Below are 56912 nucleotides of genomic sequence, written 5' to 3' on the forward strand. Positions count from 1 at the left end.
GCGCCGGTCACGCCGCTCGCGATCCCGCTGCCGACGGCGAGGATGCCGCCGCCGAGCGAGAGCAGGTTGTTCGGGTTGCCGATGAAGCTCTGCACGTTGCCGATGAGCGAGTCGACGTCGACGACGCCGCTGAGCTGCCGCTCCAGGTCGAGCACCCACGGCTGCGAGGCGATATCGGAGACGATCCGGGGAGCGCTCGTCACGAAGATGGTGAGCTGCTCGATCAGGATCGGGATGATGTAGAGGAGCAGCCCGGCGAAGATCAGCAGCACCGAGGCCAGCACGATCGTGATCGCCAGTGCGCGCGGGATCCTCTTGCTCTCCAGCCAGGAGACGAGCGGGTCGAGGCCGAGGGCGAAGAACAGGGCGACGAAGACGTAGGTCAGCACCGTGCTCAGCGAGACGACCAGTCCGCCGACCACGAGGGCGACGAGCACGCCGAGACCGCCGAAGAGGCCGATCCGGAACGAGCGGATGGTGAACTGCGGTCGCTCCGGATCGCTCGACACCACGATGTCGGGTTCGGCAGCGGGCTGGGCCGGCGCGGCGGCACGCCGGCGGGAGCGGGCGAAGGCGCGCGGGGTGATCATGCGTCGAGCGTAGCGGGGCCCGGACGGCCGCCCGCGCCGCGGGAGAAGGCTTGACGGACGGGCGCCGGAGAGGCTGCCGGCGGCCCGCTCAGTGCTCGGGATCGTGCTCGTCGACGGCGGCGTCGTCGCGGTGCAGCTCGGCGTGCCGGTCCCACTCGGCGAGCAGCTGCTCGATGGCCGCGTGGAAGCGGGCGGTCGCGGCTCCGGGGCTCGTGTCGCCGAAGTAGTGGGCGACCCAGCGCTCGAGGCGCTCGACCGCCGCCTCGTCGTGCGCGACGCTCTCGAGCCGGGGGACGATCGCGGCCGCGTCCTCGGCGCGCAGCCACTCCGCATCGCCCAGGTAGCCGGACTCGTCGACCTCGGCCAGCGGGCTGGTCGGCCGGGTGACCAGCAGCGGGCGGCCGGTCGCGAGCCGGTCGTAGACCATGGCCGAGACGTCCAGCACCGCGATGTCGGCGGTGAGCTGCCAGCCGAGCTCGGCGGAGGTGTCGTGCACATGCCGGGCCGCCGGATCCGCCGCGTTCGCCGCCGCGATCAGCGCGACGATCTCACGGTCGGCCGCCCCGTAGGCCGGGTCCACGGCGCCGCTGCGCGGGTGCGGCCGGTAGACCAGGCGGTAGCGGGGGTCGGCCAGCAGGGCGCGGGTGAGCGCGACGCCGTGGGTGCGGATCGAGCCGTAGCCGGCGGCGGGGCGGTCGCCCTCCCAGGTGGGGGCGTAGAGCACGGCGCGGCGCTCGTCCGCGGGGTACGGGGTGCGGCCGGAGACGTGGTCGGCCTGCGGGCGGCCGATGGCGAGGGCGCGCTTGTCGAAGTCGAAGTCCCAGAGCACGCGGCGCAGGCGCGCGAGCGCGGCGTCGCCGGCGATGAAGCTGTAGTCGTAGGCCTTGAACTGGTTGGTCGTCATGTACATCTTGTCGCTCTCGCCGTGATTGACGAAGACGTGCCAGCGGCGCCCGTAGCGCATCATCTGGAAGTTGCGCGCGTTCTGGTTGACGTACAGGACGATCCGCAGCGGCTGCTCGTCGATGGCGGTCTCGAGGTCGGCGACGGAGCGCACGTGCGCGACCGGGAGGGGGCTCTCGCGCAGCAGCGCCCGAGTGGCGGTGGCGTTCCGGGAGAGGAGGACGACCGGATGGGTCTTCGCTAGCTCCTGCAGCGGCGCGTACCACTGGCGCAGCTGGTAGAGGTTGATGTCGCCGTCGGCGAAGTAGACGCCGATCTCGAAGACGCCGGGTGTCAGCGGCGCGCGGTCCGCGAGCTCGCGGGCGACGTCGCGGCGGGCCCGCCGCGCGGTCAGCAGGTCGCCGGCCACTCCGCGCGCCAGCGTCGCGTCCCGGAGCAGGCGGGAGAGGACGGCGCGGGGTGCGAGTGTCATCGCTCCAGGCTACAAGCCGGGGTTCAGCATGCCGATCGAGCAGCCGGAGCGGTGTCCAGCATGCTGATCGTGCAGCCCGCGCAGCGGCCACCATGCTGATCGAGTAGTCCGCGCAGCGGGCGTATCGAGATCCACCGTGGCCTGGAAGGTCGGCTCTGCAGACCGGAGTCCGTGCGACCGTGGGTCTCGATACGCCCCTGCGGGGCTACTCGACCAGCATGTGGTGGGCCCCTGCAGGGCTGCTCGACCAGCAGATGGCTGGGGCTCTGCGCTCTACTCGTCCGGCGAGGTGGACGCCGGCGTCACGCGCAGCCAGACGAACTGCAGGGGGGCGAGGCGGAAGCCCTCGCGGAGGTCGACGGCGATCTCGGTGACCAGGTCGACCGCCTTGGGGGCGAAGCCGCCGAAGCGCTCCGGCGCGACCTCCTGCGACTCGTCGGAGACGTTTGCCAGGACGAGCACGGCCTCGCCGTCGCCGGGGCGCTGGTAGCCGAGCACGTGGTCGTTCACCGCGTCGAAGACCGTGAGCGCGTTCCCCGCGAAGAGGTCGGTCCGCTTGCGCACCGCGATCAGGTGCAGGAGCCCGCCGAAGATCTCGGCCGCGTCGGCCCCCGGGGTCTCGCGCTCGGCGTAGCGCTCCGCGGGCCGCCGCGGGCGGTTCACCCAGCGGGAGTCGCCCGCGGTGCTCGGATCGTCCAGATAGCCGTGGTCGTTCAGCTGTCCCACCTCGTCGCCGAGGTAGAGCAGCGGCAGACCGCCGGTGCTGAGGGCGAGCGAGTGCGCGAGCAGCATCCGGTCGATCCCGTAGGGGTCGCCCGCCTCGACGCCTGCGAGCGAGGCCGTCGTCCCGGACACTCGCCGGTCGCCGGTGCGCGGGTTCTCCTGGAACGGCACGCCGCGCGCGAACGTCCCCTCGAATCGGTCGGTGTAGAAGTCGTTGAGGAAGCGCCGGTGCCCGGCCGCGTCGATGCCGAGCTCGGCGGCGTCCTCGTCGGCGAAGGTCCAGCCGATGTCGTCGTGCCCGCGGACATAGTTGACCCACGCCGTCCCGGCCGGCAGCGCGTGCCGCCGCTCGAGAGCCTGGGCGAGCAGCCGGACGTCGCGCGTCGCGAGCGCCTCCCACGTCAGCGCCATCTGCAGCGGGTTGTAGGAGAGCTGGCACTCCTCGAGGTCGATGTACTCGATCACCTCGTCGGGGTGCACGATCGCCTCGGACTTGAACAGCAGCGACGGAGCGGCGAGCCGGCAGACCTCGTTGAACGCGCGGAGCAGCACGTGCGCCTCGGGCTGGGACTCGCAGGTGGTGCCGAGCTCCTTCCAGATGAAGGCGACCGCGTCCATCCGCAGCGCGTCGACGCCCTGGTTGGCGAGGAAGAGCATCTCGCCGGCCATCGCGCGGAAGACCTCGGGGTTCGAGTAGTTGAGGTCCCACTGGTAGCGGTGGAAGGTCGCCCACACCCAGCGGCCGTCCTCGAGCTGCACGAAGGAGCCGGGGTGGTCGTCGGGGAAGATCTCGCGGGTGGTGCGCTCGAAGGCGTCCGGCTGCTCGCGGTCGGGGTAGATCCAGTAGTAGTCCTCGTAGCGCTGCTCGCCCGCGAGCGCCTTCCGCGCCCACTCGTGCTCGTTCGAGGTGTGGTTGAAGACGAAGTCGACGACGAGCGCGATGCCGTGCTCGCGCAGCTCGCCCGTGAGCAGGCGCAGGTCGTCCATGTCGCCGAGGTCCGGGCGCACGCGGCGGTAGCTGGACACCGCGTAGCCGCCGTCGGACTCCCCCTCCGGAGCGTCGAAGACCGGCATCAGGTGCAGGTAGTTCAGCCCGATCTGGCGGAAGTAGGGGATCTCGGCGCGCAGCCCCGCGAGGTCGCCGGCGAAGCGGTCGACGTAGCAGACTCCGCCGAGGGCCTTGTTGGAGAGGAACCAGTCCGGGTGCTGCCCGCGGGCACGATCGAGCGCGCGCAGATCCTCCGGGCGCTCCTGCCAGGAGGTCGCGGCGAGCTCGACCAGGGCGACGATCTGCTCGACGAGGTCGTCGCGATGCGCGTAGACCGCGGCGAGCAGGTCGACCAGCCGCGGGAGGCGGGCGTCCAGGCGCGACTGGAACTCCGGATCGGCGACTGGTCCGCCGAGGGCGTCCACGCGGGAGCGCACGTCCGCGATCAGGTCGTCGGGGGTGGGCACCGGCTCGTCCAGCACTGCACCGGGCAGAGCTGTCGAGGGGAGTTGCGTCGAATCGAACACCGTCGTCCTTCCGAGGGGCGTCCGCCCGGCGGGGGGCGGATTCCCCGATGCTAGACGATCGGGGGACGCCCGGCGACCGTCATGCGCAGCAGCGTCCGGCCTGCCAGAATGCGGCGCTCCCCGGGGTCGGCGGTCCAGCCCTCGCGCCAGCCGGCGAACCAGGACCGGAGCGCCGGACGGTCGTTCCGCCAGCGGAGGCACTGGATCGCGGTCCACGAGCCGACGTAGGCGAGCGCGAGCGGAGCCGGCAGCGAGCGGCGGGCGAGCCACACCCGGTTGCGGGCGTTCAGCCGGTAGTAGTCGGCGTGCCGGGTCGGCTGGATCACCGGGTGCTGGGCGACGAGCTCGCCCGCGTACCAGGTGCTGCGCCCGGTGTCCCAGACCCGCCAGGCCAGCTCGATGCCCTCGTGCGCGTAGAAGAAGGGAGCGGCCCAGCCGCCGGTCCGCTCGAAGACGTCGCGGCGCAGCACCACCGCGCCCTCCCAGACCGAGAAGACGGGTCCGGAGCGGCGCGGGTCGCCCTTGAGGATGCGCGGGGTCCAGCGCCGGGGCGCGGGTGCGCCGTCGACGCTGTCGACGCGCGGCTGCACCATGCCGATCCGGCGCGGCGAGGCGAGCAGCGCGATCGCGTCGCGGAGGAAGCTCGGCGACGGCACGCGCGCGTCGTCGTCGAGGAAGAACAGGTACTCCCCCGCGACGGCCGGCACGCCGGCGTTGCGGCCGGCCGGGATGCCGAGGTTCTCCGGGAGGGCGAGCGCTCGGACGCCCTCGGGCAGTCCCTCGGGCACCCATCCGTTGCCGACGCAGACGACGTCGAGCTCGACGCCCTCCTGGGCGAGGACGCTCGCGAGCCCGGCCGCGAGGTCGTCGGGGCGCGTGCCCTGGGTCAGGACGACGACGCCGACGCGCGGCAGCCCGCCCGGCTCAGGACCGGACACGCTTGGACGCCATGATCGCGACGAAGTGGCCGACGAGCGCGAGGAGCGCGAGCGGCAGCAGCGCCGAGACCAGCACGCGGTCTGCCGTGCCGGCGCCCACCACCAGCCCGACCAGGCTCGCGGCGAAGGCCAGCATGGTCAGCTCGACCGAGTGGTACAGCCGGTGGAACGGCACGAACCGCGCGGCACGGCGCAGGCGCGCGAGAGCGGAGGAGGACGGCGTCGCCTCCCCCTTCGTGTCGGCGAGCTTCGTCAGCCCGGCGTTCGCCCGGGCGACGTGCACCATGTCGTTGAGCGCCTTGTTCAGCACGATCACGAGCGCGAGCGCGAGGCCGATCGAGGTCCAGAGGAAGTCCTCGGGGGCGTCGAAGGGGATCCCGGCGGCGCGGAGTCCGAGCGCGATCGGGATCAGCGACTCGGTCGTGTAGTGGCCGACCTTGTCGAGGAAGACGCCGGCGGGCGACGAGGTGCGGCGCCAGCGCGCGACCTCGCCGTCGCAGCAGTCGACGAGCATCTGCAGCTGGCCGAGGATCAGCGCGAGGGCGGCGCCGGCGATCCCGGGGATCAGCAGCGCCGCGGCCGCGCTCCAGCCCACGAGGATCATCAGCCCGGTCACGCCGTTGGCCGAGATCGACGTGCGCAGCAGCTGCATGGTCAGGTATGGCGAGAAGCGGCGCAGGTAGAGCGACGCCGTCCAGTGCTCGGCGTTGCGCCGCCCGCGGACCTCGGGCGGCTGGGCGACCGCGCGGAGCTCGGCGATCGATCGCGGTCTGGCGGTGCTGGTCATGCGTCCCTCGCGGAGTCGGCGGCGGAGTCGGCCGCGGGGTGGTGGCGGTGCGCCGCGATGTTGCTGGTGAGGCCCGCGAAACCGAGCACGAAGCCGGTGCCCCAGGCCACGTGGATGGCGGGGATCACGACGAGGAACCACAGCATCGTGCGCGGTCCGTCGACGCGGGCGACGGCGATCGTGGCCGTCGCTACGAGGGCGAGGTAGCCGACCGGGACGACGAGCCCGAGCAGGAGCCACGGCGCGGCGCCGAGCAGCGCCTGCAGCACTCCGGCGACCCCGGCGAGCAGGCCGAGGGCGAGCAGCGCCACGAGGACGGGCGGTGCGAAGTAGCGGACGGAGCGCGAGGCCGGGAACAGCCGGGTCAGCTCGCCCCGCCACATCCCCGTGGAGAGGAACTGCCGCAGCAGCGCCCGCATCGACGGCCGGGGCCGGTAGGTGACGGTGAGCCGCGGGGTGAACCAGACCAGGCCGCCCGCCTCGCGCAGCCGGCGGTTGAGCTCCCAGTCCTGGCCGCGCTTGAAGCGCTCGTCGAAGAGACCGGCGCGCTCGAGGGCGGAGCGGCGGAAGACGCCGAGGTAGACGGTGTCGGCCGGGCCCTCCTCGCCGCCGACGTGGTGCGGGGTGCCGCCGAGGCCGATCCGCGAGCCGTACGCGCGGGCGACGGCGCGCTGGAACGGCGTCAGCCCCTCGGCCGCCATCACTCCGCCGACGTTCCCGGCTCCCGAGCGCTGCAGCGCCTCGACGGCGATCCGCGCGTACTCGGGCGGCAGGACGGAGTGCGCGTCGACGCGGACGACGACGGGGTGCCGCGAGGCGCGGATGGCGGCGTTCAGTCCGGCCGGCGTCGAGCCGACGGGATTCGCCACGACGCGGATCCGCTCGTCGGCCGCGCTGAGCTCGGCGACGAGCCGCTCGGTGCCGTCGATGCTGGGCGCGAGCGCGAGGACGACGTCGAAGGGCCCGGTGTAGTCCTGAGCCAGCAGGGAGTCGACCGCCGCCCGCACGTGGGTGACCTCGTTCAGCACGGGCATCACGTAGGAGACGCCGGGCAGATCGGGGAGGTCGTCCGTCGGGGTCTCGGGCTGCATGGGTCCAGTTCGTGAGGCGGGGCCGGGCGTCCTGGCCGGACGCGGGCGCCCCACACTACCAGCGGGCCGCGCACCGCCCCGCGGACGCGGAGCAGCCCCCGGGGACGGATCCCCGGGGGCTGCCGCTCACTGCGGAAGGAGTCAGCTGGTGGCCATGGTGCCGAGCGTGACGTCGACCTCGAAGGTCTTGCCGCTGCGCACGTAGGTCAGCTTCACGTCGGCGTTCGCGGCCTGCGCGCGCACCTGGGCGGTGAGGTCCGAGGCGCTCGTGATCGGCGTCCCGGCCACTCCGGTGACGATGTCGCCCGCGGCCAGGCCGGCGGCCTGCGCGGCACCGCCGCTGGTCACCTCCTGGATCTTCGCGCCGAGGACGTCCTGGGTGGAGTCCGAGACGCTCGCGCCGAGCAGGCCGTGGGTGGCGGAGCCGTTCGCGATGATCTCCTTCGCGACGCGCTCGGCGATGGCACTCGGGATCGCGAAGCCGACGCCGATGTTGCCGGACTGCCCGCTCGAGCTCGAGGACTGCCCCGCGCTCGCGATCGCCACGTTGACGCCGATCAGCTCGCCGTCGCTGTCGAGCAGCGCGCCGCCCGAGTTGCCGGGGTTGATCGCTGCGTCCGTCTGGATGACGGGCAGCGAGATGGTGCTGGTCGCCGGCGTCTGCTGGGTCTGGCCGGGGATGTCGAAGTTGAACGGGCTCTCGGTGCTGCCGCTCGAGCTGTCGCCCGAGTCGTCGGGGGCGGCGGAGGAGGCGACCTGGATGCTCCGGTTGAGCGCGCTCACGATGCCGTCGGTGACGGTGCCGGAGAGGCCCAGCGGCGCGCCGATCGCGACGGCGGTGTCGCCGACGTTGACCTCGGTCGAGTCGGCGAAGGTCATCGGGACCAGGTCGGTCGCGTCGGCCAGCTTGATGACGGCGAGATCGAGTGTCGGGTCGGTGCCGACGATGGTCGCGGTGAAGATGCGGCCGTCCTGCGTGGTCACGGTGACCGCGCCGTCCGAGATCTGGCCGTCGAGGGTGACGACGTGGGTGTTGGTGAGGACGTAGCCGTCCTTCGAGAGCACGATGCCCGAGCCGGTGCCGGACGAGGAGCTGCCGGCGACGGCGATCGTCACGACGCTCGGCGTGGCCTTGGCGGCGACGGCGGTCGCGGTGGTCGCGTCCTCGGCGTTGTTCACCGTGATGGTCTGCGAGCCGCTCGAGGAGACGACGCGGGTGCCGGCTCCGTTGGAGGCGGACCAGAGGCCGAAGACGCCGGCTCCGGCGACTCCGCCGACGACCGCGCCGATGGCGAGGGCCGCGACGACGCCGACACCGGCGCGGCGCTTGGTCGCGGTGGGCGGCCCGACCGGGGGCTGGCCGCCGCCGAACGAGCCCTGCTCGCCGACGGGCGGCTGCTCGGTGCTCTGCACGGTGTGCGCGGCGGGAGGGGCGAACTGGCCGTAGCGCGGGGTCGGCGGGACCGGCTGTGCCTGGTTCCCCTCCGCCGCGTTCGAAGTGTAGGACGGGAGGGGCTCGGTGGGCCCGGTGGACGACGACGGCTCTCCGGTGCCCAGCGGGGTGGTGGGCTGTCCGGGGGTGTGCTCGCCGGAGATGGGCTGGTTCGCCTCGTGGCGGCGATCCTCCGGCGTGCGGGGATCCTCCGGCTGACGAGGACCGTCGTGACTCTCGGTCATGGGTGGTGCTCCTTCCAAGCGGGGATAGCTTGACCAGAGAACCTGTGCGTTCCTTATGACGCGCCTGCGAGCGGCACGCCAATGCCCGCCGGCGCGCCCGAGGGGGCTCCAGCCGCCAGACTGGCGGGGTGAGCATCCACGGATCCTGGACCCGCGCCGCCGCCGGCGCCGGTCTTCTCGGCCCGAGCGGCGAGGTCGCCGCCACCGTCTTCAGCGAGATGAGCGCGCTCGCCGCGCGGACCGGGGCGATCAACCTCGGTCAGGGCTTCCCGGACGAGGACGGACCGCAGGAGGTGCTCGAGGCGGCGCGCGCGGCGATCTCCGCGGGCCTCAACCAGTACCCGCCGGGGCCGGGCTTCCCGGTGCTCCGTGAGGCCGTCTCCGCGCACCAGCGCCGCTTCTACGGGCTGGAGGTCGACCCGGACGGCGAGGTGCTGATCACGACCGGCGCCACGGAGGCGCTCGCGGCGACGCTGCTCGCGCTCCTCGAGCCCGGTGACGAGGTCGTCACCTTCACTCCGCACTACGACGCCTACGGCGCGCTGATCGCCCTGGCCGGCGGTGTGCACCGCACGGTCCCGCTGCGGGGAACCGACTTCCACGTCGACCACGAGGAGCTGACGGCCGCCGTCACCGACCGCACCCGCGTCATCCTCGTCAACGACCCGCACAACCCGACCGGCTCCGTGCTGCCCGCCGAGACCCGGGAGCTGATCGTGCGGCTCGCGCACCGGCACGACGCGCTGATCGTCACCGACGAGGTCTACGAGCACCTGCGCTTCGACGGCGGCCACAGGCCGATCACGACGCTGCCCGGCGCCCGGGAGCGCACGCTCACCGTCTCCTCCGCGGGCAAGACCTTCAGCACCACCGGCTGGAAGATCGGCTGGATCACCGGGCCGCGCGCGCTGATCACCGCGGTGCTCGCGGTGAAGCAGTTCCTCACCTACGTCAGCGGGTCGCCGTTCCAGGGGGCGGTCGCCGTCGGCCTCGGGCTGCCCGACTCCTTCTTCACCGGCATCGCGGCGACGCTGGAGCGCAAGCGCGACGTGCTCTCCGCCGGACTCGCGGCGGCCGGCTTCACCGTGTCGCCGTCGGCGGGGTCGTACTTCGTCGTCGCGGATGCGGCTCCGCTCGGCTGGGACGACGGGGTCGCCTTCTGCCGGGCGCTGCCCGGGCTCGCCGGAGTGGTGGCGGTGCCGGTCTCGGCGTTCTGCAGCGCCGAGGACGCGGACGCCTACCGCTCCCTGGTGCGATTCGCGTTCTGCAAGCGCTTCGAGGTGCTCGACAGCGCGGCCGAGCGGCTAGCGGGACTCGCGCGCCGCGGCTGACCGGCGGCCGGCCCGGACGGGGCGGACCTCGAAGCGCCGCAGCGCGAGCGCGGGGTTCTTCTCGCGCGCCGCGGCGATGCGCTCCTGCGAGAGCCAGGCGACCGCGACGTCCTCGACCTCGCCGAGCGTCGCGATCTCGACGCCCATCGGGTCGACGATCATGCTCGTCCCGACACCGATCGGCGGGGTCTGATCCGCGGCGACGAGGTAGATCGTGTTCTCCAGCGCACGGGCGGTGACCAGGGTGCGCCAGTGCGCCTCCTTGAGTGGGCCGCGGACCCACTCGGCGGGGGCCGCGACCACGTCGGCGCCCGCGTCGACGAGCCAGCGGGTCACCTCCGGGAAGCGCAGGTCGTAGCAGGTCTGCAGGCCGACGACGAGGCCGCCCACCTCGAAGGTCTGCGGCACGCCGATCTCGCCGGGCGCGACCCAGTCGGACTCGGTCTGGCCGAAGGCGTCGTAGAGGTGCAGCTTGCGGTAGGTGGCGACGACCGCTCCCCCGGGCTCGACCGCGACGAGGGTGTTGGCGATCCGCTCGCCGTCGTCGACGGACTCGACCATGCCCGCCACCAGGTGGACGCCGAGCTCGCGCGCGATCTCGCCGAGTCCCTGGACGAACGGGCCGTCGAGCGCCTCGCCCGCGGCGACGAGCTCGGGGCCGAGCGGGTCGACGAAGAACGAGCTGTACTCGGGCAGGACCACGACGCTCGCGCCGCGCTGAGCGGCGACGCCGGCGAGGCGGCGGATCACCGCGAGGTTCGCCGCCCGGTCGTCGGTCGGAGCGAACTGCGCGACGGCGAAGCCGACGGCCGCCGCACTCACGGGCTGGGCGGCCTTGCGCGTGGAGGCTCTGCGCTGCGCCGCCATCAGCTCGGCGGGTAGAGGAAGAGCGGGACGCTCGAGGCCGGGATCGTCCGCGCGTGGTACGCGTGGTCGTTGCCCCAGTTGTACTCCTCGAGCGAGACGGTGCCGTCGCCGTTCACGGACTGCACGTAGGCGACGTGGTTGCCGTTGAACCAGGCGACGGCGCCGGGGACGGGCGTCGTGCTGGTCTCCCAGCCGTGCGAGGCCCACTGGCCGGCCCAGGCATAGGCGCTGCCGCCGCCGGGGGTCAGGTTGCCCCAGGTCCACTTGAACGGGGCGCCGGTGGAGCCCTGGTCGCGGTTCAGGCGCCAGGCGACGAAGTCGACGCACTCGCGGTAGTAGTAGCGCAGCGGCGAGAGGCCGCCGCCCTGATCGTCGGTCAGCGCGTCGCGCCAGGGGTAGTCGTCGCCCTCCTCGCGGGGAGTGACGGAGCTGCTGGTGCCGCCCGAGCGGCTCGTCGCGGCAGCGCCCGTGGACGTGCCGGAGGCCTCCTCGGCGGCGGCCGCGGCGGCTGCCGCTGCGGCATCGGCGGCGGCCTTCTCCGCGGCGGCGGCGAGGGCACGCGCCTGCGCGGCGGCCTCGTCGAGCTGCGCCTGGGTGGGGGCGGTGAAGGAGTCGCGGATGACCTGCTCCTGCACGGCGGTCGACGCGACCGTGAGCTTCTGGTTGCCGAGCGCCTGGATGCGGGCGGCGGCCTCGATCGCGGCCTGCGAGTCGGGCGCGGGGTCGAAGGAGTAGGCGGGCAGGGCCATCACGGCGACCATGCCGGCGATCGCGGCGGCCGCGACCGTGCTGACCGTGGTGCGGAGGACTCGGCCACGGCGGCGGCGGACGGGCGCCACCGTCGCGAGGACGGGTGTGCGCACCGCGACGGGGGCGACGGGCACCGGCCGGGTGCGGGGGGTCGGACGCTGAGCCTGTGCGGCGGATTCGGCGTCCCGCCGGCTCCGACGGGTGAGGTGGATCCCCTCGCTCGGGGACCCGTCCCGGGTCGCTCCTGCGGTCTCGTCCACCTGTTCGTCGCTCACACCAGCACCCTTCGCATCCCGGACGAGGATAGCGTGCACCCCGGCCCGACACACCGAGCGACTCGGGGCACCCACCGAGCGGGCCCCTCCTGCTGATCGAGTAGCCCGCGAAGCGGGCCCTCATGCTGATCGAGTAGCCCGCGAAGCGGGCGTATCAAGATCCACCGGCGTCAGAACGATGAGTCCGCAGACCCGCCCTGCTGGGGACGGTGGGTCTCGATACGCCCCTGCGGGGCTGCTCGACCAACATGCAGGGCGCCGCCACGGCGTACCCCCGGGCAGAGCGGCCCGCGATGCGGACCCTTCATATGGAGCAGCGCGCGGAGCGGGTCCTCCACGAAGAGCAGTCCGCGAAGCGGGTCCTCCACGAAGAACAGCCCGCGGGACGGGTCCTCCGTGCAGCATCCGCGGAGCGGGCTCGTCATGCTGATCGAGTAGCCCGCGGAGCGGGCGTATCGAGATCCACCGGCGTCAGAAGGATGCGTCTGCAGGGCTGCACTGCTGGCGACGGTGGGTCTCGATACGCCCCTGCGGGGCTACTCGACCAGCGTGCTGCCGGCGGAGTAGCGTCGCGCGCAGGACGCGGCGACGGCGCTGCGCGGACGGGAGTGCGGTCATGATCCGGAGCGAACGGGCCTTCAGCGGCTTCAGCGTGCGGGACGTCGAGGCGGCGAGGGCGTTCTACGGCGACGTCCTCGGGCTGGAGGTGTCGGTCAACGCGATGGGGATCCTCGACCTCGCCCTGCCCGGCGGCGGGAGCGCCATCGCCTACCCGAAGCCGAGCCACGTGCCGGCCGAGTTCACGATCCTCAACTTCGCCGTCGAGGACGTCGACGCGGCGGTCGCCGCGCTCAACGACTCCGGCGTCGTCACCAAGATCTACTCGGACAGCGAGATGCCGACCGACGAGAACGGCGTGATGCGAGGGCGGGGACCGACGATCGCCTGGTTCCGCGACCCGTCGGGCAACGTGCTGAGCGTCATCGACGCGGCCTCGTAGCGCCGTGGGACGCCGCCGTTAACGACGAAAGCCGGCCGCTTTCGCGACCGGCTTCCGTCTTCTTGTTGCGGGGGCAGGATTTGAACCTACGACCTCTGGGTTATGAGCCCAGCGAGCTACCGAACTGCTCCACCCCGCGGCACAAGAAGAGACATTACACGGGGATCAGGACCGATGCAAATCGAGCGGGCATCCGGAGCGGGCAGTGCCGTGCTCGGCGGCTCAGACGGGCTTCGTCGCCGTCCACGCGACACCGTCGAGGGCGCTCGCGGCGACCTCGAGACCGGTCGCCCGGAGGGCCTCCGCCGCGTCCTCCGTCGAGCGCTCCCAGGTGCGCACCGCCGGATCGTCGACGCGCGGCCGCGCCTGCGCGCCGATCACCGCGGTCCCACCCGGTGCGACGAACCACTCGACGATCCGCGCCCACTCCTCGAGATCGGGGAGCCAGGCGACCGCGTCCAGGGTCGTCACGACGGCGTCGAAGGCGTCGGGCTCGGGCAGCATGTGCCGCAGCTCGTAGAGGTTGGCGCAGACGAAGCGGGTCCGCTCGGCGAGACCGCGCTCGCGCGCCGCCTCGCGGGCCAGCCGGATCGCCGGCATCGAGAAGTCGACGCCGATGACGTCCTCGCCCCGCTCGGCGAGCAGGAGCGCGTCGCCCCCGGCACCGCACTGCAGGTGCAGGACCCGCGCCCCGGCCGGCACCGCCGCCCCGAACGCCCGGAGGGGCGCGCCGTCACCGGCACGCCCCTCCCAGTACTCCCGGTTCGGATCGAGCCACTCCCCTGCGCGCAGGTGCTCGCCACGATCGACCTGGACCATCGGCCTACTGCTGCCCCTCGGCCGCCAGCGCCCGCTGGAGCGCCTCGGTGAGCTGCTCGTCCGCCGCCGCGAAGGCGGTCAGGTCACCGGCCTTCAGGGCGGTCTCGCGGGCGGCGAGAGCCGTGCTCGCGTCGCTCAGCGCGGCCTGGAGCTCGGTCTGGTCGCCGGTCGGAGCCGTCCCGCCGGTGCCCGCGTCGCCGGTCCCGGTGTCACCCGTGCCCGGATCGGCAGTGTCGGTCGGCGTCGGGGTCGGAGTGACCACTGTGCCGGTGTCACCCGCGTCCGCTCCCGAGTCGCCGCCGAAGAGGCTGTCGAGGGCGGCGTCGAGGGTGTCCTCGAAGGCGATGTCGTCACCGAAGGCGACGAGCACCTTCTGCAGGAGCGGGAAGCTCGTGTCGCCGTTCGAGCTGACGTAGATCGGCTGCACGTAGAGCAGACCGCCGCCGACGGGCAGGGTGAGCAGGTTGCCCCGGGTCACCGTCGTGTCGCCGCGCTGGAGCAGTGCCAGCTGGTTCGCGACGGTCGGGTCGGTGTTGAACGCGTTCTGCACCTGACCGGGGCCGGGCACCGTGTCGTCGCTCGGCAGCTCGAGCAGCCGGAGCGTGCCGTAGCCGTCGGCCACCGCGCCCTCCGTCGAGCCCGCATCCGAGTCGGCGACGAGGTAGCCGGTGAGCACGTTGCGGCTCGCCGCACTGCCGGGTGTGCTCGCCGGGATGTAGGTGGAGTACAGCGAGTACGACGGCGTCTCGACGTCGGGCGTCTGCAGCGTCAGGTAGTACGGCGGCTGCAGCGTGTCCCCGCCGCCGACGGCGGCCGTGCTCGCTCCACCCGAGGTCGGGTCGTTCGGCGTGGACCAGGCGGCCTCGCGGGAGTAGAACGAGCCGGCGTCGGTCACGTGGTAGGTGCCGAGCACGGCGCGCTGCACCTTGAAGAGGTCCTCCGGGTAGCGGACGTGGCTGAGCAGGCCGGCCGACATCTCGCTGATCGGCTCGACGGTGCTCGGGAAGATCTTCTGCCAGGTCTGCAGGATCGGGTCCTCGGTGTCCCAGGCGTAGAGCGTCACGCTGCCGTCGTAGGCGTCGACCGTCGCCTTGACCGAGTTGCGGATGTAGTTGACGTCGTCGGTCGGGAACTGCTGCTGCGTGTTGGTGTCGGCGATCGCCTGCGAGAGGCTCTGCACCTCCGAGTACGGATAGTCCGCGGAGGTGGTGTAGCCGTCGACCACCCAGACGACTCGGCCGTCGACGACGGTCGGGTAGGCGTCCGAGTCGAGCGTCAGGTACGGCGCGACCTTCTGGACGCGCTGGACCGGGTCGCGGTCGTAGAGGATCTGCGACTGGTCGTTGACGCCGTCCGAGAGGAAGATCTGCTCGGACTGGAACTTGATCGCGTAGACGAGCTTCTTGAAGACGTTGTCGAGCGAGGGGCCGCCGTTGCCGTCGAAGGTCGTGTAGGTCTGCTGCTCGCCCTCGGTGCCCGACGGGTAGTCGAGCTCGATGTTGCGGTCGCCGTCGCCGCCGACGATCGAGTAGCCGGGCGAGTTCTCGCCGAAGTAGATCCGCGGCTCGTAGTCGCCGAGGTCACCGGTCGTCGGTACGCCGGACTCGATGAAGACGGGCTCGCCGTCGGACGAGCGCTGGTTGCCGTACGCGGCGACCAGGCCGTAGCCGTGGGTGTAGACGAGGGTCTGGTTGTACCAGGTCTGGTTGGTGCCGAGGCCGTTGAGGTTCAGCTCGCGGACGCCGACCACGGCGTCCTGCGTCGAGCCGTCGATCGAGTAGCGGTCGACGTCGAGCGCGTTCTGCTGGTCGCCGAAGGAGTAGTACTGGCGGAACTGCTGCAGCTGCGAGAACGCGTCGGTCACGACGGCGGGGTCGAGGATGCGGATGTTCGCCGTGGTCTCCGCGTCGGAGCGGAGCGCGCCCGGCTCGGCGTCGGTGGTCGCGTCGTACGGGATGACCTGGACGTCGGAGACGCCGTAGGCCTGCCGCGTCATGTCGATGTTGTCCTGGATGTACGTCGACTCGAGCGTGCGCTCGTTCGGCTCCACCTGGAACTTCTGGACGACCCACGGGTAGAGCGAGCCGACGAGCAGGCTCGCGACGATGAGGAGCGCGGTGCCGATGACGGGCAGGCGCCAGCGGCCGACGAAGGCCGTGATGATGAAGAGGACGGCGATCAGCGCGGAGATGGCGGCGAGGATCTGCAGGCCGGGGATCGTCGCGTTCACGGAGGCGTAGGTCGCGCCGGTGATCCGGGTGCCCTGGCGGCTGAGGGTCGCGTACTGGTCGAGCCAGAGGCTGACCGCCTGCACGAGCAGGTAGAGCGCCGCGATGATCGCCAGCTGGATGCGCGAGGACTTCGAGATGCGGATCTCGCGGCCGTTGATCCGGATCGCTCCGTAGAGGTAGCCGGTGGCGAGGGTGGCGAGCGCCGAGATGATGAGCACGGCCGAGGCGAAGCCGACGATGCTCTGGTAAAAGGGCAGCTCGAAGAGGTAGAAGGACGTGTCGAGGCCGAACAGCGGATCGACGTCGCCCGAGGGCGTGCGGTTCCAGAAGGTCAGGCTCGTCTGCCACCGGGTGGAGGAGGAGACGCCGGCGAAGAGGCCGAGGACCGCCGGGATGCCGAAGGTGGCCAGGCGCCGGAGCGGCTCGACGACCTGCTGGTAGCGGTCGATCTGCGAATTGAGCTTCGCGTAGACCGGGCGCAGCCGGTAGGCGAGCGTCAGGCTCACGAACACGGGGACGGCCATCGCGACGAAGCCGATGACGAAGAGCCCGCCCGCGGCGAACCACTGCGTCGTCAGCACCGAGAGGAACCCGAGCTGGTCGTACCAGAGGATGTCGGTGTAGAGACCGGCGAAGACGAAGAACGCCACCACCAGGACGGCGACCACCACGACCGTGACGGCGAGAACGCTCCGTCTCTTGCGCGGCGGGGCTTCGGTTGCTGCAGAACTCACGGATAAGCCTCTTGATGTGGAGATGTGACGGGAGGCTCCCCATGGTAGGCGACGACCAGCGAGGGGACCTGAGCGTCGCCCTCAGGGAGCGGCTCGGCGGCTCCGCCCTGAGCGGACAGGGCGGTTCGGCCGGGCGGTGGATCTCGATACGCCCGCTCCGCGGGCTGCTCGATCAGCATGCGGCGGACGCTCGGCGACTCGGTGGCCGCACATGCTGGTCGAGCAGCCCCGCAGGGGCGCATCGAGACCCGACCCGTCAGTTGATCGGGGTCGCGCCGTCGCAGGTCGGCAGGGCGTCGGTGTCGCCCGAGGCGACGCCCTTCAGCGCGGCGAGGGAGTCGTCGAGGGTGGCGACGCTGAAGACCTGGAGACCGTCGGGCACGTGGCCGACGACCTCGTTGCAGTTGTCGGCGGGCGCGAGGAAGTACTGCGCACCCGCGTCGACCGCGCCGAACATCTTCTGGCGGATGCCGCCGATCGCGCCGACCTCGCCCGCGGCGTCGATGGTGCCGGTGCCGGCGACGGAGGCGCCGCCGTTCAGCGCGCCCTCGGTGAGCTTGTCGATGATCCCGAGCGCGAACATCATCCCGGCACTCGGCCCGCCGACGTCGTCCAGCTGGATGTCGACCTCGAACGGGAAGTCGAAGGCCGCACCGGCGACGATGCCGATCACGGCCGCGCCGTCGTTGTCGACCGGGGTGACCTGCACGTCCTGCTCGGCCCCGTCCCGCTCGATGGAGAGGGTCACCGGCTGCTGCGTGCCCGAGGCCTGCACGGCCGCGCGCAGCGCGGGGACGTCGGCGACCGGCTCCCCCGCGACAGCGAGGATCTCGTCGCCGGCCTCGAGCGCACCGGCGGCGGGCGAGTCGTCCGGGACCTGTGCGACAGCGACCCGCTGCCCGATCGGATAGCCGAGCTCCGTGAGCGCCGCGGCGATCGCCTCCTGCTGCGAGTCGGTCATCTCGGCCTGGTTCGCCTGGTCCCGCTCCTCGACCGTCGAGGACGGCGGGAAGATCTGCGCGACGGGCACGACGGCCTTGGTGCGGTCGAACCAGGCGCTCGCGACCTCGATCCAGGTCGGCAGGCTCTGCGGATTGCCGACCACCGAGACCGTCAGCATGTCGAGCGTGCCCTCGGTGGGATAGGTCGTCTCGTCCGGGATGGAGATCAGCGGAACGTCCTCGCCGCTCGTGCCGAGGGTGTCGAAGACCGGGCCCGGCTGCTCGATCACGTAGGGGGCGGGGGTGACGCCGAGCCCGACGACGAGCGCGACGCCAGAGAAGAGGACCGCGGGCCCGACCCAGGCGCGCCGGCCGCGCGGGGAGGAGGGGCGCGGGTCGACGGAGAACAGCAAACGGGGGCCTCTCTGGGGACGTGCGGGGCGGCGGCGCCGGCGTGTTCGCGGCGGGCGGAAGCGGGTCGGGGCCGGGCGGTCGACTTCACGTCGTGGCTCCGGACGCTCGGGCTAACGTAGCTTGCACGACTGGGAGTCGTGTCACGATCCGTCGCCCGAACCGGGTGTGCAGAGGCCGGCTCCGTGCGATGAGAGAGGGCTCCCCGAATGGCCGAAGGCGACAACGCGGACCGACCGGGCGGCGGCTCGGAGGACGAGTTCCGCGACATGCTCCGGCAGTTCCTCTCGGGGAACGGCCCGATCGACCCGAGCCAGCTCGCCGGCGCCGCCGGTCTGCCGAACGACCCGGTCGCGCTGCAGAACCTGCTCTCGCAGCTGCAGAGCGCGATGCAGCAGTCCGGCGGCGGGATCAACTGGTCGCTCGCACTCGAGCAGGCGAAGCAGCTGGCGCGCGCCGAGTCGGTCCCGGTGACCGACGCCGTGCGTGCCCCGCTCGACGGCGCCTTCGGCGTCGCGGCGCTCTGGCTCGACGAGGTCGCCTACGTCTCCGAGCTGAGCCGCCCGCCGCGCACCATCAGCCGGCTCGAGTGGATCTCGCTCACGATGCCGGTCTGGACGCAGCTCGCCGAGCCGGTCGCCCTCAGCATCTCCGACGCGCTCACCGGCGTCATGCGCGACCAGGCCCCCGAGGAGATGAAGGCGATGATCGCCGGCGCCGAGGACATGATGCGCGGCATCGGCGGCACCCTCTTCGCCCTCCAGCTCGGTCAGGTGGTCGGCCAGCTGGCCGCCGAGGTCGTCTCCGGCGGCGACATCGGCATCCCGCTGCTCGAGGAGAACGACGCGGCGATCCTGCCGCAGAACGTCGCCGCGTTCGGCGAGGGCCTCGACATCCCGATCGACCAGGTGCAGATCTACCTCGCGGTGCGCGAGCTCGCCCACGCGCGGCTCTTCCGGCACGGCAAGTGGGTCCGGCTCGCCCTGATCTCGCAGATCACCGACTTCGCCCGCGGCATCACGATCGACACCACCCGCCTCGAGGAGCTGGCCGAGAACTTCGACCCGTCCAACCCCGAGGAGCTGCGCGACGCGATGACCTCCGGCGCGCTGATCCCGCCGAAGACCGAGGAGCAGCTCGCCGCGCACGGCCGACTCGAGACGATGCTCGCGCTGATCGAGGGCTGGGTGGACGTGGTCACCGCCGCGGCGACCACCCGCCTGCCCAGCGCCGGCGCGATCGCCGAGACCGTCCGCCGCCGTCGCGCGTCCGGCGGGCCCGCCGAGTCGGCCTTCGCCACGCTCGTCGGCCTGGAGCTGCGGCCGCGCCGCCTCCGTGAGGCCGCCGCGATGTGGCAGGCCGTCACCGACGCGGTCGGTCCGGAGGCGCGCGACGCGCTCTGGTCGCACCCCGACGTGCTGCCCGGCTCGGACGACCTCGACGACCCGACGGCCCTCGTCGCGCGCCTGAGCGCCGAGGCCCGCGGCGAGACCCCGGAGCCCGACGAGATGGACCGCGCACTCGAGGAGCTGCTGAACGGGACGACGCCCGCGGCGCCGGAGGGCGAGGAGCCCGAGGCCGGCACCGACGGCGGCCGTCCGGACGACGACGGCACCGCTCCCACCGGCGACCGACCGGTCTGATCCTCGCGCGGGAGGGGCCCACGACCTGTGGACAACTCCCGCGCCGCCGGGCAGCTCTCGGCCATGATCTCCCGATGGTCCTCCGGCTCGATCCCCGCTTCCCCCTCGTCTGGCGCTCCGCGACCGCGCTGCAGGTCGGACTCGACCACCCGCGGGTCGTTCTGGAGGGTGTCGGCTACGCCGAGGAGCTGCTGGTGCACGCCCTGCGGGTGGGCACCAGTGCGGGCACGGCGCGGCTGATCGCGATCCGCGCCGGCGCCTCGGACGCGCGCGTCGACGAGCTGCTCGCCACGCTGCGCCCGGTGCTGCTGCGGAGCATCGACCCGGATCCGCCCGCGCCACCGCGGGTGGTCGTCGAGGGCGTCGGCTCGGCGGCCGACGCCCTGCGCAGCCTGCTCCGCGGCGAGGGCTGCGAGCTGGTCGGCGAGGACGCGGTGCCCGCTCTCGCGGTGCTCGTCGCCGACTACGCCGTCGCTCCGGCGCGCGCCGCGCACTGGCTCTCGAGCGACGTGCCGCACCTGGCCGTGGTCTTCGGCGACGAGGCGGTCCGCATCGGCCCCCTCGTCGAACCGGGCGGCGGACCCTGCCTGCACTGCGCCTACCGCGACCGGATCGACCTCGACCCGGAGTGGCCGCGACTGGTGATCCAGGTCCTCGGCACCACCGCATCGACCCGCACCGCCCTCTCCAGTGCCGCGATCGCGGTCGCGGCGGCCGACGCGGCGCTCCGGCGGCTGCACGCCGGCTGGACCGGGCTGCGCAGTGTCGAGCGCACCTACTCCGACGCCTCCGGCTCGTTCAGCGAGCGGCGGCTGGAGCCGCACCGCGGGTGCGCGTGCCGATCTCTGCGAGGAAGCGCGACGGCTCCCGCCGCGTGACCCGGCCCACGGTCGACTGCGACCAGGAGAGCCGCAGCCGCTGACGCGCGCGGGTGATGCCGACGTAGAGCAGCCGGCGCTCCTCGTCGATCGCCTCGAGGCCGCTCGCATAGGAGATCGGCAGCAGGCCCTCGGTGAGGCCCATCAGGTGCACCGACTCCCACTCGAGGCCCTTGGCCGAGTGGAAGGTGGCGAGGGTGACCGCGGCGCGGTCCGGCTCGTGGTGCACCTGCTGGCGGGCGAGGAGGTCGTCGGTGAACTGCTTGAAGCTCCAGCCGGCCGGCGCCTCGTCGACCAGCCGGGCGAGCGTGTCCAGCGACTCCCAGCGCTCGCGCACGGCGCCCGGCGCCGACGGCGGCTCGGCACTCCAGCCGAGCGAGCGGAGGACGTCGCTGACCGACTTGAACAGCGGCTCGCCGGAGATGGAGACCGAGGCCGCGCGCAGCTGCATCACCGCCTGCTTCACCTCCGGCAGGTCGAAGAAGCGCTTGCCGCCGCGCAGGTGCGCCGCGACGCCGCGCTCGTGCAGCGCACGCTCGAGGATCGCGGACTGCGAGTTGGTGCGGAAGAGGATCGCGATGGCGGAGGGGCGTACGCCCGCCTCGATGTCGGCGGCGACGCGGGCCGCGACTCCCCTGGCCTCCGCGACGTCGTCGGGGTACGCGTCGATCGCCGGCTCCGGGCTCTCGGCGGCGGCGGGGGCGCTCGCGACGGAGTGCAGCACGAGCGCGCCGGGCCGGCCGCGCATCAGCCGGTTCGCGGTCTGCACGATCGGCGGCGCCGAGCGGTAGTTCTCCTCGAGGCGGACGACCGTCGCGGCCGGCCAGCGCGAGCCGAAGTCGAGCAGGTAGTCGGCGCGGGCGCCGGCGAAGGAGTAGATGGTCTGGCTCGCGTCGCCGACGACGCAGAGGTCGCTGCGGTCACCGAGCCAGAGCTCGAGCAGCCGCTGCTGGAGCGGGTTGACGTCCTGGTACTCGTCGACGACGAAGAAGCGGTACTGCTCGCGCACCTGCATCGCCATCGCCGGCTCGGACTCGAGCATCCCCGCGGTGACCAGGAGGACGTCCTCGAAGTCGATCTGCCGGCGCTGGTCCTTCAGCCCCTCGTACTCGTCGACCATCGCGACGGTCTGCTCGAGGGTGAGCCGTCCGGGCAGCGCACGGGTCCGCGCGGCCACCGCGTACTGCTCGAGCGAGAGGGCGGAGACCTTCCGCCACTCGATCTCGGCGGAGAGGTCGCGCAGGGTCGCGGTGTCCAGCTTCAGCCGGAGGCGCTCCGCCGCGTGCCCGAGCAGCCGCGCCTTGCCGTCGAGCAGCTGCGGCATCGTGCCGCCGACCAGCTGCGGCCAGAAGAAGCCGAGCTGCGAGAGCGCGGCGGCGTGGAACGTCCGGGCCATGACGCCGCCCGCCCCGAGCACGCGCAACCGGGAGCGCAGCTCGGCGGCCGAGCGGCTGGTGAAGGTCAGCGCCATCACGCGGGCCGGCGTGTAGACGCCGGTCGCGACGCCGTGCGCGATCCGGTGGGTGATGGTCCGCGTCTTGCCGGTGCCCGCGCCCGCCAGGACGCAGACCGGGCCGAGCAGCGCCTCCGCCGCCTCGCGCTGCCCCTCGTCGAGTCCGTCGAGCAGGGTCACGCGACGATGGGGCCGTTCTCGAGCGCTCCCCCGTACCAGTCCTCGATCATCGCGCGGGCGATCGACGAGCGGCCGGGCAGCAGCACCGACTCGAGGGAGTCGTGCAGCTGCTGGCGGGTGAACCAGCGCAGGGCGACGATCTCCTCGCCGTCCGGGAGGAGGTCGGCGGGCGCCTGGTCCTCGGCGAGACGCGCGGTGAAGCCGATCATCAGCGAGGCGGGGAACGGCCACGGCTGCGAGCCGAGGTACTGCGGGTCGACGACGCGCATCCCGGACTCCTCGAAGATCTCGCGGACGACCGCCGCCTCGAGCGACTCCCCCGGCTCGACGAAGCCGGCCAGCAGCGAGAAGCGGCCGGTGCCCCACATCGCGTTCGAGCCGAGCAGCAGGCGGTCGTCGGCGTCGAGGACGCAGACGATGATCGCCGGGTCGGTGCGCGGGAAGACCTGGCTGCCGTCGGCGGGCGAGCGGCGGACCCAGCCGCCCTGCTCGATCACGGTGGCCTCGCCGTTGCGCGGCGAGAAGCCGTGCGAGGCGTGCCAGTTGACCATCGCGAGCGCCTCGGTGAAGAGGCCGGCGTCGCGGTCGCTGAGGTGCTCGGCGAGGGTGCGCAGGGCGCCCCAGGCGGCGTCGTCGGGCTCGAGGGCGCTCGCCTGCTCGTCCGTGAGCACGGCGGCGACGACGGGAGTGCCCGCGGGCTCGCCCTCGGCGTCGACGGCGGTGCGGCCGAGGTAGAGGCGGAGGGCGCCGGCCGGCACGTCGGCCGCGGGGCGCAGGGCGAGGCGCTCGCCGTCGACCAGGGCGCGGTCGCCGCGCAGGAGGACGACCCGGGTCGCCGCATCGGCGTCCAGCTCGTCGAAGAGCTCGGGACGCGCCCGGGCGAGGTAGTCCCGGTCGACCGCCTGACGGGCGAGCGGGAGGCGGTCGGAGAAGGACGGGATCATGCGGGCTCATTTCGAAGCGGTGCCGGGGGACGGCCGGTGCGGGGCCGAGGAGGTGGCGGGCCGGGCGGCGGCCGGGAGGAGCGCGGCTCCTCGACGGCATCGGCTGGTCAGCGCGTGGCGACCGGCCGGTCGGGCGCCCGGCGACCTACCCTGGTGAGCATGGCCAGATCCCATCTCACTCTAGCCGCGCTGGCCACTTCGGCCGTCGAGGGCCTCGACGTCCGGACCGCGCGCGAATTCACGCACTCGACGCACGGGGACTTCGACTCCGCTCTGCTGACCACGCGCGACGGCGCCCGCCTGGTGGTGCGCGTGCCGACCTCGCCGCTGGCCGAGCAGGAGCAGCTCGGCGACCTCGTCGCCCTGCGCGCGCTCACCGCCGGCATCCGCAGCCGCCTGCCGTTCGATCTGCAGGAGAGCATCGGGCAGACGCCGTTCGACGGCACCCGCGGCGTCGTCTACGAGTACCTCGAGGGCGACCGCGTGCTGATCGACGACGTCGAGGCCTCCAGTGGTCTCGCGGACTCGGTCGGGCGCGCGATCGGCGCGATCCACTCGCTGCCGGCGTCGTTCGTGCAGGAGGCGGGGCTGCCCGTCGCCTCGGCCCGCGACAGCGTCAACGAGACGGTCGCCGTCATCGAGCGCGCCGCCGACACCGGCCACGTGCCCGCCGCGCTCGTCGCGCGCTGGGAGTCGGCCTCCTCCGACGAGGCGCTCTGGCAGTTCGACCCGACGGTCGTGAACGGCTCGATGACCTCCGACTCCTTCCTCCGCTCCGGCGACTCCGTCAGCGCCGTGCTCGGCTGGGCGGCGCTGCGGGTGGGCGATCCGGCCCGCGACCTGCACTGGCTGCTCAGCGCTCCGGGGGCCGGCACTGCGTTCGCCGCGTACTCGCGGATGCGCGCCGGCGCGGTCGACCGCACCCTCCGCCAGCGCGCTCAGCTCTACGCCGAACTCGAGCTGGCCCGCTGGCTGCTGCACGGCACCGAGACCGAGGACTCGGCGATCGTCGACGACGCGGTCGGCATGCTCGACCTCCTGGTCGACAGCGTCCTCGGCGACCTGTCCGCGCCGCTGTCGACCGACACCGGGCCGGTGCTCGAGGTCTCCGAGGTCGAGGAGCTGCTGAACCGCACGCCCGGCGCGCGGACCGGCTCCTCCGCTCACGGCCGCGGGCTCGCCCCCGTCGCCGAGGAGAGCGACTCCGAGAGCTCGCGCTCCGAGTAGAAGCGCTCGGGCCGCAGCACGAGGTCGTCGGCGACGAAGTAGAACACCGCGTCGACGCTCTCGAGCGGCACGCCCTTCCAGCGCGAGTAGGCGAGCCGGTACAGCGCGAGCTGGAACTGCTTGAGCTCGAGATCGGCCGCGTCCTTCGGGGCGCGGCCGGTCTTCCAGTCCACGATCTGGAAGCCCTCCTCCGTCCGGTAGACGGCGTCGAGCTTGCAGACGACGACGTGCCCGGCCAGCTGGAGGTGGATCTCGATCTCGACCGCCTCGGGGCGGCGGTCGGCCCACTCCGAGCGCTCGAACGTCTCGATCAGGCGGGCGAGCTGCTCCCCCTCCGCTCCGGCCGCGGTCGCCCCGCCGTCGTCGAGCTCGTCCGGGAAGGTGTCGACCGACTCCGCCTCGCCCTGGATGCCGAAGCGGTTCTCCACCCAGGAGTGGAACGTGGTGCCGAGCCGGGTCTGCCGGTACGGCCGCTCGGGCATCGGCCGGCGCAGCTGCGCGACGACCTCGGCGGGCGTGCTGACGATGTCCTTGAACCGCGAGGCCGGGATGCGGGTCGGCAGGCCGACGCGCTCGCCGCCCGCGAGGCGCACGGCGCGCTCGGCGAGCAGCAGGCGGATGTCCGCGCCGCGAGCGCCGAGCAGCGCCGGATCGGCGACCCGCACGCGCTCGGCCGCCGCGCGCACCCGGTCGCCGCGGGCGCCGAGCGGGTCGTGCGGCCAGTGGAAGGTGCGCGGCGCCTGCTCGAGCGGGTTCTCGAGGTTCGACGGCTCGACCGGCAGCTCCGGGAGGGTGCGCGCCTCGGCGAGATCACGGAGGAAGACGCCGGGTCCGCGCGGCTTCGCCTGCCCCGCCCACCACGAGCCGCTGAGCAGCAGGTGGTGCCGGGCCCGGGTGACCGCGACGTAGGCGAGCCGGCGCTCCTCGGACTCGTTGCGCTCGCGCAGGGTGTCGCCGAAGTCGGCGATCGCGTCGACGACCTCCTTCTGCGTCGCGCAGCCGCGCCAGGCGAGGTCCGGCAGCTCGGCGGCGTCGCCGCGGAAGGCGTAGGGCATCGCGCCGAGGCGCACCCAGCCGCGGAAGCCCTCGACCGGAGTGCCGGGCAGCTCGCCGTCGACCATCCGCGGCACGGCGACCAGGTCCCACTCCAGGCCCTTCGAGCCGTGGATCGTCAGCAGCTGGACGGTGCCGGGCTCCGGGTCCTCGGGCCGAGGCGCGAGGCCGTCGCGCTTGTCCGCCAGCACGAGCCAGCGGAGGAAGCCGCGGAGCGACGAGCCGGTGCCCGCGCCGCGGTCGTCGGTCTGCAGGTAGCCGGACACCGCCTCGCGGAACGCCTCGAGATTGGCGCGGCCGTCGCTGCGCGACTCGTTGGCCTCCACCTCGATGTCGAGGCCGAGCTCCTGCTCGACCAGCGTGACGAAGTCGAGGAGGTCCAGGCCGGCCCGGGCTCGGAGGCGGGCGAAGAGCGTGCCGGCGTCGTGCAGGCGGAGCAGGCCCGCGTCGCTGAACGAGGACAGCGCGGAGTGGTCGAGCCGGCCGTCCTCTCCGGGGCGTCGCGACGCGATGAAGTCGAGGGCCTCGATGATCGAGCCGCCCTCGCCCTCGGTGACCGAGGCGCGCATCCGCTCGCGCACCTCCTCGGGCAGCAGGCGGTGCGCGTGGTCGCGCGACGCGAGCCAGGAGGCGAGATCGCGCAGGGCGCGCAGGTCGCGGACGCCGAGGCGCCAGCGTGCGCCGGCCAGGAGGCGGACCAGCTCGCTGCCCGCCGCCGGGTCCTCCACCACGGTCAGCGCGGCGACGAGGTCGGCGATCTCGGGCTGCCGCAGCAGGCCGCCGATGCCGAGGATGTGGTACCGGACGCCGTGCCGGGAGAGCGCGGCGGCGAAGCGGTCCATGTGCGCGCGGACGCGGAAGAGCACCGCGGCCGACGGCGGAGCCTCCCCGCGCTCGGCGCTCTCGGCGAGCCGGCCGGCGAACCAGCGCGCGACGTCGTCGGCCTCGTCCTCGATCGTCTCGGGGAAGGTGAGCTCGACGGCGTGGTCGGAGGCGCCCGGCCCGGCGGCGAGGCGGTCGACCGGCACCGCGCTGCCCGCCGTGAGCGGCGCGACGACGGCGTTCGCCGCGGCGAGGACACCGTGGCCGTTCCGCCAGCTGGTCGACAGCGAGAACCGGGCCGCGGAGCCGAAGTCGAGGGCGAAGCGGCCAAGGCCCTCCGCGCTCGCCCCGCGCCAGCCGTAGATCGACTGGTGCGGGTCGCCTACGGCCATCACGCCCTGCTCGGCGAAGAGCCGCGCGAGCAGGCGGGTCTGCAGCACGGAGGTGTCCTGGTACTCGTCGAGCAGCACGACCCGGTAGCGGGCACGGTGCTCGTCGACGACGCGGGGCACGCGCTCGATGATGCGGAGCGCGAGCGCCACCTGGTCCGAGAACTCGACGAAGCCGCGCTCGGCCTTCGCCTCCTGGAACCGCTCGGCGAGCGCCGTCAGCACCGGCAGCGCGCCGACGGCCTGCAGCGCCTTCTCGAGCTCGCGGTAGAGACCGGAGCCGCTGGAGCCGCGGGGCAGTTCGCCGAGGCGGAGGAAGTCCTCCGCGAAGCCCGCGACCTCGGCCGGGTCGGCGAGGTTGTCCGCGAGGTCGTGCGCGAGCGCGACGGTGAGGTCGGTCAGGCGGTCGATGCTCGCCTCGACCTCGAGGATGCGCGGGTCGGCGGTGTCGGCGACGACCCCGCGCGCCAGGTGCCAGGCGGACGCCTCCGACAGCACGGTCGCGTCGCCCTCCCGCCCGATCAGCGCCGCGTTGTCGCGGAAGATCGTGTTCGCGAAGGCGTTGTAGGTGGAGACGGTGGCGGCTTCGAACGGGTCGGGCTCGGTCTGGCCCTCGCGCAGCGGCAGCAGTCCGGCGGCCCCGAGCTGGTCGATCCGCCGGCCGATCCGCTCGCCGAGCTCGGCGGCGGCCTTGCGGGTGAAGGTGAGGCCGAGGACCTCGGACGGCGCGGCGAGCCCGTTGGCGAGCAGCCAGAGCACGCGGTTCGCCATCGTCTCGGTCTTGCCGCTGCCGGCGCCGGCGACGACGAGGGCCGGGGCGAGCGGCGCCTCGATGACGGCGCGCTGCTCGACGGTGGGCGGGCGGAGGTCGAGGGCCTCGGCGATGGTCAGGGCGTCGATCACGGGCGGGGTCCGTCCTCGGGGGTCGCGGCGGAGTCGGGAGCGGGGTCGGCGGCCCGAGCGGGGTCGGCGGCGGGATCGGGATCCGCGGCGGGGTCGGGGTCGGCGGCGTCCAGGGACGAGTCCTCGGGACCCGCGGTCTCCTCGTCGTCCGTCTCGACCTCGTCGAGCGCCAGCCGACCGTCCCCCGAGACCTCCGGCACGGCGTGGATCCGGTACCGCAGCGCGTCACCCGGGGAGAAGGGGACCGCGTCGAGCAGCCCCGAGAAGCCGGACGCGGCCATCCCCCGTGCCGCCGCCCGGACCCGCTCGCGCAGCGCCTCGAGCTCTTCCTCGCCGAAGCGGGGCTGGACGACCTCGCGGTAGAGCGACCCGCGGACGCCCTTCGCGACGAAGAGCAGCTTCGCGCCGCCGCCCTCGTCCGCGCCCGCCGCCTCGATCGCGCCGCTGGCGACGGCGAGCTGGTAGCTGCCGAGCTGCGCGTGCTCGGCGATGTCGGCCTGGCGCGGAGTGCTCCGGCCGGTCTTGAGGTCGACGATGACGACCGAGCCGTCCGGCGCGCGCTCGACGCGGTCGATCGAGCCGCGGATCCGCGCGGGCGGCACGTCGATCTCGAACTGCTGCTCGCGCCCGAGCACCGCCCCGCCGCCGCGCTCGAAGTCGGCCAGGTAGGCGGCGAGGCCCTCGACCAGGCGCCGGGTCACCCGCAGCTGCCGCTCGCCGAGCCAGGGCGACTCGAAGACCAGCTCGGGCCAGCGCGACTCCAGCTCGGCCCAGAGCGCCTCCGGCTCGGTGCTCGCCGCGTTCTCGAGCACCCAGTGCACGAGCGTGCCGACCCCCATCGCGGTGCTCGTGGTCGAGCCCGACACGGCGTCGACGAACCAGTCGAGCGGCGAGCGCTCGAACGCCTCGAGCCGGCTGGGCGAGACCGAGACCGGCCGCTCCGGATCGTCCAGGTCGAAGAGCGGCTCGGTGGTGGAGGGCTCGAGGACGCCGTACCAGGAGGCCGGGTCGGCACCGGGCACCTCGGCCAGCGTGAGCGCCCGCAGCCCCCGGATCGCACCGGGCGCCTCGGCCGAGTTCGGCGTCGTCGCGGTCCGGCGGAGCCCCGCGACCGCCCCGCGCAGGGTCAGCGGCACGGCCGAGGCCGCGTCGAGCCGCGGCGCGTCGGGCGGCGTGAGCCGGAAGAAGAGGGACGGCGTCTCGTCCTCGCCCGCGACGGCGCTGAGCACGAGCTGGCGCCGGGCCCGGGAGGCGGCGAGCGCGAACATCCGCAGCTCGTCGTCGAGGGTGGCCTTCCGGCCGTCGAGCGGCAGGTCGCCCTCGCCGCGCGCGTGCCGGATCAGGCCGTCCGGGTCGAGCAGCGAGCCGCGCTGGCGCAGGTTCGGCCAGACGCCGTCCTGCAGCCGCGCGACCACGACCACGTCGAACTCGAGGCCGACGACGGAGGAGGGCGTGCCGATCAGCACCGCGTCCTCGACCGAGCGCGGCGCCAGCGTGTCCTCCGGCACCTCCGCCTCGAGGATCTCGGTGACGAAGCCGATGGCCGAGTGGCCGGGCGCTCGCTCGACGAAGCGCCGCGCCGCGCTGAAGAGCGCGACGACGCCGTCGAGGTTGCGGTTCGCCTCGGCCGCCGTGAGACCGGTGCCGAGCGCCAGCTCGCGCCAGGAGGAGGCGACGCGGCTCGACTCCCAGGCCGACCAGAGCAGCTCCTCGATCGAGCCCTGCTCGGCGTGCAGCCGGCGGACCCGATCGATCGTGACAGCGAGGCGCTCGGCCTGGCGCGCGGGGCCCGAGTCGATCGTGGCGAACCGGCCCGGTGCCTCCAGAGCCTCCACGAGCAGCGGATCGCTCGCGCGGATGCCCCCGCCCGCGAGCTCCTCCGCGCGCAGAGCGAGCCGCAGCCGTCGCAGGCCGAGCCGGTCGACCCCGCCGAACGGACCCAGCAGCAGCTCGGCCGCCAGCTCCGCGTCCAGCGGCCGCTCGCCGACCGCGACCCCGACCAGCACGAGCAGCGCCCGCGCGGCATGGTCGTCGCGCAGAGCACGACCGGCCAGCACGGAGCGGGTGGGCACCTCGGCGACGGCGAGCGCCTTCAGCAGCGGCTGGACGGCCGCGCCGGAGCGGACGACCACGGCCATCCGCCGCCACGGCACGTCGTCCCGGAGCCGCCGCTCGCGCAGCAGTCGCGCCACCGTCGCCGCCTCGCGCGCCGCCGTCGGAGCGTGCAGCACCAGCAGCGGGGCCGGCGCTCCGTCCTCGTCGGCGGGGGCCTCGGCGGCACGCTGCCGGCCGGCCGCGGCGGTGCCGATCCGCTGGGTCGCCGCGGAGACGAGTGCGCGCAGGGCCGCGCCGTGCCGGTGCACGCGGCCGAGGATCAGCGTCTCGGCGTCGCGCACGCCGATCGCCGGGCCGAAGCGGCCCAGCGTGTCGGAGGCGGCGCCGCGGTAGGCGCTCGTCGCGACGTCCGGGTCGCCGAACGCGAGCACGGTGACGCCGCGCGCGGCGAGGGCGCGCAGCAGCACGACCGTCGACTCGCTCGCCTCCTGCATGTCGTCGACGACGACGAGGCGGAGCGCCCGGATCCGCTCGCCCCCGCCGTCGTCGCGGATCGTCTCGGCCGCGAAGGCCGCGAACTCGGCGGCGTCGAGCTTCGTCCCCGCCTGCGGGGCCATCCAGTCGACGACGTCGCGGAACTCCTCGAGCACCGAGGCCGCGGCCGACCACTCGCCGCGGTCCGCGTCCACGGCCAGCCGGCGGATCGCGGCGGTGTCGAGGCCGTGCTCGGTGGCCCGCATGCCGAACTCGCGCAACTCGGTGCGGAAGGTGCGCAGCCGCAGCACCTCTGGGCTGAACTCGTCGGGCCAGCGCGGCCCGGTGCCGTCCTCGAGGTGGCCCTCGAGCAGCTCGGAGAGGATGACGTCCTGCTCGCCGCCGGTGAGGAGGGTCGGGCGATCGATCCCGAGCTCCTTGGCGGCGGCAGTCACCGCCTCGAAGGCCAGCGAGGTGGCGGTCCGCGCCAGCGGCCCCCGCGTGGGGACGCCGAGCCGCAGCGCGAGCACGTCGCGCAGTGCCGTTGCGGCCGTGCGGCTCGCGGCGAGCACGGCGATCGACTCCGGCTCGTAGCCGCGCTCGAGCACCCGCTCCGCGACGAGCTCGACGATCGTGCTCGTCTTCCCCGAGCCGGGGGCGCCGAGCACCGCGGCGCTGCGGCCGTCGGGCAGGGCGAGGACGGCCCTCTGCGTCGGGTCGAGGACGAGCCCCTCGGCGGCCGCGCCGTCGCGAACGGGCGCCTCGTCGGAGGCGGGTGCCGGGGTTCGAGGAGCGATCACGCGACCACGCTAACCACAACCGCCGACACTCCCGTCCGCCCCTCGTGCGCCCCCGCCCGAGCCGGGTCCGCTCAGCGCGAAACCGGCGTCGGCCGCCGGGCGCGGTCCCGTATCCTGACAGCCACGTCCCCTCCCGAAAGGCACTGCTGGTGGAAATCCGTATCGGAATCGTCAACACCCCGCGCGAGCTCAACTTCGAGTCCTCGCTGTCCGTGGCCGAGGTCGAGAAGACGGTGACCACCGCGCTCGAGGCGGGCGCCAAGGTCCTCCGCCTGCGCGACGAGAAGGGCAAGATCTACATCGTCCCCACCGAGACCATCGCCTTCGTCGAGGTCGGCTCCGAGGAGTCGCGCCGCGTCGGCTTCGTCGCCTAGCACCTCCCGCACGGTCACGTCGTGGAGCTCCTCTTCGTCACTCTCGGCGGGATCCTCCTGGGCCTCGCCGCCCGCTACGGGCTGCCGCACCGGCACCTGCACGGGTCGGTCCTGATCCCCGCGCTCGGCGGAGTCGCCGCCGCGGTCGTCTGGGTCGCGCTGACCTGGGCCGGTCTGCCCTGGGACGGCGGACTGATCTGGATCCTCGCTCTCGGCCTCGCGGCCGCAGCGGTCCTCGTGGCCGACGTCGCGCTGGGCCGGGCGCGCACCCGCCGCGACGACGCCGCCCTCGAGGCGATGCTCGCCGGCCGGGTCGCCCCGGACCGCGTCGCTCCCTGAGCGCCGCCCACCACCACGCGAAGGCGCGGGAGTCCCGGACTCCCGCGCCTTCGTCGTTCCCGGGGCCGCCGACTCAGGCGGGCAGCGCCCCGACCGGGGTCGTCGAGGCGAGCGCCTCCGCCACCGCCGCGCGGATCGGCTCCACGATCGGCAGCACCCCGGCGAACTCCGCGGCCAGCCGCTCGGCCGCCGCGCTGAGCGGCCCGCCGCCGATGATCACCGCCTCCGCCCCGGCCGCCTGCGCCAGTAGCACCGCCGCGTGCAGCTCGCCGTGCAGTCGGTCCGGGTCCTCGAGCTCCTCCGCCGGCGAGGCCGTGAGGAAGCAGCCCGCGTAGGCGTCGAGGCTCCCCGCATCGGCGACGAGCGCCCGGAGCACCGGCTCCAGCCGGCCGGTCGTCGTCGCGATCGCGAACCGCCGGCCGCCCGCGCTCGCGGCGCGCACGGCCGCGGCTCCGATGCCCACGACCGGCAGCCCCGTGGCCTCCGCCGCCTCGGCGGCACCCGGATCGCCGAACGCGGCGACCACGATCGCGTCGGACGCGTGCAGCAGCACCGCGCGTCGAGCCGCGGTCACCACGTGCGCCGCCGCGGCGGAGAGAGCGGAGGGCGTCGTGATGATCGCGGGCCCCTGCGCCACCGTCTCCCCCACGATCCGGACGTCCTCCCCGCGCACCGCGTCGCGGGCGACCGCGACGAGGAGCCGGGTGGTCGCGACCGAGGTGTTCGGATTCACGACGACGATCGTGCGCTGCACGCTCAGTCCTCCGCCATCGGACGGCCGACGGTCTCGCGCGGGAACTGCACCGCGATCGCGCAGACCGCGAACAGCCCGGCGAGGAGGGCGAACATCCCGCCGACCCCCGAGGCGTCGAGCACGGCGCCGGCGAGGAGCGGGAACAGCCCGCCGGAGAGCGAGCCGAGGGCGAGGATCACCGAGGTGCCGAGGCCGCGGATCCGCGTGGGGTACTGCTCCGGAGCGAACAGCCAGATGGTGGTGTTGAGCACGATCACCGAGAAGTTGAAGAGGAAGCCGAAGACGAGCACCAGCGCGACGGTGGTGCCGAGGAAGCCGAAGCCGAGACCGGCGCCGATCCCGAGCAGGGCCGCGACCGTGAGCGTGAGCTTGCGCGGCAGCCGGCGGGCGGCGAGGGCAGCGACCAGCGCTCCGACCAGGGAGCCCGACTGCATCACGAGGGTATACCAGAGCGCACTGGTGATGTCGAAGCCGCGGGAGGTGAGGATCAGCGGGATCAGGGTGAGCATCGAGATCTGCGCGGCGTAGGACATGCAGACCGCGACGCCCAGGGCGATCGTGGTGCGGCGGTGGCGGCGGCCGAAGAGCTCGGTCCAGCGTGGGGTGCTCACGGACGTGACGGGCCGGTCGGCGGCGCCGCCCAGGTAGTCGACCTCGTCGGTCACGGGGCGGTGCAGCCGGCCCTGCGCGAGCCGGTTGATGACGGTGTTCGCCTCGGCGACGCGGCCGCGGGCGGCGAGATAGCGGGGAGTCTCGGGCAGCGCGCGCCGGTAGACCACGACCGCGAGGGCGGGGATCACCAGGATGCCGAAGAGCCAGCGCCAGCGGTCGTCGCCGGTGAAGACCGAGAAGACGATGACGCCGAAGAGCGGGGCGAGCATGTTGCCGAGTCCGGCCGCGGCGACGTTGATCAGGCCGACAGCCGTGCCTCGGTGCTTCGCGGAGAAGAACTCGGCGAGCATGATGACCGCCGTCGCGATCTCGCCGCCGAGGCCGAGGCCGACCAGGAAGCGCGCCGCGACCAGGATCTCGTAGCTGGGCGCGAAGGCGCAGAGCAGCGAGCCGACGGCGAAGATCATCAGGTTCGCACCCAGGAGGGTGCGCCGCCCGATCCGGTCCATCACCACTCCGGCGAGGACGCGGCCGAGCGCGACCGCCGTGAAGGTCGCCGTGTTGAGCAGGCCGATCTGCGCACCGGCGAGTCCCCAGTCGGCGGCGAGGATCGGGCCGGCGACGCCGACCGTGTTCTGCTCGATCGCGTCGAAGAAGACGCCGAAGAGGATCATCGCGACGATGCCCAGGTGCGCGCTCGTGACTCCGATGCGCGAGTAGGCGGCCTCGATGCGGTCGCCCATCGTCGTGGCGGGGGGCGGATTCGTGACGGTGCTCATGGGGCGGGTCCTTCCGGCGGAGTGGCGAGAGAGGCGCTCGGTATACCGAGGCACGTCGATCACGGTAGATCCGATCCGGCGCTCGGCTGTTTCGGGCAGATGAAGACGGCGTTACAAGGACGGACGGGTCCCGCCTGCGCCGCCCGCTACCCTTCGGGGACGGAGAACGGGTAGACCGACAGGAGCGCCGATGCCGACGAAGAGTCCCGCGCAGACGATGTCGCAGCGGGTGTACGAGGAGCTGCGCGCGCGCATCCTCGACGGCCGGCTGCCGGCGGGCGAGCCGATCCGCGAGCGCGATCTCGCCACCGAGCTCGCCGTCTCGCGCGTGCCGATCCGCGAGGCGCTGCCCTGGCTCGAGCTGGCCGGCCTGGTCACGGTCCGCCCGCGCAGCACCGCCGTCGTGTCGATCGTCCGGCGGCGCGACGTCGAGGAGCTCTACGACATCCGCTCGGCGCTCGAGCCGCTCGTGGCCCGCAGGGCGGCGGAGGCGGTGGCCCGCGGCGCCGACGCCTCGGCCCTGACCGCCGTCGTCGCCGACGCGAGCGCCGCCCTCGCCGCCGGCGACCTCGCGCGCTTCCACTCCGAGAGCGGCCGCATCCACGGCGCGATCGAGGCGATCGCGGGCAACCGGCTCCTGATCACCACGATGCAGCCGCTCGACGAGCGCAGCAACCGTCTCAACATCGCGAACATCCAGGCTGAGCCGGGCGTCCGGCACGACGAGCACGTGCGCCTCGCGGAGGCGATCGCCGCCGGCGACGCCCCGCTCGCCGTCTCCGTCGCCCACGCCCACGTCGAGTGGGGCCGCGCCCGCACCGTCGCCACCCTGGCCCACGTCCCCGGCTTCATCGACGACTGACCGGGCGGCCGCGCACTTCCTCCGTGCTGATCGAGCAGCCCTCAGCGGCCACTTCCCTGCTGATCGACCGGCCGGTGGCTGTCGCCTCCATGCTGATCGAGTAGCCCGCGCAGCGGGCGTTTCGAGATCCACCACCGTCAGGAGTCGGGACTGCAGAACCCGCCCTCAGGCGGACGTGGGTCTCGATACGCCCCTCCGGGGCTACTCGACCAGCAGGAATGCGGCACCGGCCGAGCTCCGGCACGCCGAACCGCGTCCGGCACGTGGAAACCGGCGGAATCCGCGAGCCGGAGGCGATTCCGCGAGCCGGCGGCGCCGGAGCTCCGGCCCGCACCAGCGCCGAGGCGTCAGGCCGTCAGGCCGAGCGCGTCCATCCGGCGGGTGTGCGAGGCGATGAGCTCGGTGAAGACCGGCTCGATCCGGGACTCGTCGGAGTCGGGGTTGCCCGAGCCCATCAGCGCCGAGCGGGCGACGAGCAGCGTGTCGCCGACCAGGCGGCGCCCCCAGACCGCGAGGCGGGAGCCGAGGCGCTCGTCCGCCGCGATCTCGCGGCGGAGGATCGCGACCAGGCCGTCGACGCCGGTGTCGGCGCCCAGCGTCTGCGCCATCCGCGGGCCGACGTCGTTCGGCAGCCCGCCGGTGAGCCGGATGAAGAAGTCGTCGAGCAGCCCGGCGGTGATGTACGCCGACAGCAGCGTCTCGTGCAGGTCGGCGCCGCGGGTGAGGTGCTCGAAGGTGTCGATGGCCGGCCGGAACGGCGCCATCGCCTCGCTCGGCTCGACGTCGCGCCGGCGCAGCTCGGCCACGACCGCGTGGTGCTTCGCCAGCGCGGTGCCCGCCGCCGCGGAGATCGCCTCCTTGTCGGCGAGGTCGTCCGTGCCCGCCACCCCGCGGGCCAGCGCCTCGAACACGGCCAGCTGGAGGTAGGCCACCTGCCCGAGGTAGGGCAGCAGCTCGGGGCTCAGATCGGCCAGATCGACGCGGTCGCGCTTGCTCGTCGACTCACCGCGCGGGGTCAGTCGGGGGGCTTCGCCGAGCGGACGTCGACGTCGGAACCAGGCTGCCATCCGATCAGTGTAGAGCGCGCGCCGCCCGCGGTTCCGGGCCCGAGGACCCCCGTGGCGGTAGACTCGCCGGGATGTCACCGGCGCTGGATCGGTGACCCTGCGCCCGAGTCGTACAGGGGCGTGGACCGTTCGACACGACAGGCGCTTCACTCCGTGACTTTCTCCGACCTCAACATCGACGACGACATCGTCGCCGCACTCGCCGCCAAGGGCATCCTCGAGCCGTTCCCCATCCAGGAGCAGACCATCCCGCTGGCCCTGCAGAAGCAGGACATCATCGGGCAGGCCAAGACCGGCACCGGCAAGACCTTCGGCTTCGGCCTCCCCCTCATCCAGGCCCTCGGCAACGACCCCGAGCCCGGCGTCAAGGCGCTGATCGTGGTGCCGACCCGCGAGCTGGCCGTGCAGGTCACCGAGGACATCGAGCTCGCCGCCTCCAACCGGCCGACCAAGATCGTCTCGATCTACGGCGGCAAGGCCTACGAGGGTCAGATCGAGCAGCTCAAGGCCGGCGCGCAGATCGTCGTCGGCACCCCGGGCCGCCTGCTCGACCTCGCCGGTCAGCGCCTGCTCTCGCTCGCGAGCGTGCAGACGATGGTCCTCGACGAGGCCGACAAGATGCTCGACCTCGGCTTCCTCTCCGACATCGAGAAGCTCTTCGCGCAGACCCCGGCCACCCGCCACACCATGCTCTTCTCGGCGACGATGCCCGGCGCGATCGTCGCCCTCGCCCGCCGCTTCATGAACAAGCCGATCCACATCCGCGCGACGGACCCCGACGAGGGCATCACGCAGGCGAACATCAAGCACATCGTCTACCGGGCGCACTCGCTCGACAAGGACGAGGTCATCGCCCGCATCCTGCAGGCCGAGGGCCGCGGCAAGACCGTCATCTTCACCCGCACCAAGCGCGCGGCCGCCCGCATCGTCGAGGAGCTCAACGACCGCGGCTTCAACGCCGCCGCCGTGCACGGCGACCTCAACCAGGAGCAGCGCGAGCGCGCGATGGCCGCGTTCAAGGCCGGGAAGAAGGACATCCTGATCGCGACCGACGTCGCCGCCCGCGGCATCGACGTCAACGACGTCACCCACGTGATCAACCACACCATCCCGGACGACGACCAGACCTACCTGCACCGCGTCGGCCGCACCGGCCGCGCCGGCAAGACCGGCATCGCCGTGACCTTCGTCGACTGGGAGGACCTGCACAAGTGGGCCCTCATCAACCGCGCGCTCGAGTTCGGCCAGCCCGACCCGGTCGAGACCTACTCCTCGTCGCCGCACCTCTACGAGGACCTCGCGATCCCCGTCGGCACGAAGGGCCGGCTGAAGCCGACCCCGATCCCCGCCGAGGCGAAGGCGGACGCCCGCCCCGACCGCGCTCCCCGTCAGCGCGAGCCGCGCGAGGGCGGCCGCGAGCCGCGCCGCCGCAGCCGCGGAGACTCCGGCGAGACGGCTCCCGCCGCCACCGAGGGCGAGCCGGTGCAGACCGGCCAGGCCCCCTCGAGCGAGAGCAAGGAGCACCACGACGGCAACAGCGAGCCCCGCCGCCGCACCCGCCAGCGCCGCCGCAGCCCCCGCCCGGACGGCTCGGCGTAGGCCTCCGCGGCCGCGGATCTCGATACGCCCGCTCCGCGGGCTGCTCGATCAGCATGAAGGTCCGCTCCGCGGGCTGCTCGATCGGCAGGAGAAGCATGCTGGTCGAGTAGCTCGCAGGAGCGCATCGAGACGCGGCCTTCAGCAGCGCGAGCTTCTGACAGCGGTGGATCTCGATACGCCCGCTCCGCGGGCTACTCGATCAGCATGCAAGTCCGCCCCGCGGGCTCCTCGGCCGGCATGCAGGACCGCTCCGCGGGCTACTCGGTCGGCATGCAGGACCGCTCCGCGGACTCCTCGGTCGGCATGCAGGACCGCTCCGCGGGCTCCTCGATCAGCATGAGGTGTCGCGGCTGCCGTCGACCGCCGCGGAGCCTGCCGGGCGCGACCGCCGCCGACCAACGGCGGACCATGCTGGTCGAGTAGCCGCGCAGCGGCGTATCGAGACCCACCCCGCCGTGCCGACGGCGCGGCTCAGCCCGCCCTCGCCGCCCCGCGGATCGCGTCGACGGTCGCGCGCTCCGTCGTGTTCTCGCCGAGCCGGTTCGGCTTGCCGGTGCCGTGGTAGTCGCTCGAGCCGGTCGTGACGAGGGAGTACCGAGCCGCCAGCTCGCGCAGCCGCCGCTTGCCCGCGGCGGTGTTCTCCCGGTGCTCGACCTCGAGGCCGAAGAGCCCCGCGTCGACCAGCTCCGGCAGCATCGACTCGATCGCGATGCCGCGGGTGCTCGTGGCGGGGTGCGCGATCACGGGCACGCCGCCCGCGGCCCGCACGAGTCGCACCGCCTCGACCGGATCCGGGGCGTAGTGCGGCTGGAAGTAGCCGCCGCGCCAGTCGAGGATCCCCGCGAACGCCGCCGAGCGGTCGGTCGCGAGCCCGCGGGCGACCAGCGCGTCGGCGATGTGCGGGCGTCCGATCGTGGTGCCGGGGCTGGTCTGCGCCAGCACGTCGTCCCAGGTGAGGTCGTAGTCGGCCGCGATCGCCGTGACGATGGCCTGCGCGCGGTGCGAGCGCTCCGAGCGGATCCGCGAGGTCTCGGCCACGAGGCCGGGGTCCTCCGGGTCGGGGAGGTACGCGAGCACGTGCACGCTCGCCCAGCCGACCCTCGAGGAGAGCTCCATCCCGGGCAGCAGGTCGATGCCCGCCTCCTCGGCCGCGGCGATCGCCGCCGCCCAGCCGCGGGTGGTGTCGTGGTCGGTCAGCGCGACGCCGCCGAGACCGGCCGAGGCGGCCGCGCGGACGAGCACCTCGGGCGGCTCGGTGCCGTCGGAGACGAGCGAGTGGGTGTGGAGGTCGTACCCGCCTCCGGGGACATGCATCCGGCCATCGTAGACGCGCGTCCTGCGGACTCCCCGGGACCGATGCCCTAGCCTGGGCCGGGATGGGGACACGACTGGTCAAGTTCGCGGTGGCGCTCGCAGTGGCGATCGTGCTGCTGGTGGTCGCGGCACCCGGCTTCTTCGGCCTCGCCGGTCAGACGCCCTTCGCGCAGCTGGTCTCGTTCCGCGCGGCCACCGCCCTGGCCGGGGTCGCCGGAGCCGTCGTCCTCGTCGTCGTCGCGGTGCTCGTGGAGCCCGTGCGCCGGCTCGCCCTCGTCCTCGGCGCCCTCGGCGTCGCCCTCGCGCTCGCGCTCGGCGGCCTGCAGGCGGTCCGCGGCGACGACTCCGCCCCGCCCCGCGCGCACCGCCTCGGCGACCTGCGCGTCCTGAGCTGGAACCTCCTGCACGACGGCGTCCCCGCCGAGACCGTCGCCGCGCTCGCGGACGCGAACGCCGCTGACGCGGTCGCGCTGCTCGAGGTGTCGCAGGAGCGCGCCGAGCAGGTCGGGGACGCCCTCGCCGCCGTCGGCCGCCCGATGATCCTGCACCTGGTCCCGGGCACCGGACCGAGCGACGGCACCGCGCTGCTGCTCTCGCCCGCCCTCGGCGGCTACTCGGTCGACGCGGCGAGCACGCCGACCGCGACCAGCGCCTCCCTCGTCGCCCGGCCCGACACCCCGGAGCGCCCGGTGATCGCGGCCGTGCACACCACCGCTCCGCTGCCCGCCCACGCGACCGAGTGGCGCAGCGACCTCGCCCGTCTGGCCGACCTCTGCACCGCCGAGGAGGACCTCGTCGTCCTGGGTGATCTCAACTCGACTCTCGACCACTGGTCGGCTCTCCCGGGCGACGCCGACCTCGGCGGCTGCACGGACGCCGGACGGCTCGCGAACGCCGCGGCCGTCGGCACCTGGCCGACGAGCCTCCCGCCGGCCCTCGCCGCTCCGATCGACCACGTGCTGTTCTCCGGTCGCTGGGACGTCTCCGGCTTCGACGTGCTGGACGACCAGGACGACGCCGGCAGCGACCACCGCCCGGTGCTCGCGCAGCTCTCGGTCCGCGGGATGGTCAAGGAGTCGTCCTGACCACTGCCCCGGCCGCCTGGCCCTGCCCCCGGCCGCCGTGTCGGGCGCAGGGAGGAGAATGGCGGCATGACGAACACGGACGAGCAGACCACCACCGCCGCACCGGAGACCGTCGCCGCCGCTCCCGCGCCGCGCGCGACCACGAACCGCTCCACGACCCCCGGCTCCGACCGGTTCCGCGACTTCATCGCGTCCGGCTGGGCCCAGCGCGAGGAGACCCTCCCCGCGCCGCGCGAGCAGGCCGCCTTCGCCGCGCGCCGCCGCGAGCGCCTCTCAGCCCTGCACACCGGCGTCCGGCTGATCGTGCCGGCCGGGCGGCTGAAGCAGCGTGCCAACGACACCGACTACCCCTTCCGCGCGCACTCCGCCTTCACCTGGCTGACCGGCTGGGGCTCGGACTCGGAGCCCGGCGCCGTCCTGGTCCTCGAGCCCGCAGGCGAGGGCCACACCGCGACGCTCTACTTCCGAGAGCGGGCCGGCCGCGACTCCGACGAGTTCTACGCGAACTCCGAGATCGGCGAATTCTGGATCGGCCCGCGCCCCTCTCTCTCGCAGGTCGCAGCCGACCTCGGACTCGAGACCCGCGGCATCGCGGAGCTCGATGCCGTCCTGGACGCCGGCGAGGCGCCGGTCGCGGTCCTCCGCGAGGCGGACCCCGTGGTCACCGCGCGCGTGGACGCGCAGTCGCCCGGCGCGGAGACCGACGGCGACGCCCTCGAGCGCGACCTCTCCGAGCTGCGCCTGGTCAAGGACGAGTACGAGATCGCCGAGCTGCGCGCCGCCGTCGACGCCACCGCCCGCGGCTTCGAGGACGTCCTCGCCGACCTGCCCCGCATCGTCCGGCACGAGCGCGGCGAGCGCCTGATCGAGGGCGTCTTCAACGGCCGCGCCCGCGCCGACGGCAACGCGGTCGGCTACGACACCATCGCCGCCGCCGGTGCGCACGCCTGCATCCTGCACTGGACCCGCAACGACGGGCCGGTGCGCCCCGGCGACCTGGTCCTCCTCGACGCCGGCGTGGAGCAGGAGAGCTACTACACCGCCGACATCACCCGGACCTTCCCCGTCGACGGCCGCTACACCGAGGCGCAGCGCCGCGTGCACGAGACGGTGCGGGAGGCGGCCGACGCCGCGTTCGCGATCGTCCGGCCCGGCATCCGCTTCCGCGAGGTGCACGCGGCCGCGATGGCCGTCATCGCCCGGCGCACCGCGGAGTGGGGCCTGCTCCCGGTGAGCGCCGAGGAGGCGCTCGAGGCCGACAATCAGCAGCACCGCCGCTACATGGTGCACGGCACCAGCCACCACCTGGGCCTCGACGTGCACGACTGCGCGAAGGCCCGCCGCGAGATGTACCTGGACGGGATCGTCGAGGCCGGCATGGTCTTCACGATCGAGCCGGGCCTCTACTTCCAGCCCGACGACCTCACCGTGCCCGCGGAGCTCCGCGGCATCGGCGTGCGGATCGAGGACGACGTCCTCGTGACGGCGGACGGCGCCGAGAACCTGTCGGCCGGCATCCCCCGGTCCGCCGACGACATCGAGGCGTGGATGGCGCGGCTGGCCGGCTGAGGCCCTATCCGGACGGATCCGGGTCGGGGTCGGCGGCGCTCAGGCGGCGACGGCCTCGACCGGGTTCTGCCGGGCGACGGCGTGCGCGAGCCCCTCGAGCAGGACGGCGAGCTGCCCGGCCGGCGCCGCCGGGTCCTCCGGGTGCCACTGCACGCCGACGATCGGCGCGTCCCGGTGCTCCAGCGCCTCGACGACGCCGTCCTCCGCTCGGGCGACGACCCGCAAGCCCGGGGCGAGGGCGTCGACCGCCTGGTGGTGCGCGCTCTGCACGGCGAGCGCCTCCGCGCCGAAGAGGCCGCCGAGGGTCGAGTCCGCGGCGAGCACCACGTCGTGGCGGTGCATGCGCTCGTGCACCGGTGCGTCGGCGTTGAGGTGCGCGGCCTCCGGGCCGAGGTCCGGGACGAGCGTGCCGCCGAGGGCGACGTTGACGATCTGGAGCCCGCGGCAGATGCCGAGCAGCGGGGTGCGGCGGGCGAGAGCCCGGCGGACCAGGGCGATCTGGGCGGCGTCGGCCTGCTCCGCGTGCGGGCCCTCGCCGGCGTAGCCGCGGGCGACGCCGTAGCGCTCGGGGGCGATGTCCTCGCCGCCGGCCAGCACGATCGCGTCGGCGCCGAGCGTGCGCTCGAGCAGCCGCGCGGTGCCGAGGTCCTCCGCCGCGAAGCGCTCCGCCTCCCAGCCGAGCTCGCGGGCGAGGCCGAGGATGCGGCCGTTGAGCATCTGCACGTAGGCGTGGTACTCGTCGCGTCCGGGGCGCGCCGAGGCGACTTCGACGATGGCGAGCGTTCCTGGCATGCCTCCATCCTGGGCACGGGCGGGCAGCGGGTCGAGCCGCGACGACACGGTCGGTAACACAGGGCCCGTACGATCACGGAGTGACCTCGCCGATCCCGTCCCTCCCGGAGCGGCTGCACCGCTCCCGCGCGGACGTCTCCGTCCTCGCGGGCACCACCTCCGAGCGCCAGGTGCGCCCGCTCCGCGAGGCGATCGAGGCGGCCGCCGAGCGCGACGACTCCGCCGCGGCCGCACTGCTCGACGCCGTCGAGGCGCAGACGGTGCTGCTGGAGCGCGCCGAGACCCAGCTGAGCGCTCTGGAGCGCTCGGTGCGCGACGACCTCGACCGCGCGGCCACGCTGACCGGTGTGCGGACCACCGCGCAGCTCGCCTCCGCCGCCGACGTCGCGACCGCCTGCGCCGCCGCGACCGCTCTGCTGCTCAGCGCCGACGACGCGCGCGCCTCGGACGTCCGGCACGACCCCTCTGTCGTCCTCGCCCTGCTGCTGGAGGCCGACGCCGCCCTCGACGCGGTGGTCGCCGGCTACCGCGAGCCGCGGGCGCAGGCCGAGCGGCAGCTGCTCCTCGTCGAGGGGGCCCGCACCGTCGCCCTGCTCGGGGCCGACGCGGTCGCCCTGCTGGCGGCCGTGCACGGCGAGCGGATCACCGCCGCACCGCGCATCCTCGCCGAGGAGACCCGCTCCCAGCTGGACGCCGCCCTGCACCTCGCGGCGGCCGCCCCGTCCGCCGCACTCGAGCAGGCGAGGGCCGCCGCCGACCGGGCCCGCTCCGCGCTGGACGAGGCGCTGCTCGACCTCGACGGCCCCGAGGCGCCGTCCGCGGATCCGCTCGCGGGCACGTCCGGCGAGCTCCCGGCCGCCTGATCCGGCGAGGCCTCGACCCCCGCGAGCCGCGTGCCATAGTGAGAGCCATGGCCTCCTTCCTCGTCGTCCCCCAGTGGCAGGGGTCCGCCTCGACGCGGGCCATGCGCCTCGTCGACGGAGCCGAGGCGATCCGCGGCGATCTGCCCTCCTCCGCCACGGTCGTCGTCGACGTCCCGCCGGAGGCGGGCGACGCGCAGGACACCGGGGTCCGCCGCTACGCGTCCGTCGCCGTGACCGCCGAGCGGGTCCGCGAGGCGCTGGCCGGCCGGCCCGGGCCGATCGTGACGATCGGCGGCGACTGCGGCGTGGAGTTCGCGGCGATCGGGCACGCGGTCCGCTCCTCCGCCGAGCCGGTCGCGCTGGTCTGGTTCGACGCGCATCCGGATGCGAACACGCCCGAGACCTCGCCGAGCGGCGCCTTCTGCGGCATGGTGCTCTCGGCCGTCCTCGGCCGCGGCGTCGGACTGCTCAGCGCGTCCGCCGCGGACCGGATCGCCGACGAGCACGTCGTGCTCGCGGGCGTCCGCGCCTCGGACCCGGGCGAGCTCGAGGGACTGCTCGAGCGCGGAGCCACCCACCTCGGCGTCGACGCGCTCGATCCGGAGGCGCTCGTCGCCGCCGTCGAGGCGACCGGTGCCGGCTCGGTCTACGTGCACATCGACCTCGACGTCCTCGACCCGGCCGAGGTCGCCGGTCTCTTCGACCCCGTGCCGTTCGGCGTCCCCGCCTCGCGGCTGGTCGAGTGCCTCGCCGCGCTGCGGGCCCGGTTCCCGCTCGCGGGCGCGGGCCTCACCTCCTTCGCGCCGTCCTCGCCGACCGCCGCGGTCGACGACCTGCCGACGATCCTCCGCCTGGTCGGCGCGACGACCCGCGGCGTCTGAGCACTCCGCGCCGTCCGAGCACCGGCCGGCACGTCGTCGGCCTGAGCGGCGACTCCGAATCGGCGCCCCGCCGCGACCCGGTGTCGGCGGCACCGGGCAAGATGGACGGACGCGACCCGAGCGGAGGACCGATGAGCGACGACCGGCGACGTGTGCGCACCGAACGGCGCGGGCACGTGCTCGAAATCGTCCTCGACCGGCCCGAGAAGCGGAACGCGGCCGACTTCCGGCTGCTGCGCGAGCTGGCCGCCGCCTACGGCGAGCTGGACCGCGATCCGGAGCTGCGCGCGGGCGTCGTCCTCGCCGAGGGCGCCCACTTCACGGCCGGGCTCGACCTGGCCGACATCGGGCCGCGGCTCGGCGGCGACGGTCTGGACTTCGTGCCGGAGGGCGGCCTCGACCCGTGGGCGATCCGCACCCGCCCGGTGGCCAAGCCCGTCGTGATCGGGCTGCAGGGCACCTGCCTCACCCTCGGCATCGAGCTGGCCCTCGCGAGCGACGTCGTCCTCGCCGAGGAGTCGACCCGCTTCGGGCAGATCGAGGTCGCGCGCGGCATCCTCCCCTTCGGCGGCGCCACGCTGCGCTTCCCGCGCGCGGCCGGCTGGGGCGACGCGATGCGCTGGATCCTCACCGGCGACGAGTTCGACGCCCGCGAGGCGCACCGGATCGGCCTGGTCCAGGAGGTGGTGGCCGACGGCACCGTCGCCGAGGCGGCCCGAGCGCTCGCCGAGCGGATCGCCGCGCAGGCTCCGCTCGCCGTCCAGGCGGCGCTCGCGAGCGCCCGCCTCGCCGTCGCCTCCTCCGACGCCGAGGCCGCCGCTGCGTTGCCCGCCGAGCTGGCACGCCTCGCCGCGTCGGACGACGCGCGGATCGGCATGAAGGCCTTCCTCTCCCGCACGCGAGCGGAGTTCACCGGCCGATGAGCGAGCAGGCACCCGTGACCACATCCGTCCCGACCACCACCGGCACCGCCGATCCCGCGGCTCGGCAGTCGTCCGTCCTCGAGGCCCAGCGCGAGCGCGCGGCCCAGCAGCTCGAGGTCCGCCTGCGCTACGGCGACCAGGTCTGGGAGCTGCGCGAGGTCGACCACTTCGCCGTCTTCTCCCGCCGCTCGAGGGCGCGCCGGGCCGGCCGGGCGCTCGTCGCCTCCGGCTTCGAGATCGCCATCTCGCGCCTGCGGCTGCGCCTCGTGCTGGTCGCGAGCCACCACGCCGCGGTGGACGAGGAGGCGACGACCGCCTTCCTCCGCCAGGTGATCGAGGTCGTCGAGCGCGAGGGCGGCCGCTACGACGGCTGGCGCGCCGAGATCGTGCCCGCGCACTGAGAACGTCCTCCGGGCCGCACGGCGCCGGAGTCCAGGACAGAACGGGCGATCCGCCCCCGAGAACGATCCGGAGAGACCATGACCACGCCGAGCACCGACGCCGCCAGCGAGACCGCAGCGACCGACACCTTCGATCTGATCGTCATCGGCGCGGGGCCGGTCGGCGAGAACATCGCCGATCGCGCCGTGCAGGGCGGGCTGACCGCCGCGATCGTCGAGAGCGAGCTGGTGGGCGGCGAGTGCTCCTACTGGGCCTGCATGCCGTCCAAGGCGCTGCTGCGCGCGCCGATGGCGCTGCGGGCCGCCCGCGACCTCCCGGGAGCGGCGCAGGCCGTCACCGGCGGCGTCGACATCGCCGCGCTCCTGGCGCACCGCGACTCCGTCACCAGCGGCTTCGACGACCACGGCCAGGTCCAGTGGCTCGAGGGCGCCGGCATCGAGCTCGTCCGCGGCCACGGCCGCCTCAGCGGTGTGCGCGAGGTCAGCGTCACCGCCCCCGACGGCTCCGTCCGCGTCCTGCACGCCCGGAGCGCCGTCGCCGTCGCGACCGGCACCAGCGCCGTCGTCCCCGACATCCCGGGGCTGCGCGCCGCCTCGCCGTGGACCAGCCGCGAGGCGACCAGCGCCGAGATCGTCCCCGACCGCCTCGTCGTCGTCGGCGGCGGCGTCGTGGCCTGCGAGATGGCGACGGCCTACGCCGGCATGGGCGCCACCGTGACCCTGCTCGCCCGGAGCGGGCTGCTCGCCCCGTTCGAGCCGTTTGCCGGCGAGCTGGTCGGCGACGCCCTCCGCGAGCTGGGCGTCGACGTGCGGATCGGCGGCTCCCCCGCGTCCGTCGAGCGCCGCGCCGACGGCACCGTCGCCGTGACCCTGGAGGGCGGCGACGTCGTCGAGGCCGACGAGATCCTCGCCGCCACCGGCCGCGCCCCGCAGACCCGCGACATCGGCCTCGAGGTCGTCGGGCTCGAGCCGGGCGACTCTCTGAAGGTCGACGACACGATGCTCGTGCTCGGCGAGGACGGCTCCCCGGTCGGCTCCGGCTCGCCCTGGCTCTACGGAGTCGGCGACGTCAACCACCGAGCGCTGCTCACCCACCAGGGCAAGTACCAGGCCCGCGCCGCCGGCGACGTGATCGTCGCGCGCAGCACCGGCGGCGAGGTGAAGGACGCGCCCTGGGGCGCGCACGTCGCCACCGCGGACCACGAGGCCGTGCCGCAGGTCGTCTTCACCGACCCCGAGGTCGCCTCCGTCGGCCTCACCGCCGCCGCGGCCGAGAAGGCGGGCTACCGCACCCGGGTCGTCGACTACGAGATCGGCTCCGTCGCCGGCGCCTCCCTCGCCGCCGTCGGCTACAAGGGCACCGCCCGGATGGTCGTCGACGAGGATCGCGAGGTCCTGCTCGGCGTCACCTTCGTCGGCAAGGAGGTCGGCGAGCTCGTGCACTCCGCGACGATCGCCGTCGTCGGCGAGGTCCCGCTGTCCCGCCTGTGGCACGCCGTCCCCTCCTACCCGACGATCAGCGAGGTCTGGCTGCGCCTGCTCGAGACCTACGGGCGCGACAGCGCGTGAGCGCCCTGCGGCGCGCGGTCGCGGTCGTCGCCCTCGACCCGGCGATCACCCGGCCCGGCTACCTCTTCGCCTGCGCGGTCGGTCTGGCCTGGGGCGCGCTCTGGAGCACGGGCCCGATCGAGCGCCGCAACGGGCTCGTCGTCTTCACCGGCCTGCCCTCCTGGGCCTTCGGCCGCGGCGGCTCCTGCGTCGGCACGAGCTACCTGACGGACAGCAACGTCTCCGACCGCGTGCTCGAGCACGAGGCCGTGCACAAGGAGCAGTGGCGCACCTTCGGCATGTGGTTCCCGCTGATGTACTTCGTCGCCGGCCGCGACCCGCTGCGGAACCGCTTCGAGATCGAGGCCGGCCTCGAGAAGGGCGGCTACGTCCGTGGTCGCTGATCAGACGGGGCGCGTCGTCGTCCTCACCGGGGCGAGCTCCGGGATCGGGCGGATCGCCGCCGGCGCGCTGGCCTCGGCCGGCGCCCGCGTCGCCGTCGTCGGGAGGAACCCGGAGCGGACCCGCGCGGTCGCGGCGGAGATCGGCGGCGATCCCTTCGTCGCCGACTTCGACCGTCTCGACGACGTCCGCGACCTGGCCGGCGCCCTCCTCGCCCGCTACGACGGCATCGACGTGCTCGCCAACAACGCGGGCGGTCTCGTCTCGCACCGCGGCGAGACGATCGACGGGCACGAGCGGACGATCCAGAGCAACCACCTGGCGCCGTTCCTGCTGACCCGCCTGCTGCTCCCCCGCCTGATCGAGACCGGGCGCGAGCGCCCCGGTGCCCGCGTGGTCTCCACCGCGAGCGCCGCCAACCGCATCGGCCGGCTCTCGCTCGACGACCCCGACCGCCGGCGCGGGCCGTGGCTGGGCGGCTGGCGCGCCTACGGCACCTCGAAGCTCGCCACGATCCTCTTCGTCCGCGAGCTGGCCGAGCGCCTGCTGCCGACCGCCGTCGACGCCTACTCGTTCCACCCGGGCGTCGTCGCGACCGGCTTCGGCGCCGATTCGCGGCTGATGTCGCTGCTGTCGCTGACCGGGTCGCCGGGCATCTCCGCCGAGGCGGGCGCCGTCCCGCTGATCACGCTGGCGTCCGAGCCGGACGTCGGCGCGGCGAGCGGCAGCTACTTCGACGGGCTCCGGCCCGGCGGCGCGGTGGCCGCGCAGGCGCGCGATCGTCAGCTCGGCCGCGACCTCTGGACGCTCTCGAGCCGCCTGGTCGGCGTCCCCGCCGCGCTCTGAGGGCGGAGGGGACGCGGCGCGAGGCTCAGTTGGCCTCGGAGCGGCCCGTCCGCCAGTAGCCCATGAAGGCGACGCGGGTGCGGTCGACGCCGAGCTCGGTGACGAGGCAGCGGCGGATGAGCTTGATCGCGCCGGCCTCGCCGGCGATCCAGGCGTAGAGGCCGGGGTCGGTGCGCTCCGCGGGCACCTCCCAGAGGATCTCGCTGTCGACGTCGACGTCGGACACCTCGACCCCGCGGTGATGCGCCGTGAGGAAGCGGGTCGCCCAGCCGCGGACGGAGTCGCCGAGCTGCGCGCCCGGGGTCGTCCCGGTGCGCACCAGCCAGTGCACGCGGACTCCGGCGGGGTGCTGGAGCGGCAGGACGTCCGCCGCGCTCGGCACCTCGAGGAACGCGGCTCCGGTCGCCGAGGCGGGGAGGCTCTCGAGGATCGCGCTGATCGCGGGGACCGCGGTCTCGTCGCCCGCCATCAGGAGCGTCGTCGCCGCACCCGGGTGCCACTCGACGCCGCCGCCGGCCAGCTCCGAGCGCGTATCGGGCGCGATGATGACGACCTGCGCGCCGACGCGGGCCGACTCGACCCAGGCGGAAGCGGGACCGGTGTCGCCGTGTGCGACGAAGTCGACGTCGACCTCGGCCTGCTCGGGGCGCGTCGCGCGGATCGTGTAGGTGCGCAGCGGATTCCGCAGCGCGTCCGGCAGCTCGCGCCAGCGGGCGTACCAGTCGGGAGCGAGGCCGTCCGGCCCGCTCTCATCCGCGACCGAGGCCATGAAGTCGTGCGCGCTCGAGGTCGGCGTCGGCACGACCAGCTTGATCCGCTGGTCCGGGCCGGTGCAGCCGACCGAGCCGAGATCGTCACCGGTCAGCGTGATCCGGATGAAGTGCGGCGCGATCCGGGTCGCGCGGGCGACGGTCGCGAGATACGGCCGGTAGGCCGGACGGGCGGGGGCTTCGGTCAGCGGAGGCACCGGTCCAGTCTCGCAGAGAAGGTAAGCCTTACCTAATCCTGAGTGGCTCTCAGCGAGCGGCGTGCTCGGCTGACACCCGCAGGCGGGCGTCGACATCGGCGGCCAGCTCCGCGACGACGGCGCCCTCTCCGCCGACCCAGGCGCAGAAGTCGTGCCGGTCGTCCGCCCACGGGTAGTCGCCGTCGACGACGGACATCTCGCCCATCCAGGCGCGCACCGCGCGGTCGAGCGCGACGCCGCGCGCACAGGCGAGACCGGTGCCGGGAGCGCCGGAGCGCTGCGAGCGGCCGAGCCAGGTGACGCAGACGCGGCCGGGCGCCGAGAGCGGCGGCAGGCCGCGGGCGTCGTCGACCTCGACGAAGACCTGGCCCCGGGCGTTCGCGGGGAGCGCGTCGAGCATGCTCTGGATCCAGGGCACGACGGTCTCGTCACCCGCGATCAGGAACTGCTTGACGTCGACCGGCTCCGAGCCGTCTCGTCCCTCGAACATGCACATCGGAAGTAAGTATAGGCATGCCTAACCTGACCGGCCAAGGGTGCGGACCTGCCCGTTCGCCGGGTGTCCGCGGCGCCCGGCTCCCCGGGCCTCACCACTGCGGGGGGTGCCGCCGCTGCCAGCGCGCCCGGCGCTCCAGCTGCGCGCCGATCGACAGCAGCACCGCCTCACCGCCGGGTCGCCCGATCAGCTGGATCCCCATCGGCAGGCCGTCCGCCGTGACACTCAGCGGCAGCGCGATCGCCGGCAGGCCGCTCACGTTCACGAACGAGGTGTACGGCGTGTAGCGCACCTGCTGCTCGAAGTTGCGCTCCGGATCCTCAGCGTCGTACCAGCCGACCGGCCGCGGCGTCATCGTCATCGACGGGGTCAGGATCGCGTCGAACGGCGAGAAGGCGGCGATCACCGTGCGCTCGTAGGCGGACAGCACCCCCGCCGCCTCGACGATCTCGCGCGCCGAGCGCTTCCGCCCCTCGCGGATCAGCCACTGCGTCAGCGGCTCCAGCAGGTCGAGCTCGTCGCCCTCGATCGGGAGCGTCGACGCCCCGCTCTGCCAGAGCATCCGGAACGCGTCGGGGTAGGCGGCGGACGGCGGCAGCACCGCGTCGTCGAGACCGTGGCCGAGCGCCGAGAGCGCCGCGATGCCCTCGTCCAGCGCAGCGCGCGCCTCCGGAGCGAGCCCGATGTCGTACTCCTCGTCCCACGGCGAGGCCGTCAGCACGCCGATCTGGAAGCGGCCCTCCCCGCGCACGGCGGCACCGAGGAAGGAGCCGTCGCCGTCGCCCGGCGCGGTCAGCGCCGTGCGCTGCGGGACGACGCCGTTCCGGCGCTCGAGCATCCCCTCCAGCAGCATCCCGGCGTCCGCGACCGAGCGCGTCAGCGGACCGGCGACGACGAGGCCGCCCACTCCCCCCACTCCGGACAGCGCCGGCACCCGGCCGCGGGAGGGCTTGAGACCGACCAGACCGCAGGCGGCGGCGGGGATGCGGATCGAGCCGCCGCCGTCGGAGCCCGGCGCGAACGGGAGCAGACCCGCCGCGACCGCGCTCGCCGCGCCGCCGCTGGACCCGCCCGCGCCGCGCGAGGTGTCCCAGGGCGTGACCGTCGGCGGTCCGACGAGGTTCTCGGTGTAGGAGGGCATGCCGAACTCGGGCGCAGCCGTCTTGCCGAGGCTGATCGCCCCCGCCGCGTCGAGCACCTGGACGATCTCGTCGGAGGCGTCGGGGACGAAGGACTCGCGCAGCCGCGAGCCGAAGGTGGTCCGGACGCCGGCCCGGCGCCAGAGGTCCTTGTCGCCGCTCGGCAGCCCCCAGAGCAGCGCGGTGCGCGGCACGGAGCCGATCGAGGCCGCCCGGGCCCGCGCCGCGTCCGCGGTCACGGTGGTGAAGGCGCCCAGCTCCCCGTTCCAGCGCTCGATCCGGGCGAGGTAGTGCTCGGTCAGCTCGAGCGGGGTGATCTCGCCGCGCTGCAGCCAGTCCCACTGCTCCTGGGCGCTGAGGTGATGGAGTTCGAACATGGAACGACCCTATTCCGCCGCCTCGGTGCCGCTCTGGGAGCGCCGAGGTCGGGCGGAACAGGGTCGTGGGGTCGTGCGGGCCTACGCGGCGCGGCGGCCGATCTCGCGGACGCCGTCGTCGGTGCCGAACCGGCTGCCCGGGGTGATGACCGTGTCGCGGTCGACCCGCGCGCCGGTCGCGACGACGGCCGAGCCGCCGATCCGCGAGTAGCTGCCGATGCGGGCACCGGGGCCGATGATGGCCTCCGGGCCGACGTGGACGTTCGCGCCGATGAAGGCGCTGTGCCCGATCATCGCGTCGCGGTCGACCCAGCTGCCGGCGCCGATCCACGCGCGCTCCCCGACGGTGGCGCCGGGTTCGACGTAGGCGCCGGTCTCGACGTACGCCGACGCGGAGACGCGCGATCCCGGAGCGACCATGCCGCGTCCGTTCGCGTGACGGCGGTAGACGATCTCCTCGTCGGCGCCGCGCACTCCCCGTCCCTTGCTCATTCCTGTTCCTGCCATCTGCCTCGAGCTCCTCCGAGCGATCCGATGGGCGAGGCACTCGGGCCCCACCCCGCTGTTCAAGACAACAGCGCGCGAGGCCCGCACATTCCCCGTGCGGGGGGCACTCAGGCTCGGGGCTCGACCGCGTCCGCCACGGCCGTGACGACGCGTCGGAACCGCTCCGGCGCGTCCCGGATCCGGCGTCGGGCCAGCACCCCCGCGAGTGCCGACGAGGCGCCGGACGCGACGAGCTCGCACTCGACCCGCGAGCCCTCCTCGTCCGCCAGCACCCGCCATTGCTCGACTCCGACGACCGGCAGCCGCCGCTCGAGCCCGTCCGCCGAGCGCGCGAACGCCGGCCCGTCGTCGGCCGCGAGCACGTCGGCGAGCGCGGCGAGCACCACGGCGGGCTCGGCATGCAGGATCGAGGCGAGGGCGAGAATGCTGCGCATCGCGGCAGTCTCCCACGCCGGACCGCCCCCCCCCTTCTGCTCGAGCGGCCTCGGCCCATGCTGGTCGAGCAGCCCCGACTCATGCTGGTCGAGCACCCCTGCAGGGCACTCCATGCTGGTCGAGTAGCCCCGGAGGGGCGTATCGAGACCCGCGGCCAGTCGCCGTCAGGAGCGCTCGTCGAGCACGCGCCGCAGCCAGTCGAACGAGGCCTTCGGCACGCGGTCGCGGCTGCGGGAGTCCAGCGCCACCAGCCCGTGCGGCCGGGTGTAGCCGTGCTGCCACTCGAAGGCGTCCACCAGCGTCCACAGCTGAACGGCCTCCAGCGGCAGGCCCTCGTGCACGGCCTCGGCGAGCGCCCCGAGGTGCGCGCCGATCCAGCGGATCCGCTCCGTGTCGACGATCGCGCCCTGCCGGTCCGGCAGATCCGGATAGCTCGCGCCGAGCTCCGTCAGCACCAGCGGCGGCAGGGCATCCCCGTAGCGCTCGACGAGGCTCCGCAGCACCGCCACCGGCGCCCACGGCGCGAACGGCGAGCCGTCACCGGTCCGGTCGAGCTCCGGCCACGGCCGGGCGTGGAACGGCAGAGCCGGCGGAGCACCCGGCCCGGTCGGCAGCGCCGGATCGCGGCCGGCGGCGATCCGCTGCGGGGCCAGCGGCGCGACCCCGTAGAAGTCGAGCGGGGCACTGATGCGGGCGAGGTCCACCGGGTCGACGCCCGCGAGCGGCGCGAGGAACGGCGGCAGCTCCTCCGGCCCGGACGGATAGACGCCGGTGAGCACGGCGTCGGCCACGAGCCGGTTCTGCAGGACGTCGGCGAGCGCTGCCCACACGCCGTCCCGCTCCGACTCGCTCGCCGGCTCGACCACGGCCTGCGCGTCGACGAGCCCGATGCGCCCGGCGAGATCGGCGGAGCGGAGCGCCTCGACCGCGACCGCGTGCCCGAGCAGCTGGTGGTGCAGCGCGGGCAGCGCACTGAACAGCCGCCCGGCGCCCGGCGCCTGGTTCTTCAGCGCGTAGCCCTCGAGGAACACGGTCGACGGCTGATCCAGCGTGATCCAGTCCGCCACGCGGTCGCCGAGCCGCGAGCCGATCTCGAAGGCGACGTCGCCGAAGCGGAAGGCCGTGTCGCGGTTCATCCAGCCCCCGCTGAGCGCGGAGGGGGTGTCGCGGTGCTCCAGGGTGAGCGCGATCCGCAGCCCGGCCCCGGCCAGCTCATCGAGCAGGCGGTCGTAGAAGCCGAGGCCGCCGCGGTCGATCGGTCCGCGGCCGTCCGGCTGCAGCCGGGTCCAGGAGATCGAGAGCCGCAGCTCGTCGACGCCGAGGTCGACCAGCAGGGCGAGGTCCTCGCGCCAGCGCAGCACGAAGTCGGTGGCGAACTCGGGCGTCCCCTCCTCCGCGATCGTGCCGCGCCGCAGGGCGAAGTCGTCCCAGACGGAGCGGCCGCGACCGCCGGCCTCGAGCGAGCCCTCGGTCTGGAAGGCGCTCTGCGCGAGCCCGATCCTCAGCCCCGCAGGCAGCAGCCGCCCGAGCTCCCGCGGGTCGTCGAAGCGCGCGGTCTCGGCGCGCACCTGCTGCCGATCGCGTCCGCGCGCTGCGTCCTCGCTCATCTTTCCTCCGACTCGTCGATGGGTATATTGTCGCGGAAGCGCTCTCCCGCTCCGACCAGCCGCTCCCCCGGGCGGAGGAGGCGGATCCGCCCTTCGGTGTACATCCGGCAACGGGTGCGCGCCGCGCTTGACACCACCCGTGCGCCCCCGTGCAATGGACGCACCGTGATTCCGAGTGTCGCCGCGTCTGTTCCGGGGGGTTCCGCGACGAGGGGTCCGTCGGCCGTGCCGACGGGTCGCCTTCGCCGCTCCCCCCGTTCGTCGCGCCGCCGTCCGGCCGCCCTCCTGCTCGGGCTGCTCGTCGCACTGGGCGCCGCCGCCGGCCTGACCGCGCCGAGCGCGCAGGCCGCCGCGCCCCTCACGATCACCTCCCCGGCCTCCGGAACCGTGCTGCCGAGCGGTGCGGTCACCGCGACCGGCACCGGCACGGCGGGCGATCAGATCCAGATCGGCCTCACCGGCAGCAGCGAGCCGCTCTGCATCACCACCGTCGAGGCCGACGACACCTGGAGCTGCCTGCTCGACCTCGACGACGGCCGGATCCGCCTGACGGCCGTCGAGCTCCTCGCCGCCGGCGGCACCACCTCGGCCCGCACCGAGGTCGCCGTCCTCAGCGCCCCCGTCATCGAGTCGGTCGACGGCTCGGCGACCTCGGCCGGCTCGGTGAGCGGCACCGCCTACCCGGGAGCGAGCGTCGCGGTCACGACCGACGGCGGCGCCTCCTGCCTCGCCACCGCCGACGGCGCGGGCCGCTGGTTCTGCCAGCTCGCCCCCACGCCGGCACCCGGCAGCTACCGGGTGACCGCGACCCAGTCCGCCTCCTTCGCCGGGAGCACCGTCTCGCCGGCCAGCGCGGCCGTCTCGCTCGTCGTGGACACCGCGGCTCCGGTCGCGCCGGTCCTCGCATCCCCCGGCCCGGGCGCCGTGCTGCCGCTCACCGGCGCCGTCTACTCCGGCACCGCCACCGAGGGCACGCGGGTCTACGTCTACGTCGACCTCGTCAACACCTGCGACGCGCCGATCACCGGCGGCGCCTGGTCCTGCACGGGCGGCACAGTGACGGCCGGAGCGCACCGCGTCTCGGCGATCGCCGGCGACGCGGCCGGCAACTACAGCTCGCGCAGCCCGTGGATCGACGCCGGCTTCTCGGCGGCGACCACGACGCCCTCCGCCGCCCCCACCGCGACCGCTCCCGGCACGAGCACGGCGACCCCGGGCGGCAGCACGCCGACCACCGCCCCCGGCTCGCCGACGACCCGGCCGACGACTCCCGGGAGCACCGCGACCGCCGCGCCGACCCGACCCGGGCAGACGGCGCCCGCGCCGGAGCCCGTGCCGACCGACGGCGCCACGGCCGCCCCGGCACCCGGAGCGGCTCCCAGCGACCCGCCGCCGACCGCACCCGCCCCGGACGGCGGATCGGTCCCCGGCGGGTGGAGCGCCGCCACCGGGATGACCACGGCGCTCTCCTCCGGCGCGCCGATCGGCACCATGGCCGACTGGATGCGCTCCCTCGCCCTGGCGGTCGCCTCCCTCGCCCTGCTCGTCGTCCCCGCCCGCCTGGCCGTCGCCGGCCGGGTGCCGCGCGAGCCGCGCACCTGGCGCCTGACCGGCCGCAACCGCGCGAGCGTGGAGTACGACGACCGGCCCGAGCCCGCCCCGCTCTCGGCCCGGACGATGGTCGTCGGCATGATCGGCTGCGCCGCAGGTCTCGTGCTGCTCTCCGGTCGGGTCGACGGGCAGCCCGCCTACCTGCGCCTGCTGATCGCGGTGATCATCGCGGTCGCCGTCGTGAACGCCGTCGCCGCGGGTGTCCCCGCGCTGGTGGGGCGCCGCCTCGGCCTGCCGGGCATCCGCATCGTCGCCTCGCCCCGCGCGCTGCTGCTGGTGGCCGGCGCCGCACTCCTGTCGCGCTTCGCGGGCCTCGACCCGGCCTTCCTCTTCGGAGTGGTGATCGGGCTCGTCCTGCCCGAGGGCGCCTCGGCCGTGGCGCGCGCCAAGCTCGCGACCGTGCGGGTCGTCTCCCTGCTCGGCCTCGCCGCCGTCGCCTGGGGAGCCTCCGCGGCCGTCCCCGCCGACGGCTCCTTCGCCGCCGTCCTCACCACCGAGATCCTCAGCGCGACGACGCTGCTCTCGGTCGGCTCGAGCGTCGTGCTGCTCTTCCCGGTCGGCCGGCCGGCCGGGCAGAGCATCCTGCGCTGGTCGCCCGTGCTCTGGCTCGGGCTGACGCTGCTGGCGAGCACCGTGCTCTTCCTGCTCCTCACGCCGACGATCGCCGCCTGGGCGACGGACGGCGGCGGCGGGCCGGCGCTCTTCGCCGTGGTCGCCTTCACGGTCGTCTGCACGTCGATCTGGGCCTGGCGGCGCTTCGTCGACGTCGGCGAGTAGCACTAGGACGGCATCAAGCCCGGCGGCCCGGGTGCGGGCTCAGCCGATCGCGGCGAGCTCGCGCACGTCGTCGTCCGGCAGCACGTCGACGACGGCGCCGACGGTCATGTCGGTCAGCGTCGCGATGCCGTCGTAGACGCTGAGGAACGCCGTGTCCGCCGCATCGCGGCCGGTGGCGATCCGCACCAGGCTGGAGCGGGGCGCCAGTGTGGTCGCGTCGACCACCCGCCAGGAGCCCTCGATCCACGCCTCGGCGACCGCGTGGAAGTCCATCGGTGCGAGCCCCGGCGCGTAGACCGCGACCAGCCGGGCCGGCACGTCGAGCGCGCGCAGCAGCGCCACCACGAGGTGGGCGAAGTCGCGGCAGACCCCGCGGCGGGCGAGCAGCGTCCGCTCCGCACCGTCGGTGGGGAGGCTCGAGCCGGTCACGTAGGCGAGCCGGGTGCCGACCCAGGAGCTCACCGAGGCGAGCAGGGCGGCGCCCTCGAGGCACGCGAACTCGGCGCGCGCGGTCGCCCAGAGGATGTCCGACTCCGCGTAGCGGCTCGGCCGCAGGTAGCGCAGGCGGTCGACCTCCTCGCCGGGCAGCGGCTCCAGCACGCCGTCGACGCTCGCCGTGTAGTCGACGACGAGGCGTCCGACGCCCGCCTCGAGGACGTGCAGGCGGGTGCCGTGCTGGTCGAGCACCTCGCGGGCGGCGACCTCGCGCCCGTCCAGCTCGAGGGACAGCCGCTCCGGAGCCCCGTAGGCCTCCGCGACCGCGATCGAGAAGACGAGCGTCGCGGGTCGCGCGACGTCGAGGGTCAGCCGGGCGGAGACGTCGCGCTTCACGCGCCCTGCTCGCCCTTCGGCGGCGGGGTGGGAGCGGCGTCCGGCTCCTGCACGAGCTGCAGCCCGCCGGAGGAGTTCGCGGAGACCGTCAGCAGGTCGATCCAGGTGCGGTTGATCGACGGCACCCGGCCGCCGAAGTACTTGAAGTAGAGCGGCACCGACGGGTCGAGCCAGATGCTGGAGCGGCCGTCGCCGACCGCGGGGTCGTCGCGCCAGGAGAAGAAGAAGCTCTCGCGGCGGCGCAGCTTGTTGGCGATGACGATCTGGACGTGCGTGAGC

General features: G+C 74.1%; 49 protein-coding genes and 1 tRNA gene (2 of these 50 cut by a window edge). 20 read left to right on the forward strand and 30 right to left on the reverse strand.

Annotated elements, in window-relative coordinates:
* From EDF36_RS18070 to EDF36_RS18100, 7 genes are all read right to left on the reverse strand, one after another.
* A protein-coding gene (locus EDF36_RS18070) for an AI-2E family transporter (RefSeq protein WP_123734048.1) crosses the window boundary here: on the reverse strand, nt 1-590 show its 5' portion. 562 nt of this gene lie to the left of the window's left edge; 590 of the gene's 1152 nt are visible here — the first part of the coding sequence; its start codon is at nt 588-590; its stop codon lies beyond the left edge, outside the window.
* Between the two features lie 88 nt (nt 591-678).
* Nucleotides 679-1965: a hypothetical protein gene (locus EDF36_RS18075; RefSeq protein ID WP_260300779.1), complete on the reverse strand. Its 1287-nt coding sequence runs from the start codon at nt 1963-1965 to the stop codon at nt 679-681.
* 273 nt (nt 1966-2238) lie between these two features.
* Complete coding sequence (locus EDF36_RS18080) at nt 2239-4113, reverse strand: amylosucrase (RefSeq protein ID WP_260300791.1); 1875 nt, start codon at nt 4111-4113, stop codon at nt 2239-2241.
* 140 nt (nt 4114-4253) lie between these two features.
* Complete coding sequence (locus EDF36_RS18085; protein ID WP_123734049.1) at nt 4254-5141, reverse strand: glycosyltransferase family 2 protein; 888 nt, start codon at nt 5139-5141, stop codon at nt 4254-4256.
* Nucleotides 5128-5928 carry a CDP-alcohol phosphatidyltransferase family protein gene (locus EDF36_RS18090; protein WP_123447568.1) on the reverse strand — a complete coding sequence of 267 codons (801 nt, stop codon included), beginning with the start codon at nt 5926-5928 and terminating at the stop codon, nt 5128-5130. The genes EDF36_RS18085 and EDF36_RS18090 overlap by 14 nt, the downstream gene beginning before the upstream one ends.
* Nucleotides 5925-7019, reverse strand: coding sequence for a glycosyltransferase family 2 protein (locus tag EDF36_RS18095; RefSeq protein ID WP_123734050.1), 1095 nt, complete (start codon nt 7017-7019; stop codon nt 5925-5927). The genes EDF36_RS18090 and EDF36_RS18095 overlap by 4 nt, the downstream gene beginning before the upstream one ends.
* Nucleotides 7020-7160: 141 nt before the next feature.
* Entirely contained in the window at nt 7161-8696 is a 1536-nt protein-coding gene (locus tag EDF36_RS18100; RefSeq protein ID WP_123734051.1) for a S1C family serine protease, read from the reverse strand.
* A gap of 128 nt (nt 8697-8824) precedes the next feature.
* Here EDF36_RS18100 and EDF36_RS18105 point away from each other — a divergent pair, with 128 nt between their 5' ends.
* Nucleotides 8825-10027 (forward strand): aminotransferase class I/II-fold pyridoxal phosphate-dependent enzyme, encoded by a 1203-nt coding sequence (locus EDF36_RS18105; RefSeq protein WP_123734052.1) that lies wholly within the window; start codon nt 8825-8827, stop codon nt 10025-10027.
* Here the strand turns inward: EDF36_RS18105 and EDF36_RS18110 are convergent.
* Nucleotides 10001-10894 (reverse strand): carbon-nitrogen hydrolase family protein, encoded by an 894-nt coding sequence (locus tag EDF36_RS18110; RefSeq protein ID WP_123734053.1) that lies wholly within the window; start codon nt 10892-10894, stop codon nt 10001-10003. The two genes, EDF36_RS18105 and EDF36_RS18110, sit on opposite strands and share 27 nt — an antisense overlap.
* The gene (locus tag EDF36_RS18115) at nt 10894-11919 is read right to left on the reverse strand and encodes a CHAP domain-containing protein (RefSeq protein ID WP_148060091.1); all 1026 of its coding nucleotides are present in this window, start codon (nt 11917-11919) and stop codon (nt 10894-10896) included. The genes EDF36_RS18110 and EDF36_RS18115 overlap by 1 nt, the downstream gene beginning before the upstream one ends.
* 616 nt (nt 11920-12535) lie before the next feature.
* Here EDF36_RS18115 and EDF36_RS18120 point away from each other — a divergent pair.
* Nucleotides 12536-12919 carry a VOC family protein gene (locus tag EDF36_RS18120; protein ID WP_123734055.1) on the forward strand — a complete coding sequence of 128 codons (384 nt, stop codon included), beginning with the start codon at nt 12536-12538 and terminating at the stop codon, nt 12917-12919.
* A 65-nt stretch (nt 12920-12984) separates the two neighbouring features.
* Here EDF36_RS18120 and EDF36_RS18125 read toward each other — a convergent pair.
* The 4 genes from EDF36_RS18125 to EDF36_RS18140 all read right to left on the reverse strand — a co-directional run bounded on the left by EDF36_RS18125 (nt 12985) and on the right by EDF36_RS18140 (nt 18057).
* Nucleotides 12985-13058: transfer RNA gene (locus tag EDF36_RS18125), tRNA-Met, on the reverse strand.
* An 83-nt stretch (nt 13059-13141) separates the two neighbouring features.
* Nucleotides 13142-13738, reverse strand: coding sequence for a bifunctional 2-polyprenyl-6-hydroxyphenol methylase/3-demethylubiquinol 3-O-methyltransferase UbiG (locus EDF36_RS18130; RefSeq protein ID WP_123734056.1), 597 nt, complete (start codon nt 13736-13738; stop codon nt 13142-13144).
* Nucleotides 13739-13742: 4 nt separating this feature from the next.
* On the reverse strand, nt 13743-16703 hold the full coding sequence (locus tag EDF36_RS18135) for a UPF0182 family protein (RefSeq protein WP_260300781.1): 2961 nt from the start codon (nt 16701-16703) through the stop codon (nt 13743-13745).
* Nucleotides 16704-16959: 256 nt separating this feature from the next.
* Entirely contained in the window at nt 16960-18057 is a 1098-nt protein-coding gene (locus tag EDF36_RS18140; RefSeq protein ID WP_123734057.1) for a PDZ domain-containing protein, read from the reverse strand.
* 207 nt (nt 18058-18264) lie between these two features.
* Between EDF36_RS18140 and EDF36_RS18145 the strand changes: the two genes are divergently transcribed.
* Both EDF36_RS18145 and EDF36_RS18150 read left to right on the forward strand, forming a co-directional pair.
* The gene (locus tag EDF36_RS18145) at nt 18265-19698 is read left to right on the forward strand and encodes a zinc-dependent metalloprotease (RefSeq protein WP_123705098.1); all 1434 of its coding nucleotides are present in this window, start codon (nt 18265-18267) and stop codon (nt 19696-19698) included.
* 74 nt (nt 19699-19772) lie between these two features.
* Complete coding sequence (locus tag EDF36_RS18150) at nt 19773-20576, forward strand: hypothetical protein (protein ID WP_123734058.1); 804 nt, start codon at nt 19773-19775, stop codon at nt 20574-20576.
* Here EDF36_RS18150 and EDF36_RS21630 read toward each other — a convergent pair.
* A complete protein-coding gene (locus EDF36_RS21630) occupies nt 20497-22209 on the reverse strand; it encodes an ATP-dependent helicase (protein WP_123705100.1) in 1713 nt (570 codons plus the stop codon). The two genes, EDF36_RS18150 and EDF36_RS21630, sit on opposite strands and share 80 nt — an antisense overlap.
* The gene (nudC, locus tag EDF36_RS21635) at nt 22206-23153 is read right to left on the reverse strand and encodes an NAD(+) diphosphatase (protein ID WP_221181687.1); all 948 of its coding nucleotides are present in this window, start codon (nt 23151-23153) and stop codon (nt 22206-22208) included. The genes EDF36_RS21630 and nudC overlap by 4 nt, the downstream gene beginning before the upstream one ends.
* Before the next feature lie 159 nt (nt 23154-23312).
* On the opposite strand from nudC, the gene EDF36_RS18160 reads away from it, so the two are divergent.
* Nucleotides 23313-24380, forward strand: a complete 1068-nt coding sequence (locus tag EDF36_RS18160) for a phosphotransferase (protein ID WP_123705102.1) — start codon at nt 23313-23315, stop codon at nt 24378-24380.
* On the opposite strand, the gene EDF36_RS18165 is transcribed toward EDF36_RS18160, so the two are convergent.
* Together EDF36_RS18165 and EDF36_RS18170 are read right to left on the reverse strand one after the other, a co-directional pair.
* Nucleotides 24317-27547 carry an ATP-dependent DNA helicase gene (locus tag EDF36_RS18165; RefSeq protein ID WP_123734059.1) on the reverse strand — a complete coding sequence of 1077 codons (3231 nt, stop codon included), beginning with the start codon at nt 27545-27547 and terminating at the stop codon, nt 24317-24319. The genes EDF36_RS18160 and EDF36_RS18165 overlap by 64 nt on opposite strands.
* Entirely contained in the window at nt 27544-30876 is a 3333-nt protein-coding gene (locus EDF36_RS18170; RefSeq protein WP_260300782.1) for an ATP-dependent DNA helicase, read from the reverse strand. The genes EDF36_RS18165 and EDF36_RS18170 overlap by 4 nt, the downstream gene beginning before the upstream one ends.
* 149 nt (nt 30877-31025) lie before the next feature.
* Between EDF36_RS18170 and EDF36_RS18175 the strand changes: the two genes are divergently transcribed.
* Both EDF36_RS18175 and EDF36_RS18180 read left to right on the forward strand, forming a co-directional pair.
* Complete coding sequence (locus EDF36_RS18175) at nt 31026-31250, forward strand: DUF3107 domain-containing protein (RefSeq protein ID WP_123447586.1); 225 nt, start codon at nt 31026-31028, stop codon at nt 31248-31250.
* Nucleotides 31251-31271: 21 nt separating this feature from the next.
* Complete coding sequence (locus EDF36_RS18180) at nt 31272-31589, forward strand: hypothetical protein (RefSeq protein WP_123734060.1); 318 nt, start codon at nt 31272-31274, stop codon at nt 31587-31589.
* 73 nt (nt 31590-31662) lie between these two features.
* Here the strand turns inward: EDF36_RS18180 and EDF36_RS18185 are convergent, their stop codons facing one another.
* Both EDF36_RS18185 and EDF36_RS18190 read right to left on the reverse strand, forming a co-directional pair.
* Complete coding sequence (locus EDF36_RS18185; RefSeq protein WP_123734061.1) at nt 31663-32343, reverse strand: aspartate/glutamate racemase family protein; 681 nt, start codon at nt 32341-32343, stop codon at nt 31663-31665.
* Between the two features lie 2 nt (nt 32344-32345).
* Entirely contained in the window at nt 32346-33734 is a 1389-nt protein-coding gene (locus tag EDF36_RS18190) for an MFS transporter (protein ID WP_260300783.1), read from the reverse strand.
* Nucleotides 33735-33924: 190 nt separating this feature from the next.
* Between EDF36_RS18190 and EDF36_RS18195 the strand changes: the two genes are divergently transcribed.
* Complete coding sequence (locus tag EDF36_RS18195; protein WP_123734062.1) at nt 33925-34596, forward strand: GntR family transcriptional regulator; 672 nt, start codon at nt 33925-33927, stop codon at nt 34594-34596.
* A gap of 347 nt (nt 34597-34943) precedes the next feature.
* Here the strand turns inward: EDF36_RS18195 and EDF36_RS18200 are convergent, their stop codons facing one another.
* Complete coding sequence (locus EDF36_RS18200) at nt 34944-35663, reverse strand: ferritin-like fold-containing protein (RefSeq protein ID WP_123734063.1); 720 nt, start codon at nt 35661-35663, stop codon at nt 34944-34946.
* Nucleotides 35664-35816: 153 nt separating this feature from the next.
* Between EDF36_RS18200 and EDF36_RS18205 the strand changes: the two genes are divergently transcribed.
* Nucleotides 35817-37262 (forward strand): DEAD/DEAH box helicase, encoded by a 1446-nt coding sequence (locus EDF36_RS18205; RefSeq protein ID WP_123734064.1) that lies wholly within the window; start codon nt 35817-35819, stop codon nt 37260-37262.
* Nucleotides 37263-37466: 204 nt separating this feature from the next.
* Nucleotides 37467-37685, forward strand: a complete 219-nt coding sequence (locus tag EDF36_RS18210) for a hypothetical protein (RefSeq protein ID WP_123734065.1) — start codon at nt 37467-37469, stop codon at nt 37683-37685.
* 48 nt (nt 37686-37733) lie between these two features.
* On the opposite strand, the gene EDF36_RS18215 is transcribed toward EDF36_RS18210, so the two are convergent.
* On the reverse strand, nt 37734-38576 hold the full coding sequence (locus EDF36_RS18215; protein ID WP_123734066.1) for a PHP domain-containing protein: 843 nt from the start codon (nt 38574-38576) through the stop codon (nt 37734-37736).
* A gap of 62 nt (nt 38577-38638) precedes the next feature.
* Between EDF36_RS18215 and EDF36_RS18220 the strand changes: the two genes are divergently transcribed.
* Together EDF36_RS18220 and EDF36_RS18225 are read left to right on the forward strand one after the other, a co-directional pair.
* Entirely contained in the window at nt 38639-39661 is a 1023-nt protein-coding gene (locus EDF36_RS18220; RefSeq protein ID WP_123734067.1) for an endonuclease/exonuclease/phosphatase family protein, read from the forward strand.
* Nucleotides 39662-39727: 66 nt separating this feature from the next.
* Complete coding sequence (locus EDF36_RS18225; RefSeq protein ID WP_123734068.1) at nt 39728-41230, forward strand: aminopeptidase P family protein; 1503 nt, start codon at nt 39728-39730, stop codon at nt 41228-41230.
* Between the two features lie 39 nt (nt 41231-41269).
* Here the strand turns inward: EDF36_RS18225 and EDF36_RS18230 are convergent, their stop codons facing one another.
* On the reverse strand, nt 41270-42022 hold the full coding sequence (locus tag EDF36_RS18230; protein ID WP_123734069.1) for a gamma-glutamyl-gamma-aminobutyrate hydrolase family protein: 753 nt from the start codon (nt 42020-42022) through the stop codon (nt 41270-41272).
* A gap of 80 nt (nt 42023-42102) precedes the next feature.
* Between EDF36_RS18230 and EDF36_RS18235 the strand changes: the two genes are divergently transcribed.
* The 7 genes from EDF36_RS18235 (at nt 42103) to EDF36_RS18265 (ending at nt 47886) form a co-directional block, all read left to right on the forward strand.
* The gene (locus EDF36_RS18235; protein WP_123734070.1) at nt 42103-42885 is read left to right on the forward strand and encodes a hypothetical protein; all 783 of its coding nucleotides are present in this window, start codon (nt 42103-42105) and stop codon (nt 42883-42885) included.
* Between the two features lie 47 nt (nt 42886-42932).
* Nucleotides 42933-43766 carry an arginase family protein gene (locus tag EDF36_RS18240; protein ID WP_123705111.1) on the forward strand — a complete coding sequence of 278 codons (834 nt, stop codon included), beginning with the start codon at nt 42933-42935 and terminating at the stop codon, nt 43764-43766.
* A 131-nt stretch (nt 43767-43897) separates the two neighbouring features.
* Entirely contained in the window at nt 43898-44689 is a 792-nt protein-coding gene (locus tag EDF36_RS18245) for a crotonase/enoyl-CoA hydratase family protein (RefSeq protein ID WP_123734071.1), read from the forward strand.
* 14 nt (nt 44690-44703) lie between these two features.
* On the forward strand, nt 44704-45090 hold the full coding sequence (locus EDF36_RS18250; RefSeq protein ID WP_185020540.1) for a ribonuclease E inhibitor RraB: 387 nt from the start codon (nt 44704-44706) through the stop codon (nt 45088-45090).
* Between the two features lie 78 nt (nt 45091-45168).
* On the forward strand, nt 45169-46659 hold the full coding sequence (locus tag EDF36_RS18255) for an NAD(P)/FAD-dependent oxidoreductase (RefSeq protein WP_123734073.1): 1491 nt from the start codon (nt 45169-45171) through the stop codon (nt 46657-46659).
* Nucleotides 46656-47042 (forward strand): Fe-S oxidoreductase, encoded by a 387-nt coding sequence (locus EDF36_RS18260; protein WP_123705115.1) that lies wholly within the window; start codon nt 46656-46658, stop codon nt 47040-47042. Before EDF36_RS18255 ends, EDF36_RS18260 begins: the two co-directional genes overlap by 4 nt.
* A complete protein-coding gene (locus tag EDF36_RS18265) occupies nt 47032-47886 on the forward strand; it encodes an SDR family NAD(P)-dependent oxidoreductase (protein ID WP_123734074.1) in 855 nt (284 codons plus the stop codon). The genes EDF36_RS18260 and EDF36_RS18265 overlap by 11 nt, the downstream gene beginning before the upstream one ends.
* A 25-nt stretch (nt 47887-47911) precedes the next feature.
* On the opposite strand, the gene EDF36_RS18270 is transcribed toward EDF36_RS18265, so the two are convergent.
* The 6 genes from EDF36_RS18270 to EDF36_RS18290 all read right to left on the reverse strand — a co-directional run bounded on the left by EDF36_RS18270 (nt 47912) and on the right by EDF36_RS18290 (nt 53414).
* The gene (locus EDF36_RS18270) at nt 47912-48853 is read right to left on the reverse strand and encodes a siderophore-interacting protein (protein ID WP_260300784.1); all 942 of its coding nucleotides are present in this window, start codon (nt 48851-48853) and stop codon (nt 47912-47914) included.
* A 49-nt stretch (nt 48854-48902) separates the two neighbouring features.
* Nucleotides 48903-49343 (reverse strand): SIP domain-containing protein, encoded by a 441-nt coding sequence (locus tag EDF36_RS18275; protein ID WP_166674142.1) that lies wholly within the window; start codon nt 49341-49343, stop codon nt 48903-48905.
* A gap of 97 nt (nt 49344-49440) precedes the next feature.
* Nucleotides 49441-50865, reverse strand: coding sequence for an amidase (locus tag EDF36_RS18280; protein WP_123734077.1), 1425 nt, complete (start codon nt 50863-50865; stop codon nt 49441-49443).
* A gap of 81 nt (nt 50866-50946) precedes the next feature.
* Nucleotides 50947-51357 carry a transferase gene (locus tag EDF36_RS21420; RefSeq protein ID WP_133963110.1) on the reverse strand — a complete coding sequence of 137 codons (411 nt, stop codon included), beginning with the start codon at nt 51355-51357 and terminating at the stop codon, nt 50947-50949.
* A 122-nt stretch (nt 51358-51479) separates the two neighbouring features.
* Nucleotides 51480-51806, reverse strand: a complete 327-nt coding sequence (locus EDF36_RS21425) for a hypothetical protein (RefSeq protein ID WP_185020541.1) — start codon at nt 51804-51806, stop codon at nt 51480-51482.
* Between the two features lie 165 nt (nt 51807-51971).
* Nucleotides 51972-53414, reverse strand: a complete 1443-nt coding sequence (locus EDF36_RS18290) for a glycoside hydrolase family 1 protein (protein ID WP_123734079.1) — start codon at nt 53412-53414, stop codon at nt 51972-51974.
* A gap of 225 nt (nt 53415-53639) precedes the next feature.
* On the opposite strand from EDF36_RS18290, the gene EDF36_RS18295 reads away from it, so the two are divergent.
* Nucleotides 53640-55802, forward strand: coding sequence for a hypothetical protein (locus tag EDF36_RS18295; protein ID WP_123734080.1), 2163 nt, complete (start codon nt 53640-53642; stop codon nt 55800-55802).
* A gap of 39 nt (nt 55803-55841) precedes the next feature.
* Here the strand turns inward: EDF36_RS18295 and EDF36_RS18300 are convergent, their stop codons facing one another.
* Nucleotides 55842-56633, reverse strand: a complete 792-nt coding sequence (locus EDF36_RS18300) for a transglutaminase family protein (protein ID WP_123734081.1) — start codon at nt 56631-56633, stop codon at nt 55842-55844.
* Nucleotides 56630-56912 carry the 3' portion of an ATP-dependent DNA ligase gene (locus EDF36_RS18305; protein WP_068211888.1) on the reverse strand. The gene runs 56 nt beyond the window's last position, so 283 of the gene's 339 nt are visible here — the last part of the coding sequence; its start codon lies off the right edge, out of view; its stop codon occupies nt 56630-56632. The genes EDF36_RS18300 and EDF36_RS18305 overlap by 4 nt, the downstream gene beginning before the upstream one ends.

Origin of the sequence: Rathayibacter sp. PhB152 (assembly GCF_003751395.1) — a bacterium.
GTDB classification, from domain to species: domain Bacteria; phylum Actinomycetota; class Actinomycetes; order Actinomycetales; family Microbacteriaceae; genus Rathayibacter; species Rathayibacter festucae.

What these genes read in the sequence shown, in the direction of transcription:
- EDF36_RS18075 (WP_260300779.1), bottom strand. Translation starts at nt 1,965, where the DNA reads ATGACACTCGCACCCCGCGCCGTCCTCTCCCGCCTGCTCCGGGACGCG.
- EDF36_RS18090 (WP_123447568.1), bottom strand. Translation starts at nt 5,928, where the DNA reads ATGACCAGCACCGCCAGACCGCGATCGATCGCCGAGCTCCGCGCGGTC.
- EDF36_RS18095 (WP_123734050.1), bottom strand. Translation starts at nt 7,019, where the DNA reads ATGCAGCCCGAGACCCCGACGGACGACCTCCCCGATCTGCCCGGCGTC.
- EDF36_RS18100 (WP_123734051.1), bottom strand. Translation starts at nt 8,696, where the DNA reads ATGACCGAGAGTCACGACGGTCCTCGTCAGCCGGAGGATCCCCGCACG.
- EDF36_RS18110 (WP_123734053.1), bottom strand. Translation starts at nt 10,894, where the DNA reads ATGGCGGCGCAGCGCAGAGCCTCCACGCGCAAGGCCGCCCAGCCCGTG.
- EDF36_RS18120 (WP_123734055.1), top strand. Translation starts at nt 12,536, where the DNA reads ATGATCCGGAGCGAACGGGCCTTCAGCGGCTTCAGCGTGCGGGACGTC.
- EDF36_RS18130 (WP_123734056.1), bottom strand. Translation starts at nt 13,738, where the DNA reads ATGGTCCAGGTCGATCGTGGCGAGCACCTGCGCGCAGGGGAGTGGCTC.
- EDF36_RS18145 (WP_123705098.1), top strand. Translation starts at nt 18,265, where the DNA reads ATGGCCGAAGGCGACAACGCGGACCGACCGGGCGGCGGCTCGGAGGAC.
- EDF36_RS18150 (WP_123734058.1), top strand. Translation starts at nt 19,773, where the DNA reads ATGGTCCTCCGGCTCGATCCCCGCTTCCCCCTCGTCTGGCGCTCCGCG.
- nudC (WP_221181687.1), bottom strand. Translation starts at nt 23,153, where the DNA reads ATGATCCCGTCCTTCTCCGACCGCCTCCCGCTCGCCCGTCAGGCGGTC.
- EDF36_RS18160 (WP_123705102.1), top strand. Translation starts at nt 23,313, where the DNA reads ATGGCCAGATCCCATCTCACTCTAGCCGCGCTGGCCACTTCGGCCGTC.
- EDF36_RS18190 (WP_260300783.1), bottom strand. Translation starts at nt 33,734, where the DNA reads ATGAGCACCGTCACGAATCCGCCCCCCGCCACGACGATGGGCGACCGC.
- EDF36_RS18195 (WP_123734062.1), top strand. Translation starts at nt 33,925, where the DNA reads ATGCCGACGAAGAGTCCCGCGCAGACGATGTCGCAGCGGGTGTACGAG.
- EDF36_RS18200 (WP_123734063.1), bottom strand. Translation starts at nt 35,663, where the DNA reads ATGGCAGCCTGGTTCCGACGTCGACGTCCGCTCGGCGAAGCCCCCCGA.
- EDF36_RS18210 (WP_123734065.1), top strand. Translation starts at nt 37,467, where the DNA reads ATGCAAGTCCGCCCCGCGGGCTCCTCGGCCGGCATGCAGGACCGCTCC.
- EDF36_RS18215 (WP_123734066.1), bottom strand. Translation starts at nt 38,576, where the DNA reads ATGCATGTCCCCGGAGGCGGGTACGACCTCCACACCCACTCGCTCGTC.
- EDF36_RS18220 (WP_123734067.1), top strand. Translation starts at nt 38,639, where the DNA reads ATGGGGACACGACTGGTCAAGTTCGCGGTGGCGCTCGCAGTGGCGATC.
- EDF36_RS18225 (WP_123734068.1), top strand. Translation starts at nt 39,728, where the DNA reads ATGACGAACACGGACGAGCAGACCACCACCGCCGCACCGGAGACCGTC.
- EDF36_RS18230 (WP_123734069.1), bottom strand. Translation starts at nt 42,022, where the DNA reads ATGCCAGGAACGCTCGCCATCGTCGAAGTCGCCTCGGCGCGCCCCGGA.
- EDF36_RS18240 (WP_123705111.1), top strand. Translation starts at nt 42,933, where the DNA reads ATGGCCTCCTTCCTCGTCGTCCCCCAGTGGCAGGGGTCCGCCTCGACG.
- EDF36_RS18245 (WP_123734071.1), top strand. Translation starts at nt 43,898, where the DNA reads ATGAGCGACGACCGGCGACGTGTGCGCACCGAACGGCGCGGGCACGTG.
- EDF36_RS18255 (WP_123734073.1), top strand. Translation starts at nt 45,169, where the DNA reads ATGACCACGCCGAGCACCGACGCCGCCAGCGAGACCGCAGCGACCGAC.
- EDF36_RS18275 (WP_166674142.1), bottom strand. Translation starts at nt 49,343, where the DNA reads ATGTTCGAGGGACGAGACGGCTCGGAGCCGGTCGACGTCAAGCAGTTC.
- EDF36_RS18280 (WP_123734077.1), bottom strand. Translation starts at nt 50,865, where the DNA reads ATGTTCGAACTCCATCACCTCAGCGCCCAGGAGCAGTGGGACTGGCTG.
- EDF36_RS21420 (WP_133963110.1), bottom strand. Translation starts at nt 51,357, where the DNA reads ATGAGCAAGGGACGGGGAGTGCGCGGCGCCGACGAGGAGATCGTCTAC.
- EDF36_RS21425 (WP_185020541.1), bottom strand. Translation starts at nt 51,806, where the DNA reads ATGCGCAGCATTCTCGCCCTCGCCTCGATCCTGCATGCCGAGCCCGCC.
- EDF36_RS18290 (WP_123734079.1), bottom strand. Translation starts at nt 53,414, where the DNA reads ATGAGCGAGGACGCAGCGCGCGGACGCGATCGGCAGCAGGTGCGCGCC.